Raw genomic sequence first — 57,671 nt, forward strand, 5'->3', positions numbered from 1 at the left:
CCTGTGACCCCATCATTATGAGTGATGTGCTCTAACCAACTGAGCTACGTAGCCATCTTTTTTTCGCGTTACCTTATCGGCGTTGCGGGGCGCATTATGCGTATAGACCCTTGCAGCGTCAACACCTTTTTCAACGAAAATGTCCTGAATGTGACTGTTTGGTTAGGTTGCGAACAGCGTGGCCGAATAATCGGCAATTATTGGTTATTAATCGATTTTGTACCGTTAAATTCAGGGCAAAAAAAAGACCCCGCAGGGTCTTTTTTGGTGCAGTGGATCATTTATACGCAGATTGATGAACGCCTACCGCACGCCCTGACGGATCGTTCATCGATTTGAACGATTCATCCCACTCGATCGCTTTCGCCGACGAGCAGGCCACGGACGGGCCGCCTGGTACGCATTCAGCAGCGCTCGGTACCGGGAACAGCTCTTCGAAGATCTCACGATACAGATACGCTTCTTTCGAACCCGGCGTGTTGTACGGGAAACGGAAGCTCGCGGTTTCCAGTTGCTGATCAGAAACCTGTTTCGCCGCCACCTCTTTCAGGGTGTCGATCCAGCTGTAACCCACGCCATCGGAGAACTGCTCTTTCTGACGCCATGCCACGCTTGCCGGCAGGTAAGATTCAAAGCATTCGCGCAGGATATGTTTTTCCATTTTACCGTTGCCGCACATTTTATCCTGCGGGTTGATACGCATCGCGACGTCGAGGAATTTTTTATCGAGGAACGGGACGCGGGCTTCAACGCCCCAGGCCGACATCGCTTTGTTGGCGCGGGCGCAGTCAAACATGTGCAGTGCCTGCAGCTTGCGCACGGTCTCTTCATGCAGTTCTTTGGCGTTCGGCGCTTTGTGGAAGTACAGGTAGCCGCCAAACACTTCGTCAGATCCTTCCCCGGATAGCACCATCTTAATGCCCATCGCTTTGATCTTACGGGACATCAGGTACATCGGCGTGGAGGCGCGAATCGTCGTCACATCATAGGTTTCAATGTGATAGATCACATCGCGGATCGCATCCAGACCTTCCTGCACGGTGAAGTGAATTTCGTGATGCACGGTGCCAAGATGATTTGCCACTTCCTGCGCGGCTTTCAGATCCGGTGCCCCTTCCAGGCCGACGGCAAAGGAGTGCAGCTGCGGCCACCAGGCTTCTGAGCGCTCCTGATCCTCGACGCGACGTGCGGCGAACTTCTTGGTGATCGCGGAGATCACGGAGGAGTCCAGCCCGCCGGAAAGCAGTACGCCATACGGCACGTCTGACATCAGGTGGCTTTTCACGGACTCTTCCAGCGCCTGACGCAGTTCGGCTTTATCAGTGACGTTGTCTTTAACCGCGTCATAGTCAAACCAGTCGCGATGATAATACGGGCGGATCTCGCCGTCCTGGCTCCACAGGTAGCTGCCCGCCGGGAACTCTTTGATGGTGCGGCAAACCGGCACCAGGGCTTTCATTTCAGAGGCGACATAGAAGTTACCGTGTTCATCGTGCCCCATGTACAGCGGGATAATACCGAGATGGTCACGGCCAATCAGGTAAGCCTCTTTTTCGCTGTCGTACAGGGCAAAAGCAAACATGCCCTGCAGCTCGTCGAGGAATTCAGGACCTTTCTCCTGATACAGCGCCAGGATCACTTCGCAGTCAGAACCGGTCTGGAAGGCGTAGCGGTCGCTATATTCAGCGCGCAGGGCCTGATGGTTGTAGATTTCACCGTTCACCGCCAGCGCGTGCGTTTTTTTCTCGTTATACAGCGGCTGTGCTCCGGCATTGACGTCAACAATGGACAGACGTTCGTGCGCAAGGATGGCTTTATCGCTGGCGTAAACGCCGGACCAGTCCGGGCCGCGATGGCGCATCAGGCGGGACAGTTCGAGTGCTTTTTTACGCAGTTCACCCGCGTCAGTTTTAATATCCAGTACGCCAAAAATTGAACACATAACCTTCTCCGTTAACCCTGTTGCATTGTGATGTTGCTTGCTTATGAAAATGCCGCAAAGGGGCAGGGCGCGCAAGGGTTTTACGGGCTAAAACGCAAATAGTGCAATGACAATTGCAGAATGTTGAAAAACGCGTATCTCGATCGTGCTTTTATTGAGGATTTCTCAATGAATTGCGCTTTTTATTAGTTGGGGTGAGGTTTTCAGGCGCTATAAATGAAAAACCACGCCCTGAGGCGTGGTCCGACGTCAGATAATGTCGATTTCATTAACCGAAGGGTAAATCCAGCTTGGCCGGAACGGCATACTGTCGATGTCATCAATGGTCGACACGCCGGAAAGCACCAGGATGGTCTCAAGGCCTGCCTGAAAACCGGCCAGGATATCGGTGCGCAGGTTGTCGCCGACGATGACGGTCTCTTCAGAGTGCGCCTGCATGGTGTTCAGCGCCGCACGGATAATCCACGGGCTAGGCTTGCCAACATAGAACGGTTTACGGCCCGAGATTTTTTCGATACCGGCGCACAGCGCGCCGCAGGCCGGGTAAAACCCACGACCATGCGTATCCGGATTGGTGGCGATAAACCGCGCGCCGTTGGCGACGAAGTAGGAAGCCTTGTGCATCATTTCCCAGTTGTAGGAACGGGTTTCACCGACGATCACAAAATCCGGATTCACATCGGTGATGGTAAAGCCCGCCTTGTACAGCTCGTGGATCAACGCCCCTTCGCCCACGACGTAGGCTTTTTTCCCTTCCTGACGCTTCAGAAAGTCAGCCGTTGCCATCGCAGAGGTGTAAAACACGCTGTCCGGCACGTTAACGCCCGCGGTAGCAAAGCGGTTCGCCAGGTCCTGACCAGTTTGAGAAGGGTAGTTCGTGAGGAGAACCAGTGGCATTCCTTTGTCGATGATACGGCCAAGAAACTCCGCAGCACCCGGCACGGCAACGTTGTCGTGCATCAGCACGCCGTCAATATCACAAATTACGTTCTTAATGGTCATGGACAATCCGACATCACAAAAGAGAGGGCATTACTATAAGGTCCGATCAGCTTTCCAGCAAATGCTGGAGCAGAATACCGTTGAGCATGGCGCGCTTCACCAGCGCAAACGCGCCGATCGCTGAGCGGTGATCCAGCGTGGAACGCACGACCGGCAGGTTCTGACGAAATGCCTTCAGCGCCTGGGTGTTAATGCAGCCTTCAATCGCGGGCAGCAGCACTTTTTCGGCTTCGACGATTTCACCGGCGATGACCACTTTTTGCGGGTTAAACAGGTTGATGGCAATGGCAATGGTTTTGCCCAGATGACGACCGACCTGCTCAATCACCTCGCAGGCCAGCGCATCGCCTTTATTCGCGGCTTTGCAAATCGCCCCGATTTTACAGTCATCTAGCGTGACGCGGCTTTGATAGCCCTGCTCAAGCAGATGGCGAACGCGGTGTTCAATCGCAGCGTTGGCGGCAACGGTCTCAAGGCAGCCAAAGTTACCGCAGTGGCAGCGTTCGCCTAGCGGTTCCACCTGGATATGACCGATTTCACCCACGTTGCCGTTGCGGCCAATAAAGATACGGCCATTGGAAATAATGCCTGCCCCGGTTCCACGGTGAACGCGCACCAGAATAGAGTCTTCGCAGTCCTGACTCGCACCAAAATAGTGCTCTGCCAGCGCCAGAGAACGGATGTCGTGGCCGACAAAGCAGGTCACGTTGAACCGTTTTTCAAGCGCATCGACCAGCCCCCAGTTCTCTACCTGAATGTGCGGCATATACCGGATCACTCCGCTTTCGGGGTCGACGAGGCCGGGTAAAATCACAGAGATGGCAATGAGTTCACGGATCTTGCGCTGGCAGCTTTCCATAAACAGCGCAATGGTGTTCAGCAGCGCGTGTTCCAGCGTCTCCTGCGTGCGCTCGGGCAGCGGATAGTGCTCTTCAGCAATCGCTTTGCTGCTCAGATCGTAAAGGGTCAGCGTGGTGTCATGACGGCCAAGGCGGACGCCGATGGCCTGAAAGTTGCGGGTTTCGGTGACGATAGAGATAGCGCGGCGCCCCCCGGTGGAGGCCTGCTGATCGACTTCTTTGATCAGACCGCGCTCAATAAGCTGACGCGTGATTTTTGTCACGCTGGCAGGCGCAAGCTGGCTTTGTTCGGCTATCTGAATTCGAGAGATTGGCCCGTGCTGGTCAATCAGGCGATAAACTGCCGCGCTGTTAAGTTGTTTAACGAGATCGACATTACCGATTTGAGCTTGTCCGCCTGTTGTCATACTTTTACTTACTCAGTGACGACCTCGTTACCATTAACGATGGTCTTAATAATTTTATAATCGTGTGTGAAGGCCGTCAGGTTTGCCACCATTCCCGGTGCAATCCCGCCCAGTTGTTTATCCACGCCGATTGCACGCGCCGGATAAAGCGTGGCCATCCGCAGCACTTCATCAAGTGCAATGCCGCAATGCTCGACGAGGTTACGGACCCCTTCAATCATTGTCAGGGAAGACCCGCTCAGCGTGCCGTTTTCATCCACACACAGTCCATTACGGTAGTATATTGTTTTACCAGCAAAAATGAACTGTTCAATATTTGCCCCCGCCGGTGCGGTAGCATCGGTGACCAGGCACAGCTTATCGCCCTTCAGGCGTTTCGCATTACGGATATTGGTGTAATCAACGTGCAGGCCGTCGGCAATAATGCCGCAGTAAACGTCTGGCTCGTCCAGAATTGCCCCGACGAGACCCGGTTCGCGACCGGTAATATACGGCATGGCATTATAGAGGTGCGTCGCAAAGGTAATGCCCGCGCGGAAACCGGCTTTCGCCTCTTTCAGCGTGGCGTTGGAGTGACCTGCGGACACCACAATCCCGGCGGCGGCCAGTTTGCTGATGACCTCAGTACCGGTCATTTCAGGCGCCAGCGTCACTTTGGTGATCACATCGGCGTTCGCGCACATGTAGTCAACCAGTTCGGCATCCGGCTTGCGGACATAATCCGGGTTGTGCGTGCCTTTCTTGACCATGTTCAGCCATGGCCCTTCCAGGTGCAGACCCAACGCCTGGTTAGGGTGTTTCGCCAGGTAGTCGCGCATCACGCGGATACCCTGTTTCATCAGGTCATCGCTGCTGGTAATCAGCGTCGGCAGATAGCTGGTGCAGCCCGATTTCTCGTTGGCTTTCTGCATGATTTCCAGCGTCTTGACCGTAACGGCCTCTGGCGTGTCGTTAAACTGCACGCCGCCGCAGCCGTTGAGCTGTACATCAATGAAACCGGGGGAGATTATTGCTCCATTGAGTGAGCGCCGTTCTATCTCCGGCGGCAACTCAGCCAGCGGGCAAACACGTTCAATCAGGCCATTAGCGATCACAATCGCATGGTCATCCAGAATTTCATGGCCGGTATAAATCCGACCGTGGGTTAAAGCGTACATATCGACCCCCGGTTTAAAAAAACGACCGCCCCTGCGTAACGGGGCGGTGATAAAATTACAGACCTTTGATGTTTTCTGCTTCTAGCTCGTTGAAGTATTTCAGCGTTTTGACCTTCAGTTCCATCGTGGACGGTTCGTCACACACGATCACTGATTTCGGGTGCAGCTGCAGGCAGCTGATGGTCCACATATGGTTAACGTTGCCTTCAACGGCTGCCTGGAGCGCCTGCGCTTTCACGCCGCCCAGCACCAGAATCATGACCTCCTCGGCATCCAGCAGGGTACCTACGCCCACGGTCAGGGCGAATTTTGGTACCTGGTTAACGTCGCCATCAAAGAAGCGAGAGTTTGCCACGCGGGTGTCATGGGTCAGGGTTTTAATACGAGTACGGGAAGCCAGAGAAGAGGCTGGCTCGTTAAACGCGATGTGACCATCGTTACCCACGCCACCCATAAACAGGTGAATTTTGCCGTAAGAGCGGATTTTTTCTTCGTACTGGCGGCATTCTGCGTCAATATCGGGCGCATTACCATTCAGCAGATTAATGTTTTCAGCTGGGATATCAACGTGGTCAAAGAAGTTACGGTGCATGAAGCTGTGGTAGCTTTCAGGATGCTCCTTCGGCAGGCCCACATATTCGTCCATATTAAAGGTCACAACATGCTTGAAGCTAACCTGGCCCGCTTTGTGCATTTCAACCAGCGCTTTGTATGCCGTCAGCGGGGTGCCGCCGGTAGGAAGGCCCAGAACGAAAGGACGATCTGCCGTTGGTTTGAACGCGTTAATGCGGTTAACGATATGACGTGCAGCCCATTTACCGACCTGTTCAGCTGTTGCCAGGGGAATCAGTCTCATTGTTCACCTCTAAAGTTAAAGTAATAAAGTGGGCGGATGATTACGGGAGCCTGAACTAAGCGTAACCTGGAAACTTCAGGCCGGATCAATCCGTCTTGATTTTTTGAATGATAAAATAAGTTTTCGCTGTTAGCCAGTGAAAGGGAGGGTGATTAACGATATTTGGTGACAAAAATCACAAAAAATAGGTGTTTAATTTGCGATACGAATTAATTTTTCACACACTCACCATGCCAGTGAATCATCAACGGTATCTATCGTTGTCGACACAATAAAAAACATAGTTTACGTGCGAGTCTTCACAAAGGGTCTCGTAGGGGGAATAGGATGAATATTTTAGGTTTTTTCCAGCGCCTCGGTAGGGCTTTGCAGCTCCCTATCGCCGTGCTACCGGTTGCAGCGCTGCTGCTGCGATTCGGGCAACCCGATCTTCTTAACGTGCCGTTTATTGCCCAGGCTGGCGGCGCAATTTTTGACAACCTGGCGCTGATTTTCGCCATCGGTGTGGCGTCAAGCTGGTCAAAAGATAGTGCTGGTGCTGCGGCCCTGGCAGGGGCTGTAGGTTACTTCATCCTCACCAAAGCGATGGTGACCATCAACCCTGAAATCAACATGGGTGTCCTGGCGGGTATCATTACCGGTCTGGTCGGTGGTGCTGTTTATAACCGCTGGGCTGGTATCAAGCTGCCTGACTTCCTGAGCTTCTTTGGCGGTAAACGCTTTGTACCGATTGCGACGGGCTTCTTCTGTCTGATCCTCGCCGCCATTTTCGGCTACGTATGGCCACCTGTTCAACACGCTATCCATGCGGGTGGCGAGTGGATCGTTTCTGCGGGCGCACTGGGTGCGGGTATCTTCGGTTTCATCAACCGTCTGCTGATCCCAACAGGTCTGCATCAGGTACTGAACACTATCGCCTGGTTCCAGATTGGTGAATTCACTAACGCCGCTGGCGCGGTATTCCACGGTGATATCAACCGCTTCTACGCAGGCGACGGCACCGCGGGCATGTTCATGTCTGGCTTCTTCCCAATCATGATGTTTGGTCTGCCTGGTGCTGCGCTGGCAATGTACCTGGCTGCGCCGAAAGCACGTCGCCCAATGGTTGGCGGTATGCTGTTGTCCGTTGCGATTACGGCCTTCCTGACCGGCGTGACAGAGCCACTGGAATTCCTGTTCATGTTCCTGGCTCCGCTGCTGTATCTCATGCACGCCATCCTGACAGGTATCAGCCTGTTCGTTGCCACCCTTCTGGGTATCCACGCTGGCTTCTCCTTCTCAGCAGGCGCCATCGACTATGTGTTGATGTACAACCTGCCGGCGGCAAGCAGCAACGTCTGGATGCTGGTGGTGATGGGCCTGATCTTCTTCGTTATCTACTTCGTTCTGTTCAGCGCGGTTATTCGTATGTTTAACCTGAAGACGCCGGGCCGCGAAGATACCAAAGACGACGTTGTGACCAGTGAAGCAAACAGCAATACCGAAGAAGGTTTAACCCAGCTGGCAACCAACTACATTGCCGCTGTGGGTGGTACCGATAACCTGAAAGCCATTGATGCCTGTATTACCCGTCTGCGCCTGACCGTGGCGGACTCCGCGCGCGTCAGCGATGCAATGTGCAAACGTCTGGGTGCGTCTGGTGTGGTAAAACTGAACAAACAAACCATCCAGGTTATCGTGGGTGCGAAAGCCGAATCTATCGGCGATGAAATGAAAAAAGTGGTTGCCCGTGGGCCGGTAGCTGCCGCCTCAACGGATAGCGCGCCAGTGGCTGACGCTCCGGTAGTGAAACCGCAGGCTGTGCCAAATGCGGTAACCATCGCTGCCCTGGTCTCTCCGGTGACCGGTGAAGTGGTAGCGATTGAGCAGGTGCCAGACGAAGCGTTCGCCAGCAAAGCGGTCGGTGACGGTGTCGCTGTTAAACCAACGGAAAAAACCGTGGTGTCTCCGGCAGCCGGTACCATCGTGAAAATCTTCAACACCAACCACGCGTTCTGTCTTGAGACCGAAAACGGCGCGGAGATCGTTGTCCACATGGGTATCGATACCGTGGCGCTGAACGGCCAGGGCTTTACTCGCCTGGTGGAAGAGGGGGCTGAAGTGGTCGCAGGCCAACCGATTCTGGAAATGGATCTGGACTTCCTGAACGCCAACGCGCGCTCGATGATTAGCCCGGTGGTTTGCAGCAACATCGACGACTTCAGCGGCCTGGTCATTCAGGCGAAAGGTCAGGTCGTTGCGGGCCAAACCCCACTGTATGAGATTAAAGGCAAGTAATCGCTCCTGAGTAGAGTCATGCCTTAAGCGGTGGGGGGATAACCTCCGCCGCTTTTTTTTGCGGTTATTGTCCCCATTATTTTATTCTGAATAGACGTTTTAAAGGTTGTCACTACGTCCGGCTTATAAGATCATATGCCGTTATACGTTGTTTATGCTTTGAGGAATCCACGATGAGTGAGGCAGAAGCCCGCCCGAGTAACTTTATTCGTCAGATCATTGATGAAGATCTGGCCAGTGGTAAGCACACCACGGTTCATACGCGTTTCCCGCCGGAGCCAAATGGCTACCTGCACATCGGCCACGCGAAATCTATCTGCCTGAACTTTGGTATCGCACAAGACTACCAGGGGCAGTGCAATCTGCGTTTCGATGACACTAACCCTGCAAAAGAAGACATCGAATACGTTGAGTCTATCAAGAACGACGTGCAATGGCTGGGCTTCAACTGGTCGGGCGATATCTGCTACTCCTCTAACTATTTTGATCAGCTGTTCGCCTATGCGGTTGAGCTGATCAATAAAGGTCTGGCGTATGTGGATGAGCTCTCTGCTGACGAAATCCGTGAATACCGCGGTTCGCTCACCGCACCGGGTAAAAATAGCCCGTACCGCGACCGCAGCGTAGAAGAGAACCTGGCGCTGTTTGAAAAAATGCGTGCCGGTGGCTTCGAAGAAGGCAAAGCCTGTCTGCGTGCCAAAATCGATATGGCCTCGCCATTCATCGTCATGCGCGACCCGGTGCTGTACCGCATTAAGTTTGCGGAACACCACCAGACCGGGAACAAGTGGTGCATCTACCCGATGTACGACTTCACCCACTGCATCAGCGATGCGCTGGAAGGCATTACGCACTCCCTGTGTACTCTGGAGTTCCAGGACAACCGCCGTCTGTACGACTGGGTGCTGGATAACATCACCATCCCTGTGCACCCCCGTCAGTACGAGTTCTCTCGTCTGAATCTGGAATACACGGTGATGTCCAAGCGTAAGCTGAACCTGCTGGTGACCGACAAGCATGTAGAAGGCTGGGATGACCCGCGTATGCCGACCATCTCTGGTCTGCGCCGCCGGGGTTACACCTCTGCCTCTATCCGCGAGTTCTGCAAACGTATTGGCGTGACCAAACAGGACAACACCATTGAGATTGCCTCTCTGGAATCCTGCATCCGTGAAGATCTGAACGAAAACGCTCCGCGCGCGATGGCGGTGATCGACCCGGTTAAGCTGGTTATCGAAAACTACCCGCAGGGTGAGAGCGAGATGGTGACGATGCCGAACCATCCGAGCAAGCCTGAAATGGGCACCCGTGACGTGCCGTTTAGCGGTGAGATTTGGATCGATCGCGCGGATTTCCGCGAAGAAGCCAACAAGCAGTACAAGCGTCTGGTGCTGGGCAAAGAAGTCCGTCTGCGTAACGCGTACGTGATTAAAGCCGAGCGCGTCGAAAAAGACGCGGAAGGCAACATCACTACCATCTTCTGCTCTTACGATGCCGAAACGCTGAGTAAAGACCCGGCAGATGGCCGTAAAGTGAAGGGCGTTATCCACTGGGTGAGCGCATCGCACGCGCTGCCGGTTGAGTTCCGCCTGTATGACCGTCTGTTCAGCGTGCCTAACCCAGGCGCTGCGGAAGACTTCCTGGCTACGATTAACCCGGAATCTCTGGTAATCAAGCAGGGCTTTGCCGAGCCGTCGCTGAAAGCCGCACAAACCAGCAAAGCGTTCCAGTTTGAACGTGAGGGTTACTTCTGCCTGGACAGCCGCTACAGCACTGCGGAAAAACCGGTATTTAACCGTACTGTCGGTCTGCGCGATACCTGGGCCAAAATCGGCGAATAATATCGCTGCATTGGTCAATGAGAAACAAACGCCGCTAATTGCGGCGTTTTTTTATTTAATGATCATGCCATTAAAGAACGCTTTTAATAACGGAAGTCAAAATAACTGGTCAATGCGGTGCTACTTATTTTTTTTAATAAAGTTTGTATATACCCTAAAACAGTAAAGAGGAATTAACAGACAGGTTTTTTAACCCTTAGCCATTGAAAAATCGCGCTTCCCCCCGCCATTACTCGCTTCGGCGTAAATGTTACAAAGCACTACTAATTATGTGCACTTCGTCATAATCCTGAGTTTTGCCCACGAAAAAGCATTGATAATTCGCGTCGCGAAAAATAACCTAAAGACGGTAGTTAATTCGAGGGTATTTCTAACTACCCCTGACCATTAGGTCTTTTATATTTTTCGCCGTTCAGGCGTTTTTAATTCGTCAAAGAGGAATAATCTATGCGTACGTTCAGTGGCAAACGTAGTGCGCTGGCGCTGGCAATTGCCGGTGTGACAGCAATGTCGGGCCTGGTGATTGCGCCAGAGGCTAAAGCAGAAGGTTTCATTGATGATTCAACCCTCACGGGTGGAATTTATTACTGGCAGCGTGAGCGTGACCGTAAAGACGTCACTGAAGACAAATACAAAACCAACCTTTCTCACTCCACCTGGAACGCCAACCTGGACTTCCAGTCGGGTTATGCCGCGGATATGTTTGGCCTGGATATTGCGGCGTTTACCGCAATTGAAATGGCGGAAAACGGCGACAGCGGTCACCCGAACGAAATCGCATTCTCCTCCAGCAATAAAGCCTATGACGAAGACTGGTCCGGGGATAAGAGCGGCATCAGCCTCTATAAGGCCGCGGCGAAATTCAAATACGGCCCGGTATGGGCGCGCGCAGGTTATATTCAGCCAACCGGACAGACGCTGCTAGCCCCACACTGGAGCTTCATGCCGGGTACCTATCAGGGCGCAGAAGCGGGGGCCAATTTTGACTACGGCGATGCCGGGGCGCTGAGCTTCTCCTATATGTGGACCAACGAGTACAAAGCGCCGTGGCACATTGAGATGGATAAGTTCTACCAGAACGATAAAACCACCAAAGTGGACTACCTCCACTCCCTGGGTGCGAAGTATGACTTCAAAAACGACCTGGTACTGGAAGCCGCCTTCGGACAGGCTGAAGGCTATATCGATCAGTATTTCGCGAAAGCCAGCTACAAATTCGACGTTGTGGGCAGCCCGATGAGCACCAGCTATCAGTTTTACGGCACGCGTGATAAAGCCAGCAACGGCACCGTTAACGATATTTACGATGGTACCGCATGGCTGCAGGCGCTGACCTTCGGTTACAAGGTGGGCCAGGTTGACCTGCGCCTCGAAGGGACGTGGGTGAAAGCGGAAGGGCAGCAGGGTTACTTCCTGCAGCGTATGACCCCAACCTACGCCTCATCAAACGGTCGTCTGGATATCTGGTGGGATAACCGCTCTGACTTCAACGCCGACGGTGAAAAAGCCGTCTTCTTCGGTGCAATGTATGACCTGAAAAACTGGAATCTGCCAGGCTGGGCGGTCGGTGCTTCTTATGCTTACGCGTGGGACGCTAAGCCTGCTGATATGGCAACCCCGGATGCGTACTACGATCCTAATTACCGCCTGAAAGAGTCCTCCTACAGTCTGGATGCGAGCTACACCCTGCAGGACGGGCGTGCCAAGGGCACCATGTTCAAACTGCACTTCACGCAGTATGACAATCACTCCGATATCCCAAGCTATGCGGGCGGTTACGGCAACATCTTCCAGGATGAACGTGACGTGAAATTCATGGTCATCGCGCCATTCACTATTTTCTGATGAAACCCCGGCGGGCGTGGCCCGCCGAAACGGAGACGGCAGATGAAAAGAAAAGTAGTCATGGTCGCGATGCTGGCAACAGGGCTGGTGGCCTGTGCGCAGCCTCAGGCCCCGAAAGAAGATTCGCGTCTGAAAGAGGCCTACAGCGCCTGTATCAATACCGCGCAAGGCTCGCCGGAGAAAGTTGAAGCCTGCCAGAGCGTGCTGAATGTGCTGAAGAAAGAGAAAGCGCATGAGCAGTTCGCGACGCAGGAGAATGTCCGCGTGATGGATTACCAGGCCTGTATTCAGGCGCGTCAGACCGGTAACGATCAGGAAGTCGAGAAGCGTTGCGATAAGATCTGGCAGGAAATTCGGAATAATAATAACCAATAGCGCTGTTTTACGCCCGGTGGCGCTGCGCTTACTGGACCTACAGAGGTGTCATCGCCCGTAGGCCCGGTAAGCGCAGCGCCACCGGGCTTTTTAAGGCAAAAAAAAAGCCAACCTTGCGGCTGGCTCAGAGTATGAAAGTTTGCTTATTTCGCGTCGTGCACGTGCTCATCTTCGCGGCAATCGCCTTCCGCACAGTGTCCATACAAGTACAGGCTGTGGTTAGTCAGGCGGATACCGTGGCGCGCGGCAATTTCACGCTGGCGTGATTCAATAGAATCATCGCTGAACTCAATGACCTTGCCGCAGTCGAGGCAGATCAGATGATCGTGGTGGTGTTGCTGGGTCAGCTCGAAAACAGATTTACCGCCTTCGAAATTATGACGGGTAACAATGCCCGCGTCATCAAACTGGTTCAGCACACGATAAACGGTTGCCAGCCCAATTTCTTCGCCCATGTCGATAAGACGCTTGTAAAGGTCTTCCGCACTGACATGGTGATTGTCTGGCCCCTGAAGCACTTCAAGGATTTTTAACCGAGGAAGCGTTACTTTCAGGCCAGCCTTCTTTAATGCGGTATTGTTGTCGGTCATGCGGAATCTGTCCTGTTGCTAAACGTTTCACTTCAAAAGAAGAAGTGACAGAAAATGCACCTGGGATAATGCGTCTCATTATAGAACTGCCATGGCTAAATGAAAACTGCAAGTCTCAGGCAAAGTATGCTTATAAAAACGTGGTATCACCAACAAACTTGTTCGATGGAGCCCACTTTTTATCAGGGGGATATTGTACAGGTCTGAGCGAAAAAGTTAAAAGTTTGTAGCAATTAATTTAATCGGTTTTACCTGGCATGCGGGCGCAACCGCAGTTGCGCCGCAGGAAAATCAGGCGTTAAGAATGTCGTCGAGGTTCAGTTCTTCACGAACCTGCTTCACCCATTTTTCGACACGCTCAGCGGTCAGTTCTGGCTGGCGATCTTCGTCGATAGCCAGACCCACGAAGTGATCGTCGTCTGCCAGGCCTTTGGACGCTTCAAAGTGGTAGCCCGCCGTTGGCCAGTGGCCGACAATCGCCGCGCCGCGTGGCTCAATGATGTCGCGGATGGTGCCCAGCGCATCACAGAAGTATTCCGCGTAGTCTTCCTGGTCGCCGCAGCCAAACAGGGCGACCAGCTTGCCGTTGAAGTCCACTTCTTCGAGCGTCGGGAAGAAATCGTCCCAGTCGCACTGCGCTTCGCCGTAGTACCAGGTCGGGATACCCAGCAGCAGGATGTCATAACCTTCGAGGTCTTCTTTGCTGCTTTTGGCGATGTCATGTACATCGGCAACGTCTTTACCGAGCTGTTTTTGAATGTTTTTTGCGATGTTTTCGGTATTGCCGGTATCACTGCCGAAGAAAATGCCGATGATTGCCATGAGTAAAATAACCTCTTGAAACTTAATGGTATGGTGGCGCAATTTGTCCACGGATAAGGGCAATAATAGCAGAACTGGCAACCCTGCGGAAACAGCTATCGCGCAGGACTGCACTCTGTGCTACATGAAAAGGGAAATACGGGGGGTTTTCAGACTTATGCCTTGCTGCGTAACGCGTTGAGCTGAGCGATCAGCATCTCTTCAATCAACTCGCTGCGGCTGATATCACGGGCGGAGGCCAGCTCGTTTAGCGCATCGACAGCGTCAGCGTTGAGCTTCAGTTCGACACGCTTAAGCCCACGATTTTTATCGCGTTTAAGCTGGTTGCGTTTATTGATACGCAGCTGTTCATCACGCGAAAGCGGATTCGTCTTGGGTCGTCCCGGGCGACGCTCATTCGCGAACAGGTCTAGTGTCGTACGGTCCGTTTGTTCTTTGGCCATGATTCAGAGACTTCGGGGGAAAACAAGCCGCCCTGTTAATGCCCGGGCGATAAGCGCGCCATCATACATCACCGAAAACGACACGCCAACGACTGGAAGCCCTCTGTCTTCCAGTCGCTCTCTTTTTAATCAATTCGCCGTATCAGTAAGATAGCGGCGGATAGCGCGCAGGACCGCCTCCGGTTTTTCTGCATGAACCCAGTGGCCCGCCCCGGCGATGACGTGCGCGCGAGCCTGTGGGAACTGCGCCAGCAGAGCGTCGCGGTACGCCTCGGTCACGTAGGGTGAATTGCCGCCGGTAATAAAGAGGGCAGGGTGCTGCCAGGCGGGAACCGGCTGCCAGCCGACAATGTGAGTATACTGATCCCAAAGTACCGGGACGTTAAAACGCCACTGACCGTCGACAAAGGATTTAAGCAGGAACTGCACCACGCCTTCCTCATCGAGGTGTTCACGCATGACGGCTGCGGCCTGCTGACGGGTAGACACGCCAGACTCCGTGACCGCATTGATCGCCGCGAAAATCTCGTCGTGGCGACGTACGTCGTAATCCACGGGGGCCACGTCAACCACCACCAGACCAGCAATACGTTCCGGTGCCAGCGCCGTCAGCGCCATCACCGCTTTGCCACCCATGGAATGCCCGACTAAAGTGACCTTCTCAAGTTGATGTGCATCCAGCGTATCCAGCAAATCCTGCGCCATCGCCGCGTAAGTCATGTCAGGCGAACGCCCGGAAAGGCCATGATTACGCATATCGACCTGCAAAATGTCATGATCGGCAACCAGATCGCGCGCCAGTATGCCCAGGTTATCCAGGCTACCAAACAGGCCGTGAACCAGTACGATGGGAGAATTATTGTTCGGCGATTGTGCAGATTGCGCTCGGGTATTCAATTTCATGGCAAAGTTCTTTTTTTACGTATGTCAGGTTAGGGTATCATGTTGTCCATTCTGCCGCCCGGCTGCAAGGATCCAGTTTAATCCGACTTTTGCCGCCAACCTGGTTTGACGCTATCCGCTGTTGGGATTTGCTCCTATAATCCCAACGACTTGTATTCAGATAAGATATCGCACTGGATTAAGATGAAAACAATCGAAGTTGATGACGAACTCTATCAGTATATTGCCAGCCAGACGCGGCATATCGGGGAGAGCGCGTCCGACATTTTACGGCGTATGCTCAAAATTTCCGCCGCCGCACAGCCTGCTACCCCAGCCACTAAAGATGTCGTCTCTCAGCCGAGTGTTACCGCACAAGCAAAACCTGCCGTCGCGCCGGTGAAAGACAAAGTGCGCGCGATGCGTGAGCTGCTGCTGTCAGATGAATATGCAGAGCAGAAAAAGGCGGTTAACCGCTTTATGCTGGTGCTGACTACACTTTATTCACTGGATAACACCGCGTTTGCTGAAGCGACCGAGTCGCTGCATGGTCGTACTCGCGTTTACTTCGCGGGCGATGAGCAGACGCTGCTGCAAAATGGCAATCAAACCAAACCTAAACACGTCCCGGGCACACCGTACTGGGTGATCACCAATACCAATACGGGCCGCAAGTGCAGCATGATTGAACACATCATGCAGTCCATGCAGTTCCCGGCGGAATTGATTGAAAAGGTTTGCGGTACAATTTAACCCTTGCATCAGAAGGACCAGGCAATGGCAAATCACAGCCGTGCAGGCCAACCTGCACAACAAAGCGATTTGATTAACGTCGCTCAACTGACCGCCCAGTACTACGTGCTGAAGCCGGTGGTGGGCAACGCAGAACACGCAGTGAAGTTTGGTACATCTGGCCACCGCGGCAGCGCGGCGCGCCACAGCTTTAACGAGCCGCACATTCTGGCCATTGCCCAGGCCATCGCGGAAGAGCGCGCCAAAAACGGCGTCACCGGTCCGTGCTACGTTGGGAAAGATACGCACGCCCTGTCTGAACCGGCCTTCATTTCCGTACTGGAAGTGCTGGCGGCGAACGGCGTCGACGTGATCGTGCAAGAGAACAACGGCTTTACGCCAACGCCTGCGGTGTCCAACGCCATTCTGGTGCACAATCAGAAAGGGGGCGCGCTGGCGGACGGGATTGTGATTACGCCATCCCACAACCCGCCGGATGACGGTGGCATCAAATACAACCCGCCTAACGGTGGCCCGGCAGACACCAACGTCACCAAAGTGGTGGAAGACCGCGCCAACGCGCTGCTCGCAGACGATCTGAAAGGCGTTAAGCGCATCTCTCTGGATGCGGCCATGGCCTCCGGCCACGTGAAAGAGCAGGATCTGGTGCAGCCATTCGTGGAAGGGCTGGCGGAGATCGTCGACATGGCGGCGATTCAGAAAGCGGGCCTGACGCTGGGCGTTGACCCACTTGGCGGTTCCGGTATCGAATACTGGAAACGCATTGCCGAGCACTACAAGCTGAACCTGACCATCGTGAACGATCACGTCGATCAGACCTTCCGCTTTATGCACCTGGATAAAGACGGCGCGATCCGTATGGACTGCTCGTCAGAGTGCGCAATGGCTGGCCTGCTGGCGCTGCGCGACAAATTCGATCTGGCGTTTGCTAACGACCCGGATTATGACCGTCACGGTATCGTCACGCCTGCTGGCCTGATGAACCCGAACCACTATCTGGCGGTGGCGATTAATTATCTGTTCCAGCATCGTCCACAGTGGGGCAACGAGGTGGCTGTCGGTAAAACGCTGGTCTCTTCTGCGATGATCGACCGCGTGGTCGACGCGCTGGGCCGCAAGCTGGTGGAAGTGCCGGTAGGCTTCAAATGGTTTGTTGACGGTCTGCACGACGGTAGCTTCGGCTTCGGCGGCGAAGAGAGCGCGGGGGCTTCCTTCCTGCGCTTCGACGGCACGCCGTGGTCAACCGATAAAGACGGCATCATCATGTGTCTGCTGGCGGCGGAAATCACCGCTGTCACCGGTAAAAACCCGCAGGAGCACTATAACGAGCTGGCGGAGCGTTTTGGCGCGCCAAGCTACAACCGTCTCCAGGCGAGCGCGACCTCTGCGCAGAAAGCGGCGCTGTCTAAGCTTTCGCCAGAAATGGTCAGCGCCAGCACTCTGGCCGGTGATCCGATCACGGCTCGCCTGACGGCCGCTCCGGGTAACGGCGCGTCTATCGGCGGTCTGAAGGTGATGACCGAAAACGGCTGGTTCGCCGCGCGTCCGTCCGGCACGGAAGATGCGTACAAAATTTACTGTGAAAGCTTCCTCGGCGCTGAGCACCGTCAGCAGATTGAGAAAGAAGCGGTAGAGATTGTCAGCGAAGTGCTGAAAAACGCGTAAGTGCTGGTGTGGTGCGGGCTGATGCCCTCACCCCGACCCTCTCCCACAGGGAGAGGGAGAAAACACTAAAAACGGTAACCCCAGGGTTGCCGTTTTACATTGATTTTGTAGGCCCGGTAAGCGCTTGCGCCACCGGGCTTTTTTTTAGCTGTGTTTGTTCGTCAATTCAAAACGTGGCGAAACCAGCCCGTACAGCGTCCAGCCCATAAACGTGACCATTGCGCCGTAGAGCATCGCTTCCTGACCGGAGGAGTAGAGCGCATAGAAGCTGTAGATGGCCCCAATCAGCGCCACGATATTCGCCGCTTTTGCTTTGCGCGGTTCGACCTTCGCCACCTTCTGAATGATCACCAGCGCTGCCATCGACAGGATATACGGAATGATATTGGTCACCACCGCCAGGTTGACCAGCACGTTGAACTGGCTGTTCAGCGACGGGCTGATGGTCATCAACGACAGGCCGCTCTGGAAAATCACAATCGCCAGCATTCCCTGCACGGGCGCATCGGCTTTGGTCACGCGGGAGAAGATTTTCGGAAAGTAGCCTTCATCCGCCGAGGATTTAAACACCTGCGCGATGGTGAACTGCCAGCCGAGCAGCGAACCACAGCAGGACATCACCATCAGCCCCATAATCACTTTCCCGACTTCCGGGGTGAACATTTGCGCGAAGGCCAGACCGAACGGCGCGGTAGAGCTGGCAAGATCCATATTTGGGACGATCCCGGCAATCACGTTGGTCGAGACGATGTAAATCACCGCCGCCCCCAGCGTACCGCCCAGCACCGCAATCGGCACGTTCTTCTCCGGGTTTTCCACCACGTCGGCGTTGGCACAGGCTGATTCCAGGCCCAGGAAAGCCCACAGCGTCATGGCGATGGACGAACCTACCGCGGTAAAGAACGGCACATGGTGCGGGTTCCACGAGTTGGCATACAGCGTCGAGTTGGCATACAGCGTCGGGCTAAACCAGAACCAGCCGATAACGCACAGCCCGACTACCGGGATAATCACCCCCCAGACGGTAATGCTGCTGAGCTGTCCGGTGATGCGCGCGCCGCCGAAGTTGGCGACGGTGCAGATCCACAGCACGCCGATGGTCGCCAGCCCAATTTGCACCGGACTCAGCGTGGCGCCAAACAGCTCCGTGCCGTAACCCACCGCTGAAATGGCAATCGCCACGTTAGCGATGAGCAGCGACACGCCGTAGGTGTAGTTCGCCATAAAGTTGCCGGACTTGCCGAACGCGTATTCCGCATAGCCGCCCATGCCGCCTGACTTGCGGCTAAACATCCCACACTTGGCAAACGCCCAGGCCAGCGCCATCGAGCCAATGGCGGTCACCAGCCAGGAGATGATAGAGATGGTTCCGACCTCGGCAAGCTTGGTGGGCAGCATGATAATCCCGGACCCCATCATGTTCACCATGGTGAGGATGGTCAGCTGCACCACGCCCATCTTGTTCGACTTGCTCATAATGTTTCTCCTTTCAGCAGCGCGGGCTGGTCAGCAGACCGTTTGATGACGTAGCAGCGAACCTGCTTACGACCGTCACACTCCTCGACGTACACACCCTGGAGTTCCGGTGCGAAGCCCGGTAACAGGTTGATCCCTTCTTCCAGCGCCGCAAAGTAACGCAGTACCGAACCGCCCCAGACTTCACCGGGAACCACGCACAGCACGCCCGGTGGATAGGGGAGCGCGCCTTCTGCGGCGATACGTCCTTCAGCATCGCGCAGCGAAACCAGCTCAACCTCGCCGCGCAGATAGGCGTAGTTCGCCTCCTGCGGGCTCATCATCACGCGCGGGAAGTGAGATTTACGGAACATCTCTTTTTGCAGCTGTTTAACGTTATTGCGGGCGTATAGGTCATGCATCTCCTGGCAGATTTGCCGCAGGCTGTAATCTGCATAGCGATCCGGATGCTGTTTATAGAGTGACGGCAGCACCTCTTTTAAAGGCGCATCGCGCTGGAGCAGCTTTTCGAAGCGCACGAGTTGGGCAACCAACTGCTGCAATTTGCCCATATCTTCCGCAGGCGTCAGCAGGAACAAGATCGAGTTGAGGTCGCATTTCTCCGGGATGATGCCGTTTTCGCGCAGGAAGTTGGCGAGAATAGTGGCGGGTACGCCGAAATCCTCATACTCACCGCTGCTGGCGTTGATCCCCGGCGTGGTCAGCAGTAGTTTGCAGGGGTCGATGAAGTACTGGTGCTCGGCGTAGCCATCAAAGGCGTGCCAGCGTTCGCCCGGCACGAAGTGGAAGAAGCGCAGGTCGGTGGCTATCTCCGCCGTATCCCAGCTCTCCCAGGGGCGTCCATCGACCTGTTCAGGCACGAACGGGCGGATAAACCGGCAGTTTTCCAGAATGAGCTTGCGTGCTTCAATGCCGTTTACCACGCAGTCCATCCACATATTGCGTCCGCTCTGGCCCTCGTGCATGCGGGCGTTAATATCCAGCGCGGCGAACAGCGGGTAAAACGGGCTGGTGGAGGCGTGCATCATGAAGGCGTTGTTGAGGCGCTTGTGGGGCACATAACGCGGCTGGCCTTTAATGTGGCTGTCCTTCTTGTGGATCTGCGAGGTTTGCGAGAAGCCGGCCTGCTGTTTATGCACGGATTGGGTGACCAGAATACCCGGGTCGTTTTCGTTCAGCTCCAGAAGCAGCGGTGAGCAGTCGGCCATCATCGGAATAAACTGTTCGTAGCCCACCCAGGCGGAGTCAAACAGGATGTAGTCGCACAGATGACCGATCTTATCCACGACCTGACGGGCGTTATAAATGGTGCCGTCATAAGTACCAAGCTGGATCACCGCCAGGCGAAACGGGCGCGGCGCGCGCGCGCGATCGGGTGCCACGTCGGATATTAACTCGCGCAGATAGCGCTCTTCGAAGCAGTGCGCATCAATCCCGCCGATAAAGCCATACGGATTACGCGCGGTCTCCAGATAGACCGGCGTTGCGCCCGCCTGTAGCAGGGCACCGTGATGATTAGATTTGTGGTTGTTGCGATCGAACAGCACCAGGTCGCCCGGCGTGAGCAGGGCATTGAGCACCACTTTGTTTGACGATGAGGTGCCATTCAGCACGAAGTAGGTCTTATCGGCGTTAAAGACGTTAGCCGCATGCTGTTGGGCGATGCACGGCGCGCCTTCGTGGATCAGCAGATCCCCCATCGCCACGTCAGCGTTGCACAGGTCAGCGCGGAACAGGGTCTCGCCAAAGAAATCCACGAACTGATTTCCGGCAGGATGACGGCGGAAGAACTGGCCCCCCTGGTGCCCCGGGCAATCAAATGCGCTGTTGCCCTGCTCAACGTAGTCCACCAGGGCGCGGAAGAACGGCGGGCGCAGGTGGGTTTCGTACTTCTGTGCCGCCGCTTCCAGCTGGCGTCCGTAAAAATCATTGCTGGTGTCTGAACATTCAAAAACGCCATGAATGCGCGACAAATAGTCTGCCGGGACAATCCCGTCTTTCTGGGTGGCAATAAATACAGGAATGCCAAAGCCTGTCGCCTCAATTTCTTCTATCGCGCCTGTATATATATCCTGGGTGGCCAGAACCACGGCGGCGACGTCAATATAATCGGTTGTGCTGACATCTACCGTCTCGCGATGTGTGGTAAAAGAGTCGGGGCAGGTACGGCTGGTAGCAATTTTTAAACTTTTCATCTTTCACTCTTTATTTTAGGTAATAGCAGTCCCTCGATTTCTTTAAAAAAGAAATCGAACGTTATCCGGAAAAAAAGCAAACGGTGGCCGCTGATTGAAAATCAGTGGATTGCTTTTTGCAGAATACGATTCAGTCCGCCCGGTAGCGGATGAGTCTGAATCAGGAGAAATGAACGCAGGTGTTCACAGGCAACCGCCTGTAAGAGAAGGTGTTTTAAAAAAACCTGTCAACAGATGCGCCAGAAGTCGAAGGACTACCGGGCGTTAAAGAGATGAAAGTCGAAGCAGTTACGATGCGCAAACATCATAATATGGGTTGTCCGCCTTATATGCGGCATTAAACGGTTGTTGTTTTCCATGCTTATTTTCCTTTCAGTAATTGAAAGCACGGTAATTTTATCCTGGAAAATGGGTTTAACTGTGAAGCAGATCACCGTTAAACGATCATTTCAGAAATAAATATGCGCTTTTGATGAATATGGCAGATCAAAATGCTGTTTTGTATGTTTTATGTTAATTTTGTGTTTTGGGAATGTGTTTTGATGGCGGAAAATAAGTAAGGCACTGCCTCTTGGTTTATTTTCTCTTTATTACCGGCGGGTTTTTGTTTTTATTTGAAATTAATGTGAATAACTATTCAAAGCATAAACCGATAACCGATACCGGTTTCAGTTAATAAATGGCGGGGGCGTGCAGGATCAACTTCAAGTTTTTGACGAAGGTGGCCCATATAAATGCGTAAATAGTGACTATGTTCGACGGCATTAGGTCCCCACACCTGACTTAACAGCTGGCGCTGGGTCAGAACTTTGCCGTGATTGTTGAGCAGCACCGCCAGCAGGCGGAACTCGATCGGCGTGAGGTGGATCTCCTCGTCACCGCGAAGGATGCGCCGTGCGGCGAGATCGACCTGGATCTCGCCAAAAGTATATACCGGGTCGCTGGGGGAGGGGGCACTGTGCCGACGCAGCGCCACGCGTAGCCGCGCCTGCAGCTCGCCAATACCAAAGGGCTTGACCAGGTAATCGTCCGCTCCGGCATCGAGGGCGGCAATTTTATCCGTCTCTTCGGTGCGGGCAGAGAGCACCAGAATGGGCATCTGGCTCCACTGGCGCACCTCGCGAATAAAATCGATGCCGTCGCCATCCGGTAGCCCCAAATCGAGGATCACCAGGTCCGGCTTGCGGGTCGCGGCCTCGATCAGCCCGCGCTGTAGCGTACCGGCTTCGTGGACGCGTAAGCCGTCGCCTTCCAGCGCGGCGCGCAGAAAACGGCTAATGGCGAGCTCATCTTCAACAATCAGGACGTTAATCACAAATCCTCTGGTAATTCATCAAGTTCGGGCGGGACATCAAGAGGAAGTGTAACACAAAAACGTGCGCCACCTTCCGGGCGGTTGGCTGCCGAAAGGGTACCGCCATGCACCTCAACGATGGCCTCGCAAATCGCCAGCCCAAGCCCGACGCCGGGAATGGCTGACTCTTTATTGCCGCGCGCAAACTTCTCAAAAATGGCCTGCTCCTGGCCCTGCGGAATGCCCGGCCCCGTGTCCCACACCTCCAGGCGCAGCGCCTGTTCTTCCACGGAAGCATTCATGCCAATCTGCGCCTTCGGCCCCGCATATTTACCGGCATTTTCCAGCAGGTTGATCAGCACACGTTCGAACAGCGGGCCGTCAACATGGATAAGCGTAAGCGGCTCCGGCATATTCAGCGCGATATGGCGGCCGCCGAGACCCGGCTCCAGCATCTTCAGCGCGCTGCCAACCACTTCTTCCAGCGTCAGCCACTCTTTTTTAAGATTAAACCCGCCGGACTGGATGCGCGCCATATCGAGCAGGTTGTTCACCAGGCGCGTCGTGTTCAGCACGTGCTCGCGGATCTCGCTGGCCTGCATCGCGTGTTTAGACCCTTCAGCAGCGAGATCCAGCGTCAGGATCTCAGACTGACCAAACAGGACGGTGAGGGGCGTGCGCAGGTCGTGCGAGAGCGCCGCCAGCAGCGAATTACGGATGCTTTCCCGCTCGCTCGCCAGCCGGGCCTGCTCCTCGCTGGCGGTGAGGGCCAGCCGCTCAAGCGCGCTGGCAACCAGCAGCGTGAAGGTCTCCAGCAGCCGCTGCTGCTCGGGGATCATCAGCTGGCGCAGGTTGGATGGCTCGACAATGACCAGCCCGTGATTTTTGTCCGCGCTGCGCAGCGGCAGGATCTGATACGGCACTCCCGGCAGGGTATCCGTGCCCGCCCCTGCCGGTAGGCCCTTGTCAAAACTCCAGCGCGCGATGGCTTCATCCCAGGGGGTCATGCCCGAGGTCGATGTCAGCGGGCGCAGCTTGCCGTGCTCATCAGGAAGCAGGATCAGGCTGCTGGCGTGAAAGGTCGAGCGGATAAACTGCTCGCTGGTCTGGACGATATCTCGCGGCGTGCGGCCGACCGCCAGCGATTTGGACATCTCGTATAAATGCCGCGTGCGTTGTTCGCGGTAGCGGGCAATACGCGCCTGATAGCGCACGCCTGCCGTCAGGTTCCCGATCACCAGCCCGACGGTAAGCATCACCCCAAAGGTGAGAATGTACTGCACATCCGAGACGGCGAGCGTCCCGCGAGGGGCAATAAAAAACAGATCGAAGCTAACCACGTTGAGAACCGTTGCCAGCACCGACGGCCAGCGCCCGTAAAACAGCGCCACGACAACCACGCCGAGCAGGTAAATCATCACCAGGTTGGCGGCATCGAAGGCAATCAGCCACTGGCTGGCAATCAGGGTGATCAGGGCGCAAAGTACCGCGGCCACCAGACAACCGCGAAGCTGGATGCGCCACTTTTCACTAAACGTGCGGGCGTCTGGCGTTCGGCCAGGAAGGGGTGTGGGTTTATCATCCAGCGCGACGATCACCAGGTCCAGATCCGGCGCGCGGCGCGCCAGCCTGTCGGCGAAGGACTCCCGGCTCAACCAGCGACGCTGCTGACGGCGGCCAATCACAATCTTGCCGAGGTTGTGTTCGCGGGCGTAGCGCAGGATGGCTTTATCTTCCTGCGGGTCGGAGAGGGTGGCCGTTTCCGCCCCCAGCTCCTGTGCCAGCCTGAGCGCGCTTAAAATCGCGCGCCGCTGCTGTTCAGGCAGGGCGTGAAGCTGCGGCGTTTCAACGTACACCGCGTGCCAGACGCTGCCGAACTTCGCGGCGAGGCGGGCGGCGGTGCGGATAAGCTTCTCATTCCCGCTACTGTGACCAATGCACAGCAGAATGGCGTCCCGGGTATGCCAGACCCGCTCCTGTCCCTGCAGATCGCGCCAGGCACGCATCTGGTCATCAACGCGATCCGCCGTACGCCGCAGGGCCAGCTCGCGCAGGGCGATTAAATTGCCTTTGCGGAAGAAATGTTCGATGGCACGCTCGGCCTGCCCGGCAATATACACTTTTCCTTCGTGCAGGCGCTGGCGCAGATCGTCCGGCGGCAGGTCGACCAGCACCACTTCGTCGGCGGCGTCAAAAAACGGATCGGGAACCGTTTCCCGTACCTGTATGCCGGTCACACCGCTGACGACGTCGTTGAGGCTCTCCAGATGCTGAACGTTGACCGTGGTGAACACGTCGATGCCGGCTTCCAGCAGCTCTTCCACGTCCTGCCAGCGTTTAGGGTGGCGGGAGCCTGGCGCATTGCTGTGCGCCAGTTCATCCATCAGAATCAGAGCAGGACGGCGGGCGAGGGCCGCGTCAAGGTCGAACTCGGTGACCAGCCGCCCACGGTGGTTGATGCGGCGAGCCGGCTGCACGGCAAGCCCCTCCAGCAGCGCCGCCGTCTCTTTACGACCGTGCGTTTCGACAACACCGATAAGAATATCAAGCCCCTGCGCCCGCAGCCGCTGCGCTTCAGTGAGCATCGCGAAGGTTTTTCCGACCCCCGCGCAGGCCCCGAAGAAAATTTTCAGCTTGCCGCGATGGGCTTCCGCCGTCTGTTCGAGCAGCCTGTCCGGATCCGGGCGCATCGGCTCGTCGGTCATTTAGTTTTTCCTTAGCGCGTCCAGCGCCAGATTGAGCTCAACAATATTTACGACAGGCATGCCGATAAAACTGACCAGCGGTGTATGGGTATGTTCTGCGACCAGCTGACTCACCTGTTCCACCGTCAGGCGACGCGCGGCAGCGACGCGCGGAATTTGCCAGGCGACGGCCTCCGGCGTCAGGCTGTAATCCAGCCCGCTGGCGGACGCGGTGACCAGCTCCACCGGCACCTCACGGCTTGCCTGCGGGTTCGCGGCTCGCAGCGCGGCAACGCGTTCGGCGATGGCGGTATCCAGCGCCGGGTTGCTGCCCGCGAGGTTGCTCCCCCCGGATGCCATGGGATTATACGGGCTTTCGGCGGTGGCGGAAGGGCGTCCCTGGAAGTAGCCAGCGGCGGTAAAGTGCTGGCCGATCAGCCGCGAACCACGGGTTTCGCCGTCTTGTATGATCAGCGAGCCGTTGGCCTGGTCAGCAAACCACCACTGGCCCAGTGCGGTCGTCATCAGGGGATAAAGCCCGCCGGTTATCAGCGCCAGCAGAATAAACAGAAGTATAGCGGGACGTAACATCATCATGAGATTCACCTTTTAAACCAGCCCGAACAGGGTTAACAGCAGGTCGATCGCCTTGATCCCGATAAAGGGAACGATCAGCCCGCCGAGACCGTAAATCCACAGATTGCGGCGCAGCATCGCGGCAGCGGTCAGCGGCTTATAGCTCACCCCTTTTAGCGCCAGCGGGATCAGAAAGACAATAATCAGCGCGTTGAAGATCACCGCGCTGAGAATGGCCGACGCCGGGGAGTGCAGGTGCATCACGTTCAGCGCATCCAGCTGCGGATAGGTGGCGGCAAAGGCCGCCGGAATAATGGCGAAGTATTTCGCCACATCGTTGGCGATACTGAATGTTGTCAGCGAGCCGCGCGTCATCAGCATCTGCTTCCCGATGTGTACCACTTCAATCAGCTTGGTCGGGTTAGAGTCGAGATCGACCATGTTGCCCGCCTCTTTTGCCGCCTGCGTACCGGAGTTCATCGCGACCGCCACATCGGCCTGCGCGAGGGCTGGTGCGTCGTTGGTGCCGTCTCCGGTCATCGCCACCAGCCGACCTTCGGCCTGATACTGGCGGATCAGCGCCAGCTTGGCTTCCGGCGTCGCTTCGGACAGGAAATCGTCGACGCCCGCTTCGGCCGCAATGGCGGCTGCGGTAAGACGGTTATCGCCAGTGATCATCACCGTTTTGATGCCCATCTGGCGCATTTGAGCGAAGCGCTCTTTGATCCCGCCTTTGACAATATCTTTCAGGGCAATCACCCCGAGGACGTGCGAACCTTCAGCCACCACCAGCGGCGTGGCCCCCTGACGGGCTACGCTCTCGACCAGCGCGTCGACTTCTGGCGGGAAGTGGCCACTGTTGGCTTCAATATGGCGACGGATGGCGTCGACGGAGCCTTTGCGGATCATCCGGTCCTGAATGTTGATCCCGCTCATGCGGGTCTGAGCGGTGAAGGGGACAAAGGTGGCGTGCAGGCTCTGGACGTCACGCTGGCGCAGGTTAAAACGCTGCTTGGCAAGAATAACGATACTGCGGCCTTCCGGCGTTTCATCTGCCAGAGACGAGAGTTGCGCCGCGTCGGCCAGCGTTTTTTCATCCACGCCGGGGGCCGGTAAAAATTCGGATGCCTGACGGTTACCGAGCGTGATCGTCCCGGTTTTGTCCAGCAGCAGGACGTCAACATCCCCGGCGGCCTCTACGGCACGCCCGCTGGTGGCGATCACGTTCGCACCAAGCATGCGGCTCATCCCGGCCACGCCGATGGCCGACAGCAGGCCGCCGATGGTGGTCGGGATCAGGCACACCAGCAGGGCGACCAGCACGGTAATGCTCACCGCTGTTCCGGCGTAGGCAGAGAACGGCCACAGGGTGGCGGTGGCGAGTAAAAAGACCATCGTCAGGGCGATCAGCAGAATGGTCAGGGCGATTTCGTTCGGCGTTTTGCGACGCTGGGCGCCTTCCACCATGGCGATCATCCGGTCGAGGAAGGTCTCGCCCGGGTTGACACTGCACTGGATCACCAGCCAGTCCGAAAGAATGCGCGTTCCGCCGGTCACAGAGGCGAAGTCGCCGCCCGACTCGCGGATAACCGGAGCTGACTCCCCGGTAATGGCGCTTTCGTCTACCGATGCGCCCCCTTCAATCACTTCGCCATCACAGGGGATAATGTCCCCGGCTTCGACCAGCACCACGTCGCCTTTGCGCAGCTCGTCTGCCGGCACCTGGTCCATCTGCGCACCGTATTTCGGCTCACGCAGTTTGCGCGCAAAGGCGGTCTTTTTCACCCCTTTCAGGCTGTTGGCCTGCGCCTTACTGCGGCCTTCCGCCAGCGCTTCGGCAACGTTGGCGAAGAGCACGGTAAACCACAGCCACAGGCTGATGGCCCCGGTGAACAGGGCGTTCCCCGGGAGATGCCCCGTTCCCATGGCAATCGCCAGAGCGGTGGTCAGCACGCTGCCGATCCAGACGATAAACATCACCGGGTTGTGCCACTGCACGCGTGGGCTCAACTTTTTCACCGCATCCATGAGGGCCTGGCGAACTAACGACGGTTCAAACAGGGCCAGTTGTTTACGACTCATGACAATTCTCCGCAAATCAGCGTAAAGAGAGGGTTTCCGCGACCGGGCCTAACGCGAGGGCGGGGATAAAGGTCAGGGCACCGACAAGCAGGACGGTGCCAATCAATAGCCCGGTAAACAGCGCGCCGTGGGTAGGCAACGTACCGGTGGTCGTGGGTTGGATTTTTTTATTCACCAGTGAACCCGCAATCGCCATCACCGGCACAATTACGCCGAAACGCCCAACGAACATGCAGAAGGCCAGCAGGCAGTTCCAGAACGGCGAGTTGGCGCTCAGGCCCGCAAAGGCGCTGCCGTTGTTATTGGCGGCAGACGAGACGGCGTACAGCACTTCGCTAAAACCGTGGATACCCGGATTGAAAATGCCGCTGCGTCCGGCGTCGGTCATCAGCGCCAGCGCGGTGCCGAGCAGCACGAGGGCAGGCGTAACCAGAATGGCCAGCGCGGTCAGCTTCATCTCGCGCACGTCGATTTTTTTACCCAGATATTCCGGTGTGCGGCCAATCATCAGACCGGCGATAAACACCGCCAGCAGCACGAAAAGCAGCATGCCGTACAGCCCCGAGCCAACGCCGCCAAACACCACTTCACCGATCTGCATCAGCCACATCGGGATCATGCCGCCGAGCGCCGTAAAGGAGTCATGCATCGCATTCACCGCCCCGCACGAGGCCGCCGTGGTGACCACGGCATACAGGCTACTGGCGAGAATACCGAAGCGGCTCTCTTTGCCTTCCATGTTGATATTGCTGTTGGCGCCCAGCGGCATAAGATGGCCATTGCCGTGCCATTCGGCCCACATCACCAGCGCAACGCAGACCACAAAGATTAATGACATGGCCCACAGCAACGTCCGGCCCTGACGGCGGTCATTAACCACCTCGCCAAACGCAAAGCACAGCGCCGAAGGGATCAGGAAGATGGCCAGCATCTGGACCAGGTTGGTCAGCGCCGTTGGGTTTTCAAACGGATGGGATGAGTTAGCGTTGAAGAACCCGCCGCCGTTAGTCCCGAGCATCTTGATGGCCTCCTGCGACGCGACAGGTCCCATCGGCAGAAGCTGCTGTGCCCCTTCAAGCGAGGTATAAGGGGTGTAAGGGTGCAGGTTTTGCAGGGTGCCCTGCTGCATAAAGAACAGGGCAATGATCAGTGCGATGGGAAGCAGGATCCACAGGGTAATCCGGGTCAGGTCGACCCAGGCGTTGCCCAGCGTGTTGACATTCTGACGCGCAAACGCCCGCGTCAGGGCAAAAATCACCGCGATACCGCTCGCCGCAGAGAGAAAGTTTTGTACCGTCAGTCCCGCCATCTGGCTGAAGTAACTGAGCGTGGTTTCACCCGCATAGGATTGCCAGTTGGTGTTACTGACGAAGCTGACCGCCGTGTTCAGGGCCAGGTGCCAGGACAGGCCGGGAAGCTGCTGTGGATTCAGCGGCAGGCTTCCCTGCAGCATCAACATGGCAAACAGGACCGCCAGACCGATAATATTCAGCAGCAAAATGGCCAGCAGATACTGCCGCCAGGTCATCTCCCGATCGTGTGTTCCCAGAAGCCGCCACAGCGCGTTTTCAACGCCTGCCGTGCCCGGTAACGCCACGTTATTGATCATCCGCGCGAGTAAGGAACCCAACGGCCTTGCCAGTAAGAACAGCACCAGCAGGAAGCTGGCGATAAGCAAAAACGCCTGAGCAGCCATCAGAATGCCTCCGCATTAATCAGGGCATAAACCAGATAACCCAGTAACAGGAACACCAGCACGATGCCGGTAATCAGACCTGCACTCACAATTCACCTCCGGGTGACAGTTGTACTGGTGCTAACGGTAGGATTTACGGCGCAAAGATTTCGCAAAAATCAGAAGGGAAGGTGTAAAAAAAGTATAAAAATGGCAAAGCCACAATTTAACTATTGGTAAGTAAATCGTTAACTTTTTTGTAACTTAGTTACGGCGTGAATGTAAATATTCCCTAAATGGCGAGAAATAAGTGGTCGGATGAGTAGTAAAATTACAAACAAAACGATATTATTTTATCCAGGTCACAGATTTCACATTTTCCGGATGACGTTTCCGGCCAACTACAGGGGAGAAAAATATGGATCTTTATAAAGAGTATCCGGCTCATATCGTTTTCATGCGTCGCACTTTCGCCGTAGTGGCTGGCGTGCTGGCACTGCCGGTGATGCTTTTCTGGAAAGACCGCGCACGTTTTTACAGCTATCTGCATCGCGTCTGGGCGAAAACCAGCGAGAAGCCGGTGTGGATGGATCAGGCCGAGAAAGCGACCTGCGATTTCTACTAAAAAAGAAAGATGACGCACAGTGATAAAAAAACCGCCAACAGCAATGTGGCGGTTTTTTTGTCCCTCGGGATTCGCGGTCCGTTGGGATTGATGGTTTTTCAAGCTCTCACCAGAGGTCTGCGATCTTACTGCTCAGCACTGAAGAATCAAACGTTGTTTCTCTAAATATAATCTTAAAAGGCTGTTGAGCGGATTCCAGTCCACATCAATGCCGACTACCATGCGTCGTCCCTTTCCGCCATCTCGCACATGGGCACCGGTCCCGGGAAAGGTGTAACCACAACCGTGAGTCAGGCTCTCACCAGAGCTTGTGTCCACCGACTTATCACCGGTGGTGAACGGTGGAGCGGTTAGCTGCAGGGACCGCATAATGAAACGCTATTTTTGCATTGCGTTCATTGTCGCCAGCGTACTCGTCGTTAAGAGTGATGAACCTTCCGCGTTCATTGCGTTAACCTCGATAGCGCAGGACAAGTAGCGTTAAGGCCGCCCCGGGCGGCCTTTTTTATTTCATCGCGTCTACACTTCATGGCAAAGTACATAAAAGCCTGCCCCCTTTTTCCTTTGGTGGCATGCCCTTACGGACATAATGGACAATTGCCTGGAGTTTTATGCCCACCCATCTGGTTTGGTTTCGCGCGGATCTGCGCGTTCACGACAACATCGCCCTGGCGGCAGCCTGCCGCGCCAAAGACGCCCGCGTGCTGGCACTGTTTATTGCGACTCCCGAGCAGTGGCAGCAGCATGATATGGCACCCCGACAGGCGGCCTACCTCTGCGCGCATCTGAACGAACTGCAGCGATCGCTGGGCGAAAAAGGTATTCCGCTGATCTATAAAGAGGTGAGCGATTTCTCTGCGCAACTGCAGACGGTGCAGGCGATATGTGACGAGCATGATGTCACGCACCTTTTTTATAACTACCAGTACGAATTCAACGAGCAGCAGCGGGACCGTCAGCTGGAAAACCGGTTAGACACCGTGGTGTGTCAGGGATTTGATGACAGCGTTATGCTGCCGCCGGGCAGCGTGATGACCGGCAACCACGAGATGTATAAAGTGTTTACCCCGTTCAAAAACGCTTTTATCAAACGCCTGAAAGAGGCGCTGCCGGAGTGCGTCGCCGCGCCCGCCGCAAGGGGCGAACCCTTAACGGATCTCCCCGCGCTGACGTTTGATTATCCTCAACAGGCGTTTGATGAAACTCTCTTCCCCGCCGATGAAAAAGCGGCCATCACGCAGCTGCGCCACTTCTGCAAACAGGGGGCGGCTGAGTATGAAAGTCAGCGGGATTTTCCCGCCGTCGAGGGAACCAGTCGGTTGTCGGCCTGTTTAGCACTGGGCGTGCTCTCTCCACGCCAGTGTCTGCATCGTCTGCTGGCTGAGCAGCCGCAGGCGCTGGACGGTGCGGCAGGCGCCGTGTGGCTCAACGAGCTTATCTGGCGCGAGTTCTATCGCCATCTGATGACTTATCATCCTGATTTATGTAAACATCGACCTTTCATCCGCTGGACTGAAAACGTCAAGTGGCAGCAAAACGACGATCGGCTTCGCGCCTGGCAAAACGGCACGACGGGCTACCCGATTGTCGATGCCGCGATGCGCCAGCTCAATGCAACCGGGTGGATGCATAACCGCCTGCGCATGATTACTGCCAGCTTTCTGGTAAAAGATCTGCTTATCGACTGGCGCGTCGGGGAGCGGTATTTTATTTCTCAGCTGATCGATGGCGATCTGGCTGCCAATAACGGCGGCTGGCAGTGGGCGGCCTCTACCGGTACCGATGCGGCACCGTATTTCCGCATCTTTAACCCGACAACCCAGGGGCAACGGTTTGACGCCGACGGCGAGTTTATCCGCCACTGGCTTCCGGAGCTTAACGAGGTGCCGGCTAAAGCGATCCATGAACCCTGGACGTGGGCGGATAAGCAGGGCGTAACGCTCGATTATCCTCGCCCCCTCGTCGACCATAAACAGGCGCGCGTCGCCACGCTGGCGGCGTACGAAGCGGCCCGTAATGCGTAAGAGAATGATGATGAACAACCACGAACTTGAACGACTGATTAACGAGAAGCTCAACACCGCCGCCTTCAGCGACTACGGCCCGAACGGCCTGCAGGTTGAAGGGCGCGATAAGGTGCAAAAAATTATCACCGGCGTGACGGCAAGCCAGACGCTGCTGGATGAGGCGGTACGCCAGCAGGCGGACGCCGTGATCGTCCATCATGGTTACTTCTGGAAAAACGAAGCGCCGGTTATTCGCGGTATGAAGCGTAACCGGCTGAAAACGTTGCTGGCGAACGACATCAACCTCTACGGCTATCATCTGCCGCTGGACGCGCACCCGGAACTGGGAAATAACGTGCAGCTGGCGCAGCTGCTGGGGATCACCGTGAAGGGGGAAATCGAGCCGCTGGTGCCGTGGGGCGAGCTGGCGATGCCGGTTCCGGGGCTGGAGCTGGCCTCGTGGATTGAAGCGCGTCTGGGGCGTCGTCCGCTGTGGTGCGGTGACACAGGGCCGGATCTGGTGAAGCGCGTCGCCTGGTGTACCGGCGGTGGTCAGGGCTTTATTGATAGCGCGGCACGTTTTGGCGTTGATGCCTTCATTACCGGCGAAGTCTCCGAGCAAACCATCCACTCCGCCCGCGAGCAGGGGCTCCATTTCTACGCGGCGGGGCATCATGCAACGGAGCGCGGCGGCATTCGCGCGCTCGGGGAGTGGCTGACAGAAAATACCGATCTGGATGTGACCTTTATAGATATCCCTAATCCGGCCTGATGAGAGGTAGTTAAGTGCAGCGAGCGCGTTGTTATCTTCTGGGCGAAACCGCCGTGGTTCTGGAACTTGAACCACCGGTGACGCTTGCCACGCAAAAGCGTATCTGGCGGCTGGCTCAGCGTCTGCCGGAGATGCCGGGGGTGGTTGAAGCCATTCCGGGTATGAATAATATCACCGTGGTGCTGCGTCACCCGCACACGGGGGCGCTGGATGCCATTGAACGATTGCAGCGCTGGTGGGAGGAGAGCGAGGCGCTGGAGCCGGAGTCCAGATCCATTGAAATCCCGGTGGTTTATGGCAGGGAAGGCGGGCCGGATCTTGGCGTCGTGGCGCAACACAGTGGTTTAACCGAGAAGCAGGTGGTTGAAATGCATGCTTCGGTAAATTACGTGGTCTGGTTCGTTGGCTTCCAGCCAGGTTTTCCGTATCTGGGCGGGCTGCCGTCAGAGCTGCATACCCCCCGTCGCGCCGAGCCGCGCCTGAGCGTACCCGCGGGGACGGTGGCGATCGGCGGTGAGCAGACCGGCATCTACCCCCTTGCCTCGCCCGGCGGCTGGCAGCTTATCGGGCACACGTCCACCCCATTATTTGAACCACGCCAGGATGCGCCAATACTTCTGCGTCCCGGCGACACCCTTCGCTTTATCCCGCAGAAGGAGGGGGTATGTTAACGCTTATTCGCGCCGGGCTTTACACCTCGGTCCAGGATGCCGGGCGCTTTGGCATGCGCCAGTCCGGCGTGAGCTATTGCGGCGCGCTCGACCGCCCTGCGCTTGAAATTGCAAACGTGCTGGTGGGCAACCCCGGCAGCACGGCGGCGCTGGAGATTACGCTCGGACAGTGCGTGATTGAATTCGGCCAGGAGACCTGGTTTGCGCTTACCGGGGCAGGCTGCGATGCAACGCTTGACAGTAAAGCGGTCTGGACGGGCTGGCGTCTCAGGGCGCAAGCGGGCCAGCGACTGACCCTCAACCGTCCTTCGCACGGCGTACGCAGTTACCTTGCCGTCGCCGGAGGCCTTGACGTGCCTGACGTCCTTGGCTCGTGCAGTACCGACGCAAAAGCGGGCATTGGCGGGCATGAAGGACGCTTGCTGCGCGACGGCGATCGCCTGGCGATCAAGCCTGCGGATCGGCTTTTTTCCACCGCCCAGGGCGTGAAGCAGCTGCTGTGGGGAAATCAGATCCGCGCTTTGCCGGGACCGGAATATCAGGAGTTCGACGCGGCGTCTCAGGCATCCTTCTGGCGCTCGCCGTGGAAGATCAGCCCGCAAAGTAACCGCATGGGCTATCGCCTGCAGGGGCAGCCGCTGACCCGCACAACCGACCGCGAGCTGCTCTCGCACGGCCTGCTGCCGGGCGTGATTCAGGTTCCACCGAACGGGCAGCCTATCGTGCTGATGAACGATGCGCAAACTACCGGCGGATACCCGCGTATTGCCTGCATTATTGAAGCCGATCGCTACCATCTGGCGCAGATCCCGCTTGGTCAGCCGATCCATTTTGTACAATGTACGCTGGAAGAGGCGCTCAAAGCCCGGCAGGATCAGCAGCGCTACCTGGAGCAACTGGCCTGGAGGCTGGATGGCAAAGATTGATTTAAACGCCGATTTGGGCGAGGGCGGCAGCGCGGATGACGCGCTGATGACGCTGGTCTCTTCGGTCAATATCGCCTGCGGTTTTCATGCGGGCGACGCGCAAACCATGCTGACAAGCGTGCGCAATGCCATCAAACACGGCGTGGCGATCGGGGCGCACCCGGGTTTTCCCGACAGGGCCAATTTTGGCCGAACGGCGATGGAGCTGCCGCCGGAGACGGTCTACGCCCAGACGCTCTATCAGATTGGCGCGCTGGACGCGATTGTCCGTGCGCAGCAGGGGGTGCTGTGCCACGTGAAGCCGCACGGCATGCTTTACAACCAGGCGGCAAAAGAGCCTGCTCTGGCGGATGCCATCGCGCGGGCGGTGCGGGACTATAATCCGCATTGCATTCTGGTCGGTCTGGCCGGCAGTGAGCTTATCCGTGCCGGCGCGCGTTTGGGCTTAACCACCCGTCAGGAAGTCTTTGCCGACCGGGGATACCAGGCTGACGGCAGCCTCGTCCCCCGCACGCAGCCGGGCGCGCTTATCACCTCTGAACCACAGGCGCTGGCGCAGACGCTGGAGATGGTACGCCTGGGGCAGGTCACGACGATTGACGGCACAACGGCAAAGGTCCAGGCTGATACGGTCTGTTTACACGGCGATGGTGAGCATGCGCTGGCATTTGCGCGCCGCCTGCGGGCGGCCTTTGCAGAGCAGGGTATTCTCGTCAGCGCCTGACATCGCAATAAGGACAACACCATGCCAGAAGGTCCGGAGATCCGCCGCGCGGCGGATAACCTGGAGGCGGCGATAAAAGGCAAACCCCTGACCCGTGTCTGGTTTGCTTTTCCGCAACTCAAAAAATATGAATCAATGCTGGTGGGCCAGACGGTGACCCACATCGACACGCGCGGCAAGGCATTGCTGACGCATTTCTCCCATAACCTGACGTTATATAGCCATAACCAGCTATACGGCGTATGGCGCGTGGTGAATGCCGACGAACAGCCAGAAACCACCCGCGTGCTGCGCGTCAGGCTGCAAACGGCAGATAAAGCCGTTCTGCTTTACAGCGCGTCGGATATCGACATGTTAACGCCGGAGCAGTTGCTTACGCACCCGTTCCTGCAACGCGTGGGGCCGGACGTGCTGGATATGCGCCTGACGGCCAGCGACGTGAAAGCCCGGCTGTTATCGCCCAAATTCCGCAACCGGCAGTTCTCCGGCTTATTCCTCGATCAGGCGTTTCTGGCGGGGTTAGGAAATTATCTGCGGGTGGAAATTCTGTGGGACGTTGGGCTGGCGGCGCAGCATAAAGCCTCGCAGCTGAGCGACGCGCAGCTGGACGCCCTGTCCCACGCGCTGCTGGAGATACCGCGTCTGTCCTACAACACGCGAGGCAGGGTGGATGATAAAAAGCACCACGGGGCGCTGTTCCGGTTCAGGGTGTTTCATCGGGCGGGGAAAAAGTGCGAACGCTGCGGCGGGATAATTGAAAAGACAACGCTCTCGTCCAGACCGTTTTACTGGTGTCCGGGGTGCCAGAGGTAAAAGCAAAACGGCAACGAAAGTTGCCGTTTTTAATGTTTTCACCCTCTCCCTGTGGGAGAGGGCCGGGGTGAGGGCATCAGGCCGCACCCAACGTTGTTAGCGCTTAATATCAGACTTAAAATCACGCTGCTCGTAGCCGGTATACAGCTGACGAGGACGGGCGATTTTCATGCCTTCGCTGTGCATTTCGTTCCAGTGCGCAATCCAGCCTACGGTACGCGCCATCGCGAAGATCACGGTGAACATGGAAGACGGAATACCCATCGCTTTCAGGATGATACCGGAGTAGAAGTCGACGTTCGGGTAGAGTTTCTTCTCGATGAAGTACGGGTCGTTCAGCGCGATGTGTTCCAGCTCCATCGCCACTTCCAGCAGGTCATCTTTGGTACCCAGTTCTTTCAGCACTTCGTGGCAGGTTTCACGCATCACGGTGGCGCGCGGGTCATAGTTTTTGTACACGCGGTGACCGAAGCCCATCAGACGGAAGGAGTCATTCTTGTCTTTCGCGCGACGCACGAACTCAGGAATGTGCTCAACGGAGCTGATCTCTTCCAGCATCTTGAGCGCCGCTTCGTTCGCGCCGCCATGCGCCGGTCCCCACAGGGAGGCGATACCCGCAGCGATACAGGCGAACGGGTTCGCGCCTGAAGAGCCTGCGGTACGGACGGTAGAGGTAGAGGCGTTCTGTTCGTGGTCAGCGTGCAAGATCAGAATACGGTCCATGGCGCGTTCCAGCACCGGGTTCACTTCGTACTCTTCGCACGGCGTGGAGAACATCATGCGCAGGAAGTTACCAGCGTAGGAGAGGTCATTACGCGGATAAACAAACGGCTGGCCGATAGAATATTTGTAGCACATCGCCGCCATGGTCGGCATTTTGGACAGCAGGCGGAACGCGGCGATATCACGGTGACGTGGGTTATTCACGTCGAGGGAATCGTGATAGAACGCGGCCAGCGCACCGGTGATCCCGCACATTACCGCCATCGGGTGAGAGTCACGACGGAACGCATGGAACAGACGGGTAATCTGCTCGTGGATCATGGTGTGACGGGTAACGGTGGTCCGGAATTCATCGTATTCCGCCTGGGTCGGCTTTTCGCCGTTCAGCAGGATGTAGCACACTTCCAGATAGTTGGATTCGGTGGCTAACTGATCGATGGGGAAGCCGCGATGGAGCAGGATGCCTTCGTCACCGTCGATGAAGGTGATTTTGGATTCGCAAGATGCGGTAGAGGTAAATCCAGGGTCAAAGGTGAAAACACCTTTCGAACCCAGCGTACGGATATCAATAACATCCTGACCGAGCGTGCCTTTTAGCACATCCAGTTCAATAGCAGTATCACCCCCGAGGGTGAGCTTTGCCTTTGTATCAGCCATTTACGGTCTCCTTAGCGCCTTATGCTTAAGACTGCTGTTCACCGGATTTGCCTTCAGCTGTTAATCACCGTTACCAGATTGTTATTTGGCTTACCGCTCAGCTCACGAGGCATAACCAGGGTACAGAGCTATGGCGCCTTGCAGGTAAACGAATGAAATATCAGTGAAATAACAGCAAATCAGTGTTTCAGCGGTCCGAATTATTCAAACCTGTATACCACTAATAACTGTCCTGATAACTTCGGTCAATACCATCACACTGTTACATAACTATTTGTCAGGTGAAAGAGAGACCTCATAACTTTTGCGCATTATATGCCTTTTCTGATGACGTTTGTAACAATATTGTTTAACATTTGTCAAATCAGATGATTAAAAATTAAAAAGATGTTGTTATCGTGACCCGGATCACTGTTCCAGAGAAAACCCGACAAACTGTATGTAGGTTAATTGTAATGATTTTGTGAACGGCCTATACTGCCGCCAGGTCTCCGGAACACCCTGCAATCCCGAGCCACCCAGCGTTGTAACGTGTCGTTTTAGCATTTGGAAGCAATGTTTTGCATGACGCGCAGTTATAGAAAAGGAACGCTGTCTGACCCGCATCGCAGTCCGGAGGAAGGAAACAATAAGAACAGCATGTGGGCGTTATTCATGATAAGAAACGTGAAAAAACAAAGACCTGTCAATCTGGATCTCAAAACGATCCGATTCCCTGTAACAGCAATAGCGTCCATTCTGCACCGCGTATCCGGTGTGATTACGTTTGTGGCGGTCGGTATTTTGCTGTGGCTACTGGGAACCAGCCTCTCGTCTCCTGAAGGATTCCTCCAGGCCTCCGCCATTATGAACAGCTTCTTCGTGAAATTTATCATGTGGGGCATTCTGACCGCGCTGGCATACCACGTCGTAGGCGGCGTACGCCATATGCTGATGGATTTCGGCTATCTGGAAGAGACCTTCGAGGCCGGGAAACGCTCCGCTAACATTTCATTTGTATTGACTGTCGTGCTTTCAATTCTTGCAGGAGTTCTCGTATGGTAAGCAACGCCTCCGCATTAGGACGCAACGGCGTACATGACTTCATTCTGGTCCGCGCTACCGCCATCGTCCTCACGCTTTACATCATCTATATGATCGGTTTCTTCGCGACCAGCGGCACGCTGACGTGGGAGCTCTGGAGTGGTTTCTTCGGATCGGCCTTCACCAAAGTGTTTACCCTGCTGGCGCTGTTCTCCATCCTTATCCATGCCTGGATTGGCATGTGGCAGGTGTTGACCGATTACGTTAAACCTCTGGCCATTCGCCTCCCTCTGCAGCTGGCAATTGTCGTTGCACTGGTGGTTTACGTTATTTATGGATTCGTTGTGGTGTGGGGTGTGTAATGAAACTGCCAGTCAGAGAATTTGATGCTGTCGTGATTGGTGCTGGTGGCGCAGGTATGCGCGCAGCGCTGCAAATTTCCCAGAGCGGCCAGACCTGTGCGCTGCTCTCTAAAGTGTTCCCGACCCGTTCCCATACCGTATCAGCCCAGGGTGGTATCACCGTGGCGCTTGGTAATACCCATGAAGATAACTGGGAATGGCACATGTACGACACGGTAAAAGGTTCCGACTACATCGGTGACCAGGATGCCATCGAATATATGTGTAAAACCGGCCCGGAAGCGATTCTGGAGCTGGACCACATGGGCCTGCCGTTCTCCCGTCTGGAAAATGGCACCATCTATCAACGTCCGTTTGGCGGCCAGTCGAAAGATTTCGGCGGCGAGCAGGCGGCACGTACCGCAGCGGCGGCGGACCGTACCGGCCACGCGCTGCTGCACACTCTGTATCAGCAAAACCTGAAAAACCACACCACCATCTTCTCTGAGTGGTATGCGCTGGATCTGGTGAAAAATGCCGATGGCGCAGTCGTGGGCTGTACCGCTCTGTGCATCGAGACCGGTGAGGTCGTCTACTTTAAAGCGCGTGCAACCGTGCTGGCTACCGGCGGTGCAGGGCGTATTTATCAGTCAACCACCAACGCCCACATCAACACCGGTGACGGCGTGGGGATGGCTATCCGCGCGGGCGTGCCGGTGCAGGATATGGAGATGTGGCAGTTCCACCCAACCGGTATCGCCGGCGCGGGGGTTCTGGTGACGGAAGGCTGCCGTGGTGAAGGTGGCTACCTGCTGAACAAACACGGCGAGCGCTTCATGGAGCGTTATGCCCCGAATGCGAAAGACCTGGCGGGTCGTGACGTGGTGGCGCGTTCCATCATGATCGAAATCCGCGAAGGCCGCGGCTGCGATGGCCCATGGGGTCCACACGCGAAGCTGAAGCTCGACCACCTGGGTAAAGAGGTACTGGAATCCCGCCTGCCGGGCATTCTGGAGCTGTCCCGCACCTTCGCCCACGTTGACCCGGTTAAAGAACCTATCCCGGTTATCCCAACCTGCCACTACATGATGGGCGGCATTCCGACCAAAGTGACCGGTCAGGCGCTGACCGTGAACGAGCAGGGCGAAGACGTGGTGATTCCTGGCCTGTTTGCCGTCGGCGAAATCGCCTGCGTATCGGTACACGGTGCTAACCGTCTGGGCGGCAACTCCCTGCTGGACCTGGTGGTGTTTGGCCGTGCGGTGGGCCTGCATCTGCAGGAATCCATTGCCGAGCAGGGCGACCTGCTTGACGCCACCGACGCTGAAATCGATGCCTCCCTCGAGCGCCTCAACCGCTGGAACGGCAACCGTAACGGCGAAGATCCGGTGGAAATCCGTAAAGCGCTGCAGGAATGTATGCAGCACAACTTCTCGGTATTCCGTGAAGGCGACGCGATGGCGAAAGGCCTTGAGCAGCTGAAAGCGATCCGCGAGCGTCTGAAAAATGCCCGTCTGGATGATACCTCCAGCGAGTTCAATACCCAGCGCGTAGAGTGTCTGGAGCTGGATAACCTGATGGAAACGGCCTACGCCACTGCGGTGTCGGCAAACTTCCGTACCGAAAGCCGTGGCGCGCATAGCCGCTTCGACTTCCCGGATCGTGATGACGAAAACTGGCTGTGCCATTCCCTGTATCTGCCAGAGTCGGAAACCATGACGCGTCGTAGCGTTAACATGGAACCGAAACTGCGTCCGGCGTTCCCGCCGAAGATTCGTACTTATTAATGCGGAGACAGGACAATGAAACTCGAATTCTCAGTTTATCGTTATAACCCGGATGTAGACGATGCGCCGCGTATGCAGGATTACACCCTGGACGCGGAAGAAGGTCGTGACATGATGCTGCTGGATGCCTTAATGCAGCTGAAAGAAAAAGATCCGACACTGTCGTTCCGCCGTTCCTGCCGTGAGGGGGTGTGTGGCTCCGATGGCGTGAACATGAACGGAAAAAATGGCCTGGCCTGTATTACGCCAATTTCAGCGTTGCAGCGTCCTGGTCAGAAAATTGTTATCCGTCCTCTGCCAGGCCTGCCGGTCGTGCGCGATTTGGTGGTAGACATGGGGCAATTCTATGCACAATATGAGAAGATTAAGCCTTACTTGTTGAATAATGGGCAAAATCCTCCTGCTCGTGAGCACTTACAGTCACCCGAGCAGCGTGAAAAACTCGATGGATTGTATGAGTGTATTCTCTGTGCATGTTGCTCGACGTCGTGCCCATCGTTCTGGTGGAACCCGGACAAATTTATCGGCCCGGCCGGTCTGCTGGCTGCCTATCGCTTCCTGATCGATAGCCGCGACACCGAAACCGATAACCGTCTGGAAGGATTAAGTGACGCTTTCAGCGTATTCCGCTGCCATAGCATCATGAACTGCGTCAGTGTGTGTCCTAAGGGGCTGAACCCGACGCGCGCCATCGGCCATATTAAGTCGATGCTGCTGCAGCGCAGTGCGTAAGAAGTAATAAGAGGGGGCGCTGTTCCCCTCACCCTAACCCTCTCCCCAAGGGAGAGGGAATAGATTGCAGGAAATCTTTAAAAACTGCCGACGACATTCCCCCTCTCCTGTGGGAGAGGGTCGGGGTGAGGGGAAACCCTTAAGACAGTTTCTAAAGGTTCCTTCGCGGGCCAGAAAGAGCTCGCAGGTGAACCCCGGCACGTACGTGTTGTACGTGGTAGTTTCTACGGCGAAAGTAAGCATAAAATGCTTAAGGGATCACGATGCAGAACGGCGCAATGAAAGCCTGGCTGGACTCTTCTTACCTCTCTGGTGCAAACCAGAGCTGGATAGAACAGCTCTATGAAGACTTCTTAACCGATCCTGACTCAGTGGACGCAAACTGGCGTTCCATGTTCCAGCAGTTGCCTGGTACAGGGGTCAAACCGGATCAATTCCATTCCAAAACACGTGATTATTTCCGTCGTCTGGCGAAGGATGCCTCACGTTACTCTTCTGCGATTTCCGACCCTGACACCAATGCGAAGCAGGTTAAAGTCCTGCAGCTTATTAACGCTTATCGCTTCCGTGGTCACCAGCATGCGAATCTCGATCCGCTGGGACTGTGGCAGCAAGAACGTGTGGCGGATCTCGATCCGGCCTTCCACGATCTGACCGAGGCCGATTTCCAGGAAACCTTTAACGTAGGTTCGTTTGCCATCGGCAAAGACACGATGAAGCTGGGCGAGTTGATTGACGCGCTCAAGCAGACTTACTGCGGCTCCATCGGCGCGGAATATATGCACATTACCTCCACCGAAGAGAAGCGCTGGATCCAGCAGCGTATCGAATCCGTGGCGGGGCACGCCACCTTTTCTCATGAAGAGAAAAAGCGCTTCCTGGGTGAGTTGACCGCAGCAGAAGGGCTTGAGCGCTATCTGGGCGCGAAATTCCCGGGCGCAAAACGCTTCTCGCTGGAAGGCGGCGATGCGTTAGTCCCGATGCTCAAAGAGCTGATCCGCCATGCGGGCAAGAGCGGCACCCGTGAAGTGGTGCTGGGCATGGCGCACCGTGGTCGTCTGAACGTGCTGGTCAACGTGCTGGGCAAAAAGCCTCAGGACCTGTTCGACGAATTTGCGGGTAAACACAAAGAACATCTCGGCACCGGTGACGTGAAGTACCACATGGGCTTCTCGTCAGATATCGAAACCGAAGGCGGTCAGGTTCACCTGGCGCTGGCGTTTAACCCGTCGCACCTCGAAATCGTAAGCCCGGTCGTCATTGGTTCGGTGCGCGCGCGTCTGGATCGTCTTGACGAGCCGAGCAGCAATAAAGTGCTGCCGATTACCATTCACGGTGATGCGGCGATTACCGGTCAGGGCGTGGTTCAGGAGACCCTGAACATGTCCAAAGCGCGGGGTTACGAAGTGGGCGGTACCGTTCGCATCGTGATCAACAACCAGGTGGGCTTCACTACCTCTAACCCGCTGGATGCGCGTTCTACGCCGTACTGTACCGACATCGGTAAGATGGTGCAGGCGCCAATCTTCCACGTCAACGCGGACGATCCGGAAGCAGTGGCCTTCGTCACCCGTCTGGCGCTGGACTACCGTAATACCTTCAAACGCGACGTGCTGATCGACCTGTTCTGCTACCGCCGTCACGGCCACAACGAAGCTGACGAGCCAAGCGCAACCCAGCCGTTGATGTACCAGAAAATCAAAAAACACCCGACACCGCGCAAAATCTATGCCGACCGGCTTGAAGCCGAAAAAGTGGCGACGCTGGAAGATGCGACCGAGTTGGTCAATCTTTACCGTGACGCGCTGGATGCAGGTGAATGCGTTGTGAAAGAGCTGCGTCCGATGAACATGCACTCCTTTACCTGGTCGCCGTACCTCAACCACGAGTGGGATGAGAGCTACCCGAACAAGGTCGAGATGAAGCGCCTGCAGGAGTTGGCTAAACGCATCAGCACCGTGCCTGACGCTATCGAGATGCAGTCTCGCGTGGCAAAAATCTATGGCGATCGCCAGTCCATGGCGGCAGGTGAGAAGCTGTTCGACTGGGGCGGAGCGGAAACGCTGGCCTATGCCACGCTGGTTGACGAGGGGATCCCTGTTCGTCTCTCCGGTGAGGATGCGGGTCGCGGTACCTTCTTCCACCGTCATGCGGTTGTGCATAACCAGACCAACGGTTCAACCTATACCCCGCTGCAGCACGTGCATAACGGTCAGGGCCCGTTCCGGGTCTGGGACTCCGTGCTGTCTGAAGAAGCGGTTCTGGCATTCGAGTACGGTTACGCGACCGCAGAACCTCGCACCCTGACCATCTGGGAAGCGCAGTTCGGTGACTTCGCCAACGGTGCGCAAGTGGTTATCGACCAGTTCATCTCTTCTGGCGAACAGAAGTGGGGCCGTATGTGTGGCCTGGTGATGCTGCTGCCACACGGTTACGAAGGGCAGGGACCGGAGCACTCCTCCGCGCGTCTGGAGCGTTATCTGCAGCTCTGCGCCGAGCAGAACATGCAGGTCTGCGTACCATCGACCCCGGCTCAGGTTTACCACATGCTGCGTCGTCAGGCGCTGCGCGGTATGCGCCGTCCACTGGTGGTGATGTCGCCGAAATCGCTGCTGCGTCATCCGCTGGCGGTGTCCAGCCTCGACGAACTGGCGAACGGCACCTTCTTGCCGGCCATCGGTGAAATTGACGAACTGGATCCGAAGGGCGTGAAGCGCGTTGTGATGTGTTCTGGTAAGGTTTATTACGACCTGCTGGAACAGCGCCGCAAGAACGATCAGAAAGATGTCGCCATCGTGCGTATCGAACAGCTTTATCCGTTCCCGCATCAGGCGATGCAGGAAGTGCTGAAACAGTATGCTCACGTCCATGATTTTGTCTGGTGCCAGGAAGAGCCGCTCAACCAGGGCGCATGGTACTGCAGCCAGCATCATTTCCGTGAAGTGATTCCATTTGGGTCTGCCCTGCGTTACGCAGGTCGCCCGGCCTCCGCCTCTCCGGCGGTAGGGTATATGTCCGTTCACCAGAAGCAGCAACAAGATCTGGTCAATGACGCGCTGAACGTCGATTAATTAAAGGATACATAATGAGTAGCGTAGATATTCTTGTTCCCGACCTGCCTGAATCCGTAGCAGATGCGACTGTTGCCACCTGGCATAAAAAACCGGGCGATAGCGTTAAGCGTGATGAAGTGCTGGTAGAAATCGAAACTGACAAAGTGGTACTGGAAGTACCGGCATCGGCGGATGGCATTCTGGACGCAGTGCTGGAAGATGAAGGTACAACCGTCACCTCTCGCCAGATCCTCGGTCGCCTGCGTGAAGGCAACAGCGCGGGCAAAGAGTCGAGCGCCAAAACGGAAGAGAAAGCCTCTACCCCGGCGCAGCGTCAGCAGGCTTCTCTGGAAGAGCAGTCTAACGACGCGCTCAGCCCGGCGATCCGTCGTCTGCTGGCCGAGCACACTCTCGACGCGTCCGCCATCAAAGGCACCGGCGTGGGAGGTCGACTGACCCGTGAAGACGTTGAGAAGCATCTGGCGAAAGCGCCTTCTGAAGCGAAAGCAGAAGCGAAAGCGCCTGCGGCTGCACCAGCAGCACAGCCTGCTCTGGGTGCCCGTAGCGAAAAACGCGTGCCGATGACCCGCCTGCGTAAGCGTGTGGCCGAGCGTCTGCTGGAAGCGAAAAACTCTACCGCGATGCTGACCACCTTCAACGAAGTGAACATGAAGCCCATCATGGACCTGCGTAAGCAGTACGGTGACGCGTTTGAAAAACGTCACGGTATCCGTCTGGGCTTTATGTCCTTCTACGTGAAGGCGGTGGTTGAAGCGCTGAAACGCTACCCGGAAGTGAATGCCTCCATCGACGGCGACGACGTGGTTTACCACAACTACTTCGACGTCAGCATGGCGGTATCGACCCCGCGTGGTCTGGTCACGCCGGTTCTGCGCGACGTAGACACCCTGGGCATGGCAGACATCGAGAAGAAAATCAAAGAGCTGGCCGTGAAAGGCCGTGACGGCAAGCTGACCGTCGACGACCTGACCGGCGGTAACTTCACCATTACCAACGGCGGCGTATTTGGTTCGCTGATGTCTACCCCAATCATTAACCCGCCACAGAGCGCGATCCTCGGCATGCATGCCATCAAAGATCGTCCTATGGCGGTAGACGGTAAAGTTGAGATCCTGCCGATGATGTACCTGGCACTCTCTTACGATCACCGTCTGATCGACGGTCGCGAGTCCGTGGGCTTCCTGGTCGCCATTAAAGAGCTGCTGGAAGACCCAACGCGTCTGCTGCTGGACGTGTAGTAGTTTTGCATCACCTGCCCTGTAGGCCGGATAAGCGTAGCGCCATGCGGCGCTCAGAACGCGCCGGTCTACAGGTTAAAAGATAACGATTACCCTGAAGGATGGATAGAACACATGAACTTACATGAATATCAGGCCAAACAGCTGTTTGCCCGGTATGGCTTACCGGCTCCGGTGGGTTATGCCTGTACTACTCCGCGTGAAGCAGAAGAAGCCGCTTCCAAAATTGGCGCTGGCCCGTGGGTAGTTAAATGTCAGGTTCACGCTGGTGGCCGTGGTAAAGCGGGCGGTGTGAAGGTTGTTAAGAGCAAAGAAGAGATCCGCGCGTTCGCTGAACACTGGCTGGGCAAGCGTCTGGTGACGTACCAAACGGATGCCAACGGCCAGCCGGTAAACCAGATCCTGGTTGAAGCTGCGACCGATATCGCAAAAGAGCTGTACCTGGGCGCGGTTGTTGACCGTAGCTCCCGTCGCGTGGTGTTCATGGCGTCTACTGAAGGCGGCGTGGAAATCGAAAAAGTGGCGGAAGAGACCCCGCACCTGATCCACAAAGTGGCTATCGATCCGCTGGCAGGCCCTATGCCTTACCAGGGACGCGAGCTGGCGTTCAAACTGGGTCTGGAAGGCAAGCTGGTCCAGCAGTTCACCAAGATCTTCATGGGTCTGGCGAATATCTTCCTCGAGCGCGACCTGGCGCTGATCGAAATCAACCCGCTGGTGATCACCACGCAGGGCGACCTGATCTGCCTCGATGGCAAGCTGGGTGCAGACGGCAACGCGCTGTTCCGCCAGGCCGATCTGCGCGAAATGCGCGACCAGTCTCAGGAAGATCCGCGTGAAGCGCAGGCTGCACAGTGGGAACTGAACTACGTGGCGCTGGATGGCAACATCGGCTGCATGGTTAACGGTGCGGGCCTGGCAATGGGCACCATGGACATCGTTAAGCTGCACGGTGGCGAACCGGCAAACTTCCTCGACGTGGGCGGTGGCGCAACCAAAGAGCGCGTGACCGAAGCGTTCAAAATCATCCTCTCTGACGACAACGTGAAGGCCGTTCTGGTGAACATCTTCGGCGGTATTGTTCGCTGCGACCTGATTGCCGACGGCATTATCGGTGCGGTGGAAGAAGTGGGTGTTAACGTGCCAGTGGTTGTGCGTCTGGAAGGTAACAACGCTGAACTCGGCGCGAAAAAACTGGCTGACAGCGGCCTGAATATTATTGCAGCGAAAAGTCTGACGGATGCAGCTCAGCAGGTTGTTGCCGCAGTGGAGGGGAAATAATGTCAGTTTTAATTAATAAAGATACCAAGGTTATCTGCCAGGGCTTCACCGGTAGCCAGGGGACTTTCCACTCCGAACAGGCGATTGCCTACGGTACGCAGATGGTTGGCGGCGTGACGCCAGGTAAAGGCGGCACCACGCACCTGGGCCTGCCGGTATTTAATACCGTGCGCGAAGCGGTAGAAGCGACGGGCGCGACCGCGACCGTCATCTACGTTCCGGCACCGTTCTGCAAAGACTCCATCCTGGAAGCGATCGACGCGGGTATCAAGCTGATTATCACCATCACCGAAGGTATCCCGACGCTGGATATGCTGACCGTGAAGGTCAAGCTGGATGAAGCGGGCGTGCGTATGATTGGCCCGAACTGCCCAGGCGTCATCACCCCGGGCGAGTGCAAAATCGGCATCATGCCAGGCCACATTCACAAGCCGGGCAAAGTGGGCATCGTTTCCCGCTCTGGTACCCTGACTTATGAAGCCGTTAAGCAGACCACCGACTACGGTTTCGGCCAGTCCACCTGCGTGGGCATCGGCGGTGACCCGATCCCTGGCTCTAACTTCATCGACATCCTGAAGCTGTTCCAGGAAGATCCGCAGACCGAAGCGATCGTGATGATCGGCGAGATCGGCGGAAGCGCGGAAGAAGAAGCGGCTGCTTACATTAAAGAAAACGTGACCAAACCGGTTGTGGGCTATATCGCGGGTGTGACTGCGCCGAAAGGCAAGCGTATGGGTCACGCAGGGGCGATTATCGCCGGCGGTAAAGGGACCGCAGACGAGAAATTCGCAGCACTGGAAGCCGCAGGCGTGAAGACCGTTCGCAGCCTGGCGGATATCGGTGAAGCACTGAAATCCATCATTAAGTAAATCCTCTCTGCTCTCTGAATGGGGAGCTTGATATAACAAAATGTCCGTTTCGACATGGTTGGCCGCTGAAAAGCGGCCTTTTTTTATTGCCTGCGTTTTGCTACCAGGGTGAATTTGTAGTCATCGCTGTTGAAAACGTTGCGGCTGTACTCAAAGACCCTGCCGTCTTTAAGAAACCCGCGAGACACTTTTTCAAGTATTGGTTTTGCCGGATCGAGCGCCAGGGCGGCGATTGCCTCCTGAGATGGCATTATCGGAACAAGTTCCTGCTCGCTGCGATCGATCACCATCTTTTTGACCTGCTCGATATAGTGATATTTGGAGTTTTCCATCACCTCCCAGGTCAGATCGGCAAACAGCGCCAGCGGCATCCAGGTTTCTTCGAGATTCACCGGTTTATGTTTGATAAAGCGCACGCGTTTGACGTGCCAGACTTTCTCTTCAGGCATCAGATCCAGTTTCTGGGCCAGCAACGCATCGGCTTTTATCACCTCAAAAATTTTGACGTCGCTGTGCGTGGCAATGTTTCTGTCGGCCAGTTTCTCGTAAAAGCCCGTGAGCTGGTAGATATCGTAATTGACGCGCTCCTCTTTCACATACGAGCCGCTGCCCTGAATGCTTTCGATGATGTGCTCTTCGGTGAGGAGCTTCAGGGCCTGCCGGACCGTAACCCGGCTGACGCCAAAGGTCTGCTGGAGAGCTGACTCCGTCGGTAGCGCATCGCCTGGCTTCAGCTCACCGCTGGCGATTTTTTCACGCAGCGCGTCGGCTATCTGCCGGTACATCGGTTTAGTGCCCATTCTGATTGATCCAATCAATACCTTTTCAGGGAATTATGCCTTCCGGCAAAAAATTGTAAATAATACAACTTAAATACAAATTATCAGGGTTAGTGAAAATGATCACATAAATGTATTGTTAGGTCTGCCACAATCGATCCTCACCAATGACAACATGAGTGTGAGGATCTTTATGGACCTGACGACCCTGGCCCATCCCGAGGCAATCTGCGTGCAAAAGCGCTTTGCCAGCCGCGATGAAGCCATACACCAGCTCACGGCGCAGCTGGTGGCGCTGGGCAAGATCACCGATGGCGATGCCTTTTTAGTGGAAGTTTTCCACCGTGAATCGCTTGGCCCCACCGCCCTGGGCGAAGGGCTGGCCGTTCCCCACGGTAAATCGTCCGCGGTGAAAGAGGCCGCTTTTGCCGTCGCAACGTTAAGTGAACCGCTGGAGTGGGAAGGGGTGGACGGCCCTGAACAGGTTGAGCTGGTTTTCCTGCTCGCCATCCCGCCTGCGCAGGCAGGCTCCACGCATATACAGCTTTTAACCGAGCTCACCTCCCGCCTCGCGGATGATGCCCTTCGGGCACGGGTGATGGCAGCAAAGACGGCAGACGCGGTGATTGCCGCCCTCGAAGATGCGCCGCAGGACGATGAGCGCGCCGCGCCGGTGAATGCGCCGACCATCGTGTGCGTAACAGCATGTCCGGCAGGCATCGCGCATACCTACATGGCTGCGGAATATCTTGAAAAAGCAGGGCGTAAGCTCGGCATTAATGTGGTGGTAGAGAAGCAGGGGGCGAACGGCATAGAGGGGCGGATTACCGCTCAGCAACTGCGGGAAGCGCAAGCCTGTATTTTTGCGACGGAAGTGGCGGTCAAGGAGAGCGAACGATTCAACGGCATTCCGGCTATTTCCGTGCCGGTGGCAGAACCGCTGCGCCATGCCGAAGCGTTAATCGAGCGCGCGCTGGCCTTGTCATCTTCGTCTGCTGCGCAGACTGTCCAGGCAGAAAAAAAGAGCGTTAAGACCGAGCTGAAGCAGGCGCTTCTCAGCGGTATCTCGTTTGCTGTGCCTCTGATTGTTGCCGGGGGAACGGTGCTGGCCGTGGCGGTGCTGCTGGCACAAATGCTTGGCTTGCAGCATCTGTTCGATCAGGAAAACTCATGGCTGTGGATGTACCGCAAGCTCGGCGGCGGCATGCTCGGGATTTTGATGGTCCCGGTGCTTGCCGCCTACACCGCCTTTTCGCTGGCCGATAAACCAGCCCTGGCGCCGGGGTTTGCTGCCGGACTTGCCGCCAACATGATCGGCTCCGGTTTTCTGGGGGCCGTCGCGGGCGGTCTGATCGCCGGCTACCTGATGCGCTGGGTGAAACAGCACATTCGCCTTAGTAACCGCTACAACGGTTTTTTAACCTATTACCTCTATCCGGTTATCGGCGTGCTGGGCGCGGGCAGCCTGATGCTGTTTGTGATTGGCGAGCCGGTGGCGTGGATCAACAACTCGCTGACGGCCTGGCTTAACGGCCTGTCCGGGGCAAACGCCCTGTTGCTGGGCACGCTTCTCGGCTTTATGTGTTCCTTTGATTTAGGCGGCCCGGTCAATAAAGCAGCCTATGCGTTCTGTCTCGGGGCGATGGCTAACGGCGTCTATGGGCCTTACGCCATTTTCGCCTCGGTCAAAATGGTCTCGGCTTTCACCGTGACGGCCTCCACGGTGTTAGCTCCCTCACTCTTTAAACCCTTTGAAATTGAAACCGGTAAATCCACCTGGCTGCTCGGGCTGGCGGGGATTACCGAAGGGGCTATCCCGATGGCGATAGAAGATCCGCTGCGGGTGATTGGCTCGTTTGTTCTGGGCTCAATGGCAACGGGGGCCATCGTCGGGGCGATGGGCGTGGGGTTATCTACGCCGGGAGCGGGCATTTTCTCCCTCTTTTTACTGCACCCTGCCGGACTGGGCGGCGTGATGGCTGCGGCAGGCTGGTTTGGCGCAGCGCTGGTGGGCACTGCAATCTCGACCGTTGTGTTGCTGCTCTGGCGACGCCAGGCAGTGAAAAAGGGTCACTACACCGTTGAAGACGTCACGTCATAACCACGCATAAACAGGAAACGAAGATGAAAGCTGTATCTCGTGTTCACATCACGCCGCACATGCACTGGGACCGTGAGTGGTACTTCACCACGGAAGAGTCACGTATTCTTCTGGTCAATAATATGGAGGAGATCCTGACGCGTCTCGAGCAGGACGATGCCTGGAAATATTACGTCCTCGACGGCCAGACCGCGGTGCTGGAAGACTACTTCGCGGTGAAGCCGGAAAACCGCCCTCGGGTAAGGGCGCTGGTACAGACGGGTAAGCTGATTATCGGCCCGTGGTATACCCAAACGGATACCACCCTCGTCTCTGCCGAGTCGATTGTGCGTAACCTGATGTACGGCATTCGCGACTGCATGGCCTTTGGTGAGCCGATGAAAATTGGCTATCTGCCGGATTCGTTTGGAATGTCAGCCCAACTGCCGCACATTTATAACGGATTTGGTATCACCCGGACCCTGTTCTGGCGAGGGTGCTCGGAACGTCACGGCACCGATAAAACCGAATTTCTCTGGCAGAGCACGGACGGCAGCGAAGTCACGGCGCAGGTGCTGCCGCTGGGCTACGCGATTGGTAAGTACTTACCGGAGGACGAAGCCGGATTGCGAAAACGTCTCGACAGCTACTTTGAAGTGCTGGAGAAGGCCTCGGTCACCAAAGAGATTTTGCTGCCTAACGGCCACGACCAGATGCCGCTCCAGCAGAATATTTTTGCGGTGATGGATAAACTGCGTGAAATCTACCCGCAGCGTGAATTTGTGATGAGCCGGTTTGAGGAAGTTTTCGATCGCATTGATGCCCATCGTGACCAACTTGCAACCCTGAAGGGTGAGTTTATCGACGGGAAATACATGCGCGTACACCGGACTATCGGCTCCACGCGGATGGATATCAAAATCGCCCATGCCCGGATTGAGAATAAAATCATTAATATTCTTGAGCCGCTGGCGACCCTTGCCTGGAGCCTGGGATTTGAGTATCACCACGGCTTGCTGGAGAAAATGTGGAAGGAGATCCTCAAAAACCATGCTCATGACAGCATCGGGTGCTGCTGTAGCGATAAGGTCCATCGCGAAATTGTCGCCCGGTTCGCGCTGGCCGAAGACATGGCCGACAACCTGACGCGGTTTTATATGCGCAAAATCGTCGATAACATGCCGCAACGCGATCAGGACAAGCTGGTGATGTTCAATCTGATGCCCTGGCCGCGAGAGGAGGTCATTAACACCACTATCCGCTTGCGCGCCCGTCAGTTCCGTATTGTGGATGATAAAGGCAACGACATCCCTTATTTCCTTCGTAGCGCACGCGAAATCGATCCGGGACTCATCGACCGGCAAATCGTCCATTACGGCAACTACGACCCGTTTATGGAGTTTGACATCCAGCTCAGCCAGATCCTCCCGTCAATGGGGTATCGCACGTTCTTTATTGAACCCCATGTTGCCGGGAGCGTGCGCCCTGCGCAGAACGCGCCCCAGGCGCTGCTGGAAAATGCGTTCTGGCAGATCGATATCAATGACGACGGGACGCTGCGCCTTCGGGATAAAGAATCCGGGCTGGTTTATGATCGCGCGCTGGAGATCGAAGAGAGTTCCGATGACGGGGATGAGTACGATTACTCTCCCTCTCGTGAAGAGTGGCGACTCACATCGGCGCAGGGCAAGCATGACGTTGAGGTGACGCATGAGGGCTGGCAGAGCAGGGCGGTGATCCGGCATCAACTGTCGGTACCGGCAAACCTGGCCGAGCGCTCGGCACGCCAGCGAAGCGGCTCGCTCACGGCTGAAGTTGAGATCACGCTCAGCCACAACAGCAGGCGGATTGATGTGGCGGTTCGCATGGATAACCAGGCTGACGATCACCGTGTCCGCGTACTGATCCCCACGCCGTTTACCACGCAAGAGGTGCTGGCTGACACGCAGTTTGGCTCGCTGACCCGCCCTGTGCACGATGCTGCGATGGACAACTGGCAGGCGGAGGGATGGAAAGAGGCGCCGCTGCCGGTCTGGAATATGCTGCATTACGCCGTCCTTCAGGCGCAGCGTAATGGCATGGCGCTCTTTACCGAGGGGCTACGTGAATTCGAAATCGTGGGTGACGATACCAAAGCCTTCGCCCTGACGCTGCTGCGCGGCGTGGGGGTGCTCGGCAAGGAGGATTTACTGCTGCGCCCGGGACGGCCTTCCGGGATCAAGATGCCGGTGCCGGACTCACAGCTGCGGGGCAAACTGGACTGCCGATTTAGCCTCTTCAGTTTTAGCGGCACACCGGAAAGCGCCGGCGTCGCTCAGCAGGCGAAGGCATGGCTTACGCCGGTGCATTGCTACAATAAAATCCCCTGGGATGCGATGAAACTTAACCGTGCGGCGTTCACCACGCCGGAGGGCTACAGCTTGTTGACCCTGTCGCCCACAGGTTGCGTCCTGAGTGCGCTGAAAAAGGCAGAAGACCGCGAGTCACTTATTCTCCGCCTGTTCAACCCCTCAGAAACCACCTCTTGCGAGGTGACGTTATCGATGAGTAGGCCGATAGCGGCATGTAACGAAACGGACCTGAAAGAGTGTCTACGGGAAGGGGAGGGCAATGCAGACGGGATCACAGGCGCTTTCAGACCGGGTCAGTCACGAACGTTTGATCTTAGCTTAGCCTGACATCACATCCTCCGATAACCAAGGCCGCAGACTGTGCGGCCTTTTGCTTCATAGAATAGTCACAACGTGGTGTTAATTTTGTGACTATTAAAAGTAAAATTAATGTAATTATCAGGCTTAACAGATCCCGCGTAAAATACTGTGAGGTGGATAGCATTATATGTTTGCCGTTAAATCACAGGTTGCGATCCGCACTGGTTAAATAAAATCACGTCTGTTTATATTATTATCTGTGACTGATAACTATTACCTTCCTGCAATGCACATATCGTTAACATGGGTTTTACCATTCTCACCACAATTAAACATGTTTAACAATGCCGTCTGTTTTTGATTTAAATCAATGTTTAATCCTTGGAAAAAGACATCAAAAGGCGTTAAATTGTCCGCGATCAAAATGGTCGAAAACCGGTATATTTGCTATAAATTGATCACCGTCGAAAAACGTAAAAGTGATTCATTAAAAACCTGTTTATTGTAAGGGTTTTGCAGCGTATTATATTTGCGGGATCAATTTGGGTTTTTTATTAACGTATTTGTAACCTTTCATCACTGCTTTTTCCCGTCGAGGAGAAAAAGCAGCGAAGAAGGGGAGCAGATTACTTTGTATTGGGGCATGCGTGTGAATCCGTTTATGACGGGCTTCACTCTCGGAGTCTTCATGCGATGAGCAAGGAGTCATGATGTTAGATATAGTCGAACTGTCGCGCTTACAGTTTGCCTTGACCGCGATGTACCACTTCCTGTTTGTGCCACTGACGCTCGGTATGGCGTTCCTGCTGGCCATTATGGAAACGGTCTACGTCCTCTCCGGCAAACAGATTTATAAAGATATGACCAAGTTCTGGGGCAAGTTGTTTGGTATCAACTTTGCACTGGGCGTGGCAACCGGCCTGACCATGGAGTTCCAGTTCGGGACTAACTGGTCTTACTATTCCCACTATGTAGGGGATATCTTCGGTGCGCCGCTGGCCATTGAAGGTCTGATGGCCTTCTTCCTCGAATCCACCTTTGTAGGTCTGTTCTTCTTCGGTTGGGACCGTCTCGGTAAGGTTCAGCACATGGCTGTGACCTGGCTTGTCGCATTAGGGTCTAACCTGTCTGCACTGTGGATCCTGGTGGCGAACGGCTGGATGCAGAACCCTATCGCCTCTGATTTCAACTTCGAAACCATGCGTATGGAGATGGTCAGCTTCTCTGAGCTGGTCCTGAACCCGGTGGCACAGGTTAAATTCGTTCACACTGTGGCCTCAGGCTACGTGTGCGGCGCGATGTTTGTACTGGGCATCAGCTCTTACTATATGCTGCGCGGTCGTGACTTTGCCTTCGCAAAACGCTCCTTTGCTATCGCAGCCAGCTTCGGTATGGCGGCGATTCTCTCCGTTATTGTTCTGGGTGATGAATCCGGCTACGAAATGGGCGACGTACAGAAAACCAAACTGGCGGCAATTGAAGCCGAGTGGGAAACGCAACCGGCTCCGGCTGCCTTTACCCTGTTTGGTATTCCTGACCAGGATGCGCAGGAAAACCGCTTCGCAATTCAGATCCCTTATGCACTGGGTATCATCGCTACGCGTTCCGTCGATAAGCAGGTTACCGGCCTGAAAGATCTGATGGAGCAGCATGAAGAGCGTATCCGTAACGGTATGAAAGCCTACTCGCTGCTGGAACAGCTGCGCGGTGGTTCGACCGACCAGAGCGTTCGTGACAGCTTTAACGACGTGAAGAAAGACCTGGGCTACGGTCTGCTGCTGAAACGCTATACCCCGAACGTCTCCGACGCGACGGAAGCGCAGATTCAGATGGCGACCAAAGACTCGATTCCACGCGTTGCGCCACTGTACTTCGCGTTCCGCATCATGGTGGGCTGCGGCATTATCATGCTGCTGATCATCGCGGCCTCCTTCTGGAGCGTGATTCGTAACCGTATCGGTGAGAAAAAATGGCTGCTGCGCACCGCGCTGTACGGTATTCCGCTGCCGTGGATTGCCATTGAATCCGGCTGGTTCGTCGCAGAATATGGCCGTCAGCCGTGGGCGATTGGTGAGGTACTGCCAACTGCAGTAGCGAACTCCTCCCTGACAGCGGGCGACCTGATCTTCTCCATGCTGCTGATCTGTGGTCTGTACACCCTGTTCCTGGTGGCTGAACTGTTCCTGATGTTCAAGTTCGCGCGCCTTGGCCCAAGCAGCCTGAAAACCGGTCGCTATCACTACGAGCAGTCCACTGCGACTACTCAGCCGGCACGCTAAGACAGGAGTCATCAAATGATCGATTATGAAGTATTGCGTTTTATCTGGTGGCTGCTGGTCGGTGTTCTGCTGATCGGTTTTGCGGTCACCGACGGGTTCGACATGGGGGTGGGCATGCTCACCCGTTTCCTCGGTCGTAATGACACCGAGCGTCGTATCATGATCAACTCCATCGCCCCGCACTGGGACGGTAACCAGGTGTGGCTGATCACCGCAGGCGGCGCGCTGTTCGCTGCCTGGCCGATGGTCTACGCGGCGGCCTTCTCCGGTTTCTACGTGGCGATGATTTTAGTGCTGGCCTCTTTATTCTTCCGTCCGGTCGGTTTCGATTACCGTTCCAAGATTGAAGACACCCGCTGGCGCAACATGTGGGACTGGGGCATCTTCATCGGTAGCTTCGTTCCACCGCTGGTGATTGGCGTGGCGTTCGGTAACCTGCTGCAGGGCGTGCCGTTCCACATCGACGAGTACATGCGTCTTTACTACACCGGTAACTTCTTCCAGCTGCTGAATCCGTTTGGTCTGCTGGCGGGCGTGGTCAGCGTGGCGATGATCATTACTCAGGGCGCAACCTATCTGCAGATGCGTACCGTGGGTGAACTGCACCTGCGCTCCCGCGCAACGGCGCAGGTTGCTGCGCTGGTAACGCTGGTTTGCTTCGCACTGGGTGGTGTTTGGGTAGTTTACGGCATCGATGGTTACGTGGTGACCTCGGCTATTAACCATGCCGCACCGTCTAACCCGCTGACCAAAGAAGTGGCGCGTCAGGCAGGAGCATGGCTGGTTAACTTCAACAACATGCCTGCGCTGTGGGCTATCCCGGCTCTGGGTGTACTGCTGCCGCTGCTGACCGTGTTGACCTCTCGTCTGGAAAAAGGCGCACTGGCGTTCGTGTTCTCTTCCCTGACCCTGGCGTGCATTATCCTGACGGCGGGTATCGCGATGTTCCCGTTCGTGATGCCATCCAGCACGATGATGAATGCGAGCTTGACCATGTGGGATGCGACCTCCAGCCAGCTGACACTGAACCTGATGACGTATGTGGCCTGCGTGTTCGTTCCGATCATCCTCCTCTACACCTCCTGGTGTTACTGGAAAATGTTCGGTCGTATCACCAAAGAGCATATTGAAAGCAACACCCACTCTATGTATTAAGTTAGGAGCTGAATATGTGGTATTTCGCATGGATTTTAGGGACGCTTCTTGCTTGTGCATTTGGTGTCATCACTGCCCTGGCGCTTGAGCACGTCGAAGCGTCAAAAGCAGGTGAAGAGAAGCACTGATGAATATCATTGCGACACTTTACCGTGTCATGGATAAGCGCCCGTTACGGGCGCTTTCTTTAGTGATGGCATTACTGCTGGCAGGCTGCATCTTCTGGGACCCGTCGCGCTTTGCGGCAAAAACCAGCGAGCTGGAGATTTGGCACGGCTTCCTGATGATGTGGGCCGTCTGTACGGGCGTGATCCACGGCGTGGGCTTTCGTCCGAAAGCGCTGCACTGGCAGGGGATCTTCTGCCCGCTCATTGCCGATCTGGTGCTTCTTGCAGGCCTGATTTTCTTCTTCTTCTGAATAAGAAATGTCCGTTAACCTTATGGGCTTACCCGAGCCCATAAAAATTTACTCTCCGTTTACTTTCTCCCATTCCAAACCATCATTCCCGCGCGTATAGTAGCGAAGTTTAAAAGCTCTCTCTATTTGTTGCATTACTGGGATGTAAAGTGAATACAACGCTGTTTCGATGGCCGGTACGTGTCTACTATGAAGACACCGACGCCGGTGGTGTGGTCTACCATGCCAGCTACGTTGCTTTTTATGAACGGGCACGCACAGAGATGCTGCGACATCATCACTTTAGTCAACAGGTGCTGTTGGCTGAGCGAGTTGCCTTCGTGGTACGCAAGATGACGCTTGAGTATT

The 57,671-nt window shown here is 55.8% G+C and carries 48 protein-coding genes and 1 pseudogene (1 of these 49 running past the window's edge); 28 read left to right on the top strand and 21 right to left on the bottom strand.

Annotated features, from left to right (window positions below; translation table 11 throughout):
- Positions 1–277: 277 nt before the first annotated feature.
- The 5 genes from asnB to nagB form a co-directional block, all read right to left on the bottom strand.
- The gene (gene asnB / locus QLG21_RS08060) at positions 278–1,942 is read right to left on the bottom strand and encodes an asparagine synthase B (protein WP_282484195.1); all 1,665 of its coding nucleotides are present in this window, start codon (positions 1,940–1,942) and stop codon (positions 278–280) included.
- 249 nt (positions 1,943–2,191) lie between these two features.
- A complete protein-coding gene (nagD, locus tag QLG21_RS08065) occupies positions 2,192–2,944 on the bottom strand; it encodes a ribonucleotide monophosphatase NagD (RefSeq protein ID WP_006177161.1) in 753 nt (250 codons plus the stop codon).
- Positions 2,945–2,990: 46 nt separating this feature from the next.
- Positions 2,991–4,211 (bottom strand): N-acetylglucosamine repressor, encoded by a 1,221-nt coding sequence (locus QLG21_RS08070; RefSeq protein ID WP_006177162.1) that lies wholly within the window; start codon positions 4,209–4,211, stop codon positions 2,991–2,993.
- Between the two features lie 8 nt (positions 4,212–4,219).
- Positions 4,220–5,368 (bottom strand): N-acetylglucosamine-6-phosphate deacetylase, encoded by a 1,149-nt coding sequence (nagA, locus tag QLG21_RS08075; protein WP_282484196.1) that lies wholly within the window; start codon positions 5,366–5,368, stop codon positions 4,220–4,222.
- A 55-nt stretch (positions 5,369–5,423) separates the two neighbouring features.
- A complete protein-coding gene (gene nagB / locus QLG21_RS08080) occupies positions 5,424–6,224 on the bottom strand; it encodes a glucosamine-6-phosphate deaminase (protein ID WP_006177164.1) in 801 nt (266 codons plus the stop codon).
- A gap of 327 nt (positions 6,225–6,551) precedes the next feature.
- Here nagB and nagE point away from each other — a divergent pair, with 327 nt between their 5' ends.
- A complete protein-coding gene (gene nagE / locus QLG21_RS08085; RefSeq protein WP_282484197.1) occupies positions 6,552–8,501 on the top strand; it encodes a PTS N-acetyl glucosamine transporter subunit IIABC in 1,950 nt (649 codons plus the stop codon).
- A gap of 173 nt (positions 8,502–8,674) precedes the next feature.
- A complete protein-coding gene (gene glnS / locus QLG21_RS08090) occupies positions 8,675–10,342 on the top strand; it encodes a glutamine--tRNA ligase (protein WP_102891242.1) in 1,668 nt (555 codons plus the stop codon).
- A gap of 270 nt (positions 10,343–10,612) precedes the next feature.
- Here the strand turns inward: glnS and QLG21_RS08095 are convergent.
- Positions 10,613–10,702 (bottom strand): annotated as a pseudogene (locus tag QLG21_RS08095) (methionine synthase); the annotation flags it as partial.
- Between the two features lie 87 nt (positions 10,703–10,789).
- On the opposite strand from QLG21_RS08095, the gene chiP reads away from it, so the two are divergent.
- Positions 10,790–12,187 carry a chitoporin gene (gene chiP / locus QLG21_RS08100; protein ID WP_282484198.1) on the top strand — a complete coding sequence of 466 codons (1,398 nt, stop codon included), beginning with the start codon at positions 10,790–10,792 and terminating at the stop codon, positions 12,185–12,187.
- Between the two features lie 42 nt (positions 12,188–12,229).
- Positions 12,230–12,562: a ChiQ/YbfN family lipoprotein gene (gene chiQ, locus QLG21_RS08105; RefSeq protein WP_058610537.1), complete on the top strand. Its 333-nt coding sequence runs from the start codon at positions 12,230–12,232 to the stop codon at positions 12,560–12,562.
- 143 nt (positions 12,563–12,705) lie between these two features.
- Here the strand turns inward: chiQ and fur are convergent, their stop codons facing one another.
- The 4 genes from fur to ybfF all read right to left on the bottom strand — a co-directional run bounded on the left by fur (position 12,706) and on the right by ybfF (position 15,320).
- Entirely contained in the window at positions 12,706–13,152 is a 447-nt protein-coding gene (gene fur, locus QLG21_RS08110; protein WP_282484199.1) for a ferric iron uptake transcriptional regulator, read from the bottom strand.
- 291 nt (positions 13,153–13,443) lie between these two features.
- A complete protein-coding gene (fldA, locus tag QLG21_RS08115) occupies positions 13,444–13,974 on the bottom strand; it encodes a flavodoxin FldA (protein WP_003858653.1) in 531 nt (176 codons plus the stop codon).
- A gap of 155 nt (positions 13,975–14,129) precedes the next feature.
- Positions 14,130–14,417 carry a LexA regulated protein gene (gene ybfE / locus QLG21_RS08120; protein WP_101738051.1) on the bottom strand — a complete coding sequence of 96 codons (288 nt, stop codon included), beginning with the start codon at positions 14,415–14,417 and terminating at the stop codon, positions 14,130–14,132.
- A gap of 129 nt (positions 14,418–14,546) precedes the next feature.
- Positions 14,547–15,320, bottom strand: a complete 774-nt coding sequence (gene ybfF, locus QLG21_RS08125; RefSeq protein ID WP_088207682.1) for an esterase — start codon at positions 15,318–15,320, stop codon at positions 14,547–14,549.
- A gap of 183 nt (positions 15,321–15,503) precedes the next feature.
- On the opposite strand from ybfF, the gene seqA reads away from it, so the two are divergent.
- Positions 15,504–16,052: a replication initiation negative regulator SeqA gene (gene seqA / locus QLG21_RS08130; protein WP_006177173.1), complete on the top strand. Its 549-nt coding sequence runs from the start codon at positions 15,504–15,506 to the stop codon at positions 16,050–16,052.
- Positions 16,053–16,076: 24 nt separating this feature from the next.
- The gene (pgm, locus tag QLG21_RS08135; protein ID WP_006177174.1) at positions 16,077–17,717 is read left to right on the top strand and encodes a phosphoglucomutase (alpha-D-glucose-1,6-bisphosphate-dependent); all 1,641 of its coding nucleotides are present in this window, start codon (positions 16,077–16,079) and stop codon (positions 17,715–17,717) included.
- 144 nt (positions 17,718–17,861) lie between these two features.
- On the opposite strand, the gene potE is transcribed toward pgm, so the two are convergent.
- From potE to kdpF, 9 genes are all read right to left on the bottom strand, one after another.
- Positions 17,862–19,193 (bottom strand): putrescine-ornithine antiporter, encoded by a 1,332-nt coding sequence (potE, locus tag QLG21_RS08140; protein ID WP_282484200.1) that lies wholly within the window; start codon positions 19,191–19,193, stop codon positions 17,862–17,864.
- On the bottom strand, positions 19,190–21,388 hold the full coding sequence (gene speF / locus QLG21_RS08145) for an ornithine decarboxylase SpeF (protein WP_282484201.1): 2,199 nt from the start codon (positions 21,386–21,388) through the stop codon (positions 19,190–19,192). Before speF ends, potE begins: the two co-directional genes overlap by 4 nt.
- A gap of 254 nt (positions 21,389–21,642) precedes the next feature.
- Positions 21,643–21,747, bottom strand: a complete 105-nt coding sequence (gene speFL / locus QLG21_RS08150) for a leader peptide SpeFL (protein WP_003858645.1) — start codon at positions 21,745–21,747, stop codon at positions 21,643–21,645.
- Positions 21,748–22,025: 278 nt separating this feature from the next.
- On the bottom strand, positions 22,026–22,703 hold the full coding sequence (kdpE, locus tag QLG21_RS08155; protein ID WP_058610540.1) for a two-component system response regulator KdpE: 678 nt from the start codon (positions 22,701–22,703) through the stop codon (positions 22,026–22,028).
- Entirely contained in the window at positions 22,700–25,387 is a 2,688-nt protein-coding gene (gene kdpD, locus QLG21_RS08160) for a two-component system sensor histidine kinase KdpD (RefSeq protein ID WP_006177179.1), read from the bottom strand. The genes kdpE and kdpD overlap by 4 nt, the downstream gene beginning before the upstream one ends.
- Positions 25,388–25,963 carry a potassium-transporting ATPase subunit KdpC gene (gene kdpC, locus QLG21_RS08165; RefSeq protein WP_137271786.1) on the bottom strand — a complete coding sequence of 192 codons (576 nt, stop codon included), beginning with the start codon at positions 25,961–25,963 and terminating at the stop codon, positions 25,388–25,390. It abuts the gene before it with no gap.
- Positions 25,964–25,975: 12 nt separating this feature from the next.
- Entirely contained in the window at positions 25,976–28,024 is a 2,049-nt protein-coding gene (gene kdpB / locus QLG21_RS08170) for a potassium-transporting ATPase subunit KdpB (protein WP_282484202.1), read from the bottom strand.
- Between the two features lie 16 nt (positions 28,025–28,040).
- Positions 28,041–29,720, bottom strand: a complete 1,680-nt coding sequence (gene kdpA / locus QLG21_RS08175) for a potassium-transporting ATPase subunit KdpA (protein ID WP_220711220.1) — start codon at positions 29,718–29,720, stop codon at positions 28,041–28,043.
- Complete coding sequence (kdpF, locus tag QLG21_RS08180; protein ID WP_015386886.1) at positions 29,720–29,809, bottom strand: K(+)-transporting ATPase subunit F; 90 nt, start codon at positions 29,807–29,809, stop codon at positions 29,720–29,722. Before kdpF ends, kdpA begins: the two co-directional genes overlap by 1 nt.
- Before the next feature lie 308 nt (positions 29,810–30,117).
- On the opposite strand from kdpF, the gene QLG21_RS08185 reads away from it, so the two are divergent.
- The 7 genes from QLG21_RS08185 to nei all read left to right on the top strand — a co-directional run bounded on the left by QLG21_RS08185 (position 30,118) and on the right by nei (position 36,236).
- On the top strand, positions 30,118–30,324 hold the full coding sequence (locus QLG21_RS08185) for a YbfA family protein (protein ID WP_014069366.1): 207 nt from the start codon (positions 30,118–30,120) through the stop codon (positions 30,322–30,324).
- Positions 30,325–30,935: 611 nt separating this feature from the next.
- Positions 30,936–32,348 carry a deoxyribodipyrimidine photo-lyase gene (gene phrB, locus QLG21_RS08190; RefSeq protein WP_282484203.1) on the top strand — a complete coding sequence of 471 codons (1,413 nt, stop codon included), beginning with the start codon at positions 30,936–30,938 and terminating at the stop codon, positions 32,346–32,348.
- Positions 32,349–32,358: 10 nt separating this feature from the next.
- Positions 32,359–33,102 carry a type 2 GTP cyclohydrolase I gene (locus QLG21_RS08195; protein WP_220711455.1) on the top strand — a complete coding sequence of 248 codons (744 nt, stop codon included), beginning with the start codon at positions 32,359–32,361 and terminating at the stop codon, positions 33,100–33,102.
- A gap of 14 nt (positions 33,103–33,116) precedes the next feature.
- Entirely contained in the window at positions 33,117–33,773 is a 657-nt protein-coding gene (pxpB, locus tag QLG21_RS08200; RefSeq protein WP_042321000.1) for a 5-oxoprolinase subunit PxpB, read from the top strand.
- On the top strand, positions 33,767–34,699 hold the full coding sequence (gene pxpC / locus QLG21_RS08205; RefSeq protein WP_220711222.1) for a 5-oxoprolinase subunit PxpC: 933 nt from the start codon (positions 33,767–33,769) through the stop codon (positions 34,697–34,699). The genes pxpB and pxpC overlap by 7 nt, the downstream gene beginning before the upstream one ends.
- Positions 34,686–35,423: a 5-oxoprolinase subunit PxpA gene (gene pxpA / locus QLG21_RS08210; protein ID WP_220711223.1), complete on the top strand. Its 738-nt coding sequence runs from the start codon at positions 34,686–34,688 to the stop codon at positions 35,421–35,423. Before pxpC ends, pxpA begins: the two co-directional genes overlap by 14 nt.
- Before the next feature lie 21 nt (positions 35,424–35,444).
- Positions 35,445–36,236, top strand: coding sequence for an endonuclease VIII (gene nei, locus QLG21_RS08215; protein ID WP_058610546.1), 792 nt, complete (start codon positions 35,445–35,447; stop codon positions 36,234–36,236).
- A 96-nt stretch (positions 36,237–36,332) separates the two neighbouring features.
- On the opposite strand, the gene QLG21_RS08220 is transcribed toward nei, so the two are convergent.
- On the bottom strand, positions 36,333–37,616 hold the full coding sequence (locus QLG21_RS08220) for a citrate synthase (protein WP_006177190.1): 1,284 nt from the start codon (positions 37,614–37,616) through the stop codon (positions 36,333–36,335).
- 639 nt (positions 37,617–38,255) lie between these two features.
- On the opposite strand from QLG21_RS08220, the gene sdhC reads away from it, so the two are divergent.
- The 8 genes from sdhC (at position 38,256) to sucD (ending at position 47,961) form a co-directional block, all read left to right on the top strand.
- Complete coding sequence (sdhC, locus tag QLG21_RS08225) at positions 38,256–38,660, top strand: succinate dehydrogenase cytochrome b556 subunit (RefSeq protein WP_006177191.1); 405 nt, start codon at positions 38,256–38,258, stop codon at positions 38,658–38,660.
- Positions 38,654–39,001: a succinate dehydrogenase membrane anchor subunit gene (gene sdhD / locus QLG21_RS08230; RefSeq protein ID WP_006177192.1), complete on the top strand. Its 348-nt coding sequence runs from the start codon at positions 38,654–38,656 to the stop codon at positions 38,999–39,001. The genes sdhC and sdhD overlap by 7 nt, the downstream gene beginning before the upstream one ends.
- Entirely contained in the window at positions 39,001–40,767 is a 1,767-nt protein-coding gene (gene sdhA / locus QLG21_RS08235) for a succinate dehydrogenase flavoprotein subunit (RefSeq protein ID WP_006177193.1), read from the top strand. Before sdhD ends, sdhA begins: the two co-directional genes overlap by 1 nt.
- Before the next feature lie 15 nt (positions 40,768–40,782).
- The gene (locus QLG21_RS08240) at positions 40,783–41,499 is read left to right on the top strand and encodes a succinate dehydrogenase iron-sulfur subunit (RefSeq protein WP_058610547.1); all 717 of its coding nucleotides are present in this window, start codon (positions 40,783–40,785) and stop codon (positions 41,497–41,499) included.
- 263 nt (positions 41,500–41,762) lie between these two features.
- On the top strand, positions 41,763–44,570 hold the full coding sequence (gene sucA, locus QLG21_RS08245) for a 2-oxoglutarate dehydrogenase E1 component (RefSeq protein WP_137849054.1): 2,808 nt from the start codon (positions 41,763–41,765) through the stop codon (positions 44,568–44,570).
- A gap of 14 nt (positions 44,571–44,584) precedes the next feature.
- Positions 44,585–45,811, top strand: coding sequence for a 2-oxoglutarate dehydrogenase complex dihydrolipoyllysine-residue succinyltransferase (gene odhB / locus QLG21_RS08250; RefSeq protein ID WP_006177196.1), 1,227 nt, complete (start codon positions 44,585–44,587; stop codon positions 45,809–45,811).
- Positions 45,812–45,925: 114 nt separating this feature from the next.
- Positions 45,926–47,092, top strand: coding sequence for an ADP-forming succinate--CoA ligase subunit beta (gene sucC, locus QLG21_RS08255; RefSeq protein ID WP_058610549.1), 1,167 nt, complete (start codon positions 45,926–45,928; stop codon positions 47,090–47,092).
- The gene (gene sucD, locus QLG21_RS08260) at positions 47,092–47,961 is read left to right on the top strand and encodes a succinate--CoA ligase subunit alpha (protein WP_006177198.1); all 870 of its coding nucleotides are present in this window, start codon (positions 47,092–47,094) and stop codon (positions 47,959–47,961) included. The genes sucC and sucD overlap by 1 nt, the downstream gene beginning before the upstream one ends.
- An 83-nt stretch (positions 47,962–48,044) precedes the next feature.
- Here sucD and QLG21_RS08265 read toward each other — a convergent pair whose 3' ends face one another.
- Positions 48,045–48,761, bottom strand: coding sequence for a GntR family transcriptional regulator (locus tag QLG21_RS08265; protein ID WP_137849053.1), 717 nt, complete (start codon positions 48,759–48,761; stop codon positions 48,045–48,047).
- 172 nt (positions 48,762–48,933) lie between these two features.
- On the opposite strand from QLG21_RS08265, the gene mngA reads away from it, so the two are divergent.
- From mngA to ybgC, 7 genes are all read left to right on the top strand, one after another.
- Positions 48,934–50,841 (top strand): PTS 2-O-a-mannosyl-D-glycerate transporter subunit IIABC, encoded by a 1,908-nt coding sequence (gene mngA, locus QLG21_RS08270; RefSeq protein WP_282484204.1) that lies wholly within the window; start codon positions 48,934–48,936, stop codon positions 50,839–50,841.
- Positions 50,842–50,864: 23 nt separating this feature from the next.
- The gene (gene mngB, locus QLG21_RS08275; RefSeq protein ID WP_282484205.1) at positions 50,865–53,498 is read left to right on the top strand and encodes a mannosylglycerate hydrolase; all 2,634 of its coding nucleotides are present in this window, start codon (positions 50,865–50,867) and stop codon (positions 53,496–53,498) included.
- Between the two features lie 683 nt (positions 53,499–54,181).
- The gene (gene cydA / locus QLG21_RS08280; RefSeq protein ID WP_042321014.1) at positions 54,182–55,750 is read left to right on the top strand and encodes a cytochrome ubiquinol oxidase subunit I; all 1,569 of its coding nucleotides are present in this window, start codon (positions 54,182–54,184) and stop codon (positions 55,748–55,750) included.
- Positions 55,751–55,765: 15 nt separating this feature from the next.
- Positions 55,766–56,905 (top strand): cytochrome d ubiquinol oxidase subunit II, encoded by a 1,140-nt coding sequence (cydB, locus tag QLG21_RS08285; protein WP_137849050.1) that lies wholly within the window; start codon positions 55,766–55,768, stop codon positions 56,903–56,905.
- 14 nt (positions 56,906–56,919) lie between these two features.
- The gene (cydX, locus tag QLG21_RS08290; RefSeq protein WP_006177208.1) at positions 56,920–57,033 is read left to right on the top strand and encodes a cytochrome bd-I oxidase subunit CydX; all 114 of its coding nucleotides are present in this window, start codon (positions 56,920–56,922) and stop codon (positions 57,031–57,033) included.
- Positions 57,033–57,323 carry a cyd operon protein YbgE gene (ybgE, locus tag QLG21_RS08295; RefSeq protein WP_006177209.1) on the top strand — a complete coding sequence of 97 codons (291 nt, stop codon included), beginning with the start codon at positions 57,033–57,035 and terminating at the stop codon, positions 57,321–57,323. The genes cydX and ybgE overlap by 1 nt, the downstream gene beginning before the upstream one ends.
- Positions 57,324–57,472: 149 nt before the next feature.
- A protein-coding gene (gene ybgC, locus QLG21_RS08300) for a tol-pal system-associated acyl-CoA thioesterase (protein WP_042321018.1) crosses the window boundary here: on the top strand, positions 57,473–57,671 show its 5' portion. 206 nt of this gene lie beyond the right edge of the window; 199 of the gene's 405 nt are visible here — the first part of the coding sequence; the start codon lies at positions 57,473–57,475; its stop codon lies off the right edge, out of view.

This window comes from Enterobacter sp. V87_3 (assembly GCF_029967835.1).
In the GTDB taxonomy this organism is placed as follows: domain Bacteria; phylum Pseudomonadota; class Gammaproteobacteria; order Enterobacterales; family Enterobacteriaceae; genus Enterobacter; species Enterobacter cancerogenus.

Bases quoted from the DNA above. Each gene is read 5' to 3' on its own strand.
- QLG21_RS08240 (WP_058610547.1), top strand. From the start codon at position 40,783: ATGAAACTCGAATTCTCAGTTTATCGTTATAACCCGGATGTAGACGAT.
- ybfE (WP_101738051.1), bottom strand. From the start codon at position 14,417: ATGGCCAAAGAACAAACGGACCGTACGACACTAGACCTGTTCGCGAAT.
- sdhD (WP_006177192.1), top strand. From the start codon at position 38,654: ATGGTAAGCAACGCCTCCGCATTAGGACGCAACGGCGTACATGACTTC.
- sucA (WP_137849054.1), top strand. From the start codon at position 41,763: ATGCAGAACGGCGCAATGAAAGCCTGGCTGGACTCTTCTTACCTCTCT.
- ybfF (WP_088207682.1), bottom strand. From the start codon at position 15,320: ATGAAATTGAATACCCGAGCGCAATCTGCACAATCGCCGAACAATAAT.
- kdpD (WP_006177179.1), bottom strand. From the start codon at position 25,387: ATGACCGACGAGCCGATGCGCCCGGATCCGGACAGGCTGCTCGAACAG.
- cydX (WP_006177208.1), top strand. From the start codon at position 56,920: ATGTGGTATTTCGCATGGATTTTAGGGACGCTTCTTGCTTGTGCATTT.
- speF (WP_282484201.1), bottom strand. From the start codon at position 21,388: ATGAAAAGTTTAAAAATTGCTACCAGCCGTACCTGCCCCGACTCTTTT.
- nei (WP_058610546.1), top strand. From the start codon at position 35,445: ATGCCAGAAGGTCCGGAGATCCGCCGCGCGGCGGATAACCTGGAGGCG.
- nagA (WP_282484196.1), bottom strand. From the start codon at position 5,368: ATGTACGCTTTAACCCACGGTCGGATTTATACCGGCCATGAAATTCTG.
- kdpA (WP_220711220.1), bottom strand. From the start codon at position 29,720: ATGGCTGCTCAGGCGTTTTTGCTTATCGCCAGCTTCCTGCTGGTGCTG.
- sucD (WP_006177198.1), top strand. From the start codon at position 47,092: ATGTCAGTTTTAATTAATAAAGATACCAAGGTTATCTGCCAGGGCTTC.
- nagD (WP_006177161.1), bottom strand. From the start codon at position 2,944: ATGACCATTAAGAACGTAATTTGTGATATTGACGGCGTGCTGATGCAC.
- odhB (WP_006177196.1), top strand. From the start codon at position 44,585: ATGAGTAGCGTAGATATTCTTGTTCCCGACCTGCCTGAATCCGTAGCA.
- ybgE (WP_006177209.1), top strand. From the start codon at position 57,033: ATGAATATCATTGCGACACTTTACCGTGTCATGGATAAGCGCCCGTTA.
- mngB (WP_282484205.1), top strand. From the start codon at position 50,865: ATGAAAGCTGTATCTCGTGTTCACATCACGCCGCACATGCACTGGGAC.
- QLG21_RS08195 (WP_220711455.1), top strand. From the start codon at position 32,359: ATGAACAACCACGAACTTGAACGACTGATTAACGAGAAGCTCAACACC.
- phrB (WP_282484203.1), top strand. From the start codon at position 30,936: ATGCCCACCCATCTGGTTTGGTTTCGCGCGGATCTGCGCGTTCACGAC.
- QLG21_RS08185 (WP_014069366.1), top strand. From the start codon at position 30,118: ATGGATCTTTATAAAGAGTATCCGGCTCATATCGTTTTCATGCGTCGC.
- nagB (WP_006177164.1), bottom strand. From the start codon at position 6,224: ATGAGACTGATTCCCCTGGCAACAGCTGAACAGGTCGGTAAATGGGCT.
- QLG21_RS08220 (WP_006177190.1), bottom strand. From the start codon at position 37,616: ATGGCTGATACAAAGGCAAAGCTCACCCTCGGGGGTGATACTGCTATT.
- fur (WP_282484199.1), bottom strand. From the start codon at position 13,152: ATGACCGACAACAATACCGCATTAAAGAAGGCTGGCCTGAAAGTAACG.
- cydB (WP_137849050.1), top strand. From the start codon at position 55,766: ATGATCGATTATGAAGTATTGCGTTTTATCTGGTGGCTGCTGGTCGGT.
- sdhC (WP_006177191.1), top strand. From the start codon at position 38,256: ATGTGGGCGTTATTCATGATAAGAAACGTGAAAAAACAAAGACCTGTC.
- potE (WP_282484200.1), bottom strand. From the start codon at position 19,193: ATGAGCAAGTCGAACAAGATGGGCGTGGTGCAGCTGACCATCCTCACC.
- nagE (WP_282484197.1), top strand. From the start codon at position 6,552: ATGAATATTTTAGGTTTTTTCCAGCGCCTCGGTAGGGCTTTGCAGCTC.
- cydA (WP_042321014.1), top strand. From the start codon at position 54,182: ATGTTAGATATAGTCGAACTGTCGCGCTTACAGTTTGCCTTGACCGCG.
- glnS (WP_102891242.1), top strand. From the start codon at position 8,675: ATGAGTGAGGCAGAAGCCCGCCCGAGTAACTTTATTCGTCAGATCATT.
- QLG21_RS08070 (WP_006177162.1), bottom strand. From the start codon at position 4,211: ATGACAACAGGCGGACAAGCTCAAATCGGTAATGTCGATCTCGTTAAA.
- chiQ (WP_058610537.1), top strand. From the start codon at position 12,230: ATGAAAAGAAAAGTAGTCATGGTCGCGATGCTGGCAACAGGGCTGGTG.
- kdpB (WP_282484202.1), bottom strand. From the start codon at position 28,024: ATGAGTCGTAAACAACTGGCCCTGTTTGAACCGTCGTTAGTTCGCCAG.
- kdpC (WP_137271786.1), bottom strand. From the start codon at position 25,963: ATGATGATGTTACGTCCCGCTATACTTCTGTTTATTCTGCTGGCGCTG.
- mngA (WP_282484204.1), top strand. From the start codon at position 48,934: ATGGACCTGACGACCCTGGCCCATCCCGAGGCAATCTGCGTGCAAAAG.
- asnB (WP_282484195.1), bottom strand. From the start codon at position 1,942: ATGTGTTCAATTTTTGGCGTACTGGATATTAAAACTGACGCGGGTGAA.
- sdhA (WP_006177193.1), top strand. From the start codon at position 39,001: ATGAAACTGCCAGTCAGAGAATTTGATGCTGTCGTGATTGGTGCTGGT.
- pgm (WP_006177174.1), top strand. From the start codon at position 16,077: ATGGCAAATCACAGCCGTGCAGGCCAACCTGCACAACAAAGCGATTTG.
- pxpA (WP_220711223.1), top strand. From the start codon at position 34,686: ATGGCAAAGATTGATTTAAACGCCGATTTGGGCGAGGGCGGCAGCGCG.
- speFL (WP_003858645.1), bottom strand. From the start codon at position 21,747: ATGGAAAACAACAACCGTTTAATGCCGCATATAAGGCGGACAACCCAT.
- fldA (WP_003858653.1), bottom strand. From the start codon at position 13,974: ATGGCAATCATCGGCATTTTCTTCGGCAGTGATACCGGCAATACCGAA.
- pxpC (WP_220711222.1), top strand. From the start codon at position 33,767: ATGTTAACGCTTATTCGCGCCGGGCTTTACACCTCGGTCCAGGATGCC.
- QLG21_RS08265 (WP_137849053.1), bottom strand. From the start codon at position 48,761: ATGGGCACTAAACCGATGTACCGGCAGATAGCCGACGCGCTGCGTGAA.
- seqA (WP_006177173.1), top strand. From the start codon at position 15,504: ATGAAAACAATCGAAGTTGATGACGAACTCTATCAGTATATTGCCAGC.
- chiP (WP_282484198.1), top strand. From the start codon at position 10,790: ATGCGTACGTTCAGTGGCAAACGTAGTGCGCTGGCGCTGGCAATTGCC.
- sucC (WP_058610549.1), top strand. From the start codon at position 45,926: ATGAACTTACATGAATATCAGGCCAAACAGCTGTTTGCCCGGTATGGC.